Below are 57,671 nucleotides of genomic sequence, written 5' to 3' on the forward strand. Positions count from 1 at the left end.
CGGGTGATTTTTTTTCTTTGCCGGGCAGAAGCTGGCGAAATAAGCTAGTTGCTAGTTACTTGTTACTTGTTACTTGTTACTTGTTACTTGTTACTTGTTGCTTGTTGCTTGTTGCTTGTTGCTTGTTGCTTGCTGGTTATTGGCTACTGGGTGCTGGATGTTGCTTGCTGGTTGTTGGCTGTTGGTTGCTGATAGTTGGCTGCTGATTGTTGGCCGTTGCTTGTTGCTTGCTGGTTATTGGCTGCTGGTTGCTGGCTGGCTGCTGTTTGCTGTTTGCTATTTGCTGGCTGTTGCTTGCTGGTTGTTGGCTGTTGGTTGTTGGTTGCTGGAGCAGGTAAGCGTACCGTCAGCAGATGAAGCGGACTGAAAAGACCCTATTTTCCGGAAAACCCCTTTTCTGAGGTTTAAGCGGACTGAGAATCAGCTATTTTGTTCATTTGGGCATGAATTGGGCGGCGGGCCCATTAATGGAATCTGAGTCCGCTTAGCCAGCAAATCTGCCAGATTTGGGCAAATAGCGGATTTTCAGTCCGTTTGATTAGTTGGTTGTCCGGGCAGATGGGCTTTGATAAGCTCCGCCAAGCACTTGCAGAGAACATGCGGAAGTGCTAACATGCAAATCCGCTTCAGCCATAAAACCTCATACATTAGGGTGCCAACTCGACTTTATTTTTCAGAAAGAGGCTGCCTGCCGAAAGGAGAGGGAGAAATCCCTCTGAATCCGGCTGGGACGGGGAACTGGTGGAATGGGCGGGAACAATTCCCTCGAATCGGGTTGGAGCGGAGGAAATCCCCTCGAATCAGATTGGAGCGGGGAAATTGGTTCCCCTCCCCTTGTACATACGGTAAATCCATGCTCCGCATACGGTGATTTCACTGTATCTTAAGCCGCTTATTGCCCGGCCCCGGGTCCGGGTGACATAATCGAAGAGCAGGCATGTACAGAGGAAGGCGTGAAGAACTTGGACTATTTCCGGAAGCAATCGTTCCGCAGTAAATTAAAAACCGCATTCCTGGCTGTGATTCTCCTCTCTGTGCTGATGACCGGTGGACTGTCCTATTCCATCTCGGCGGCGATCCTGGAGAAGAATGCGCTGAAGCTCACCCAGGATACCGTCGTCAAATCGGCACAGATCATCGACGAGAAGCTGAACAAGCTGACACTGATTATGATGACCTTTATGATCAGCCAGCCTTTTCACGATATGATGAGGGATGTCGTCTCCGGGGACACAGGCAGATATTATACCCATCTGAATGATCTTGATAACGTTTTCTCGCAGGCGCGGATTGCCGAGCCGCTGATTCAGTCCATCTATGTGTCCACGCCGATCGGGGAGTTCTACCCGTCGTCGATGAACCGCAACCGGCTGACGGAATTCAAGGATACGTTTCTATATGAGCGCATTGAACAGGAGAAGAAGAACCTGTGGATCGAGGGCCATGAGGATATGCTGTTCTCCGGCAAGGACCGGGTGATCTCACTGATTCTGGAGCCCATATTCGATACTCCGGTCAGTGGTGTCTATATCGTAGTCAATATCCGCGAAGACGGCTTCCGCAAGCTGGTAAGCGGAGGTACCGGGGGCGGGGCGCGCAGCTTCCTGCTGAACGCTTCAGGTGAGCCTGTGTATTCTGTGAAGGACCCGCTGGTCCGGCAGGCGGTGGAGGGCGGTCATCTGACCGGTAGGATCAGCAGCAGCCGGGATCTCAGCAATACGTTTAAGCTAGGCGGTGAATCCTATCTGCTGAACTATGCTCATCTGGGCATCGCAGATTGGACGATGACCACAATCCAGTCCAAAGCCAGCGTGCTGAAGGATATGATCTATGTCAAGTGGATGCTTGTGGTGGTGGCCCTCGCCGCCTTTACAGTCACAATGATGGTATCCGGCGCATTTACCCGTTATCTGCTGAGGCCGCTGCAGGGGCTGATGAAGGTGATGAAAAAGGTGGAAAGCAACGATCTGACCGCCCGGTTCGAGAGCAGCAGCGGGGATGAGCTGGCTCAGGTCGGTATCCGGTTCAACCGGATGCTTGAGCAGATTGTGGTGCTGATCGGTGAAGTCACCGAGGCAGAGACGAATAAACGCTCGGCGGAGATCAAGGCGCTGTCGGCGCAGATGGACCCCCACTTCCTGTACAACACGCTGAATACGATCTACTGGAAGCTGAATCTGAAGCAGGTGGAGCAGTCGCAGCGAATGGTAGTGTCACTGTCCCGGCTGTTTCAGCTGGGGCTGAATAAGGGGCAGGAAATCACCACGCTGTCCAAGGAGCTGGAGCATGTCCGCCAGTATCTGGAGCTGCAGTGCAGCTGCTATGAAGGGTTGTTCCGTTATGAAATCCACGTAGAGGATGAAGCGCTGAATACACTCCCTATTCCGCGCATTCTGCTGCAGCCGCTGGTGGAGAACAGCATCCTGCATGGTTTCTGCGATCTGGAGAGCGGCGGAGTGATTGATATAGAGATATTGGATGAGGGAGAACGCTGGTGCCTTACTGTCCGCGACAATGGAGCAGGCATGGAGGAGGATCAGGTCCGTGCGCTGTTCTGGCGGGAATCCGATAAGGGGTATGCCGTGTCCAATCTGATCCGCAGGCTGCAGCTGTATTACGGGGACGGTGCGGTGTTCCGGGTGGACAGCGGGCCAGGCAGGGGAACGGCGGTCATCATTTCTTTACCCAAGAGAGAGGAGCATCAGGATGGACGATAATGGTGTGATCAGCTTGTGCATTATAGACGATATCAAAAGCGTAGTCGCAGGACTCACCTGCATGAATTGGGCGCAGCAGGGTATCCGGGTGACGGGTACGGCAGCCAACGGGGAGGATGGGCTGGACATGATCTCGGAGCTGCGCCCGGATCTTGTCATTACGGATATACGGATGCCGAGGATGGATGGACTGTCCATGCTGCGGGCCGTGCTGGAACGCCACCGGGACTGTAAGGTGATTCTGATCAGCGGCTATGCCGATTTTGAATATGCGCAGCAGGCTGTCCAGCTTGGTGCTTTTGACTTCGTCGTCAAGCCGTTTACGGAAGAGGATATTATGACGGCGGTGCTGCGGGCGAAGGCGGAGATTATGGAAGAACGGTCGAAGCTGCTTACCCTGCGGGAGATGGAAAAAAGATTGCGGGAGAGTCTGCCGGTACTGCGGCAGGAATATTTCGCCCTGCTGGTCAGCCACCGTACAGCCTGGGAGCAGGCGGCGGCCCGCTGGGAATTCCTGAATATCGATCTGAACCCGCAGGGGTTTGTGGTAATGCTGCTTGAGATCGATCACTTTCAGGAGCGGGCAGCCGAGCTGTCCATCCGCGAGGTGGAGCTGATCCGCTTCTCGCTGCTCAATATCACGCAGGAGACGATTGCCGAATATGCGCGCTGCGTAGTCTTCCGCGCCAGACATAACCGCTATCTGGCGGTTATGAATGATTGCAGCGCGGTCAGTGCAGTGGAGATTGCGGAACGCTGCTGCCGGAATATTGAACGCTACACCAAGTTCACCGTATCGGTCGGGGTCGGAGGCAGGGTGGAGGAGACGAGTGAGCTGCCTGATTCCTATCTGCAGGCCAATCGGGCGCTGGCCTATCATCTGTTCACAGAAGGCAATGCAGCCATCCGCTATGACGATATTCTCCCGGCCGGCAGCCAGGAGCCGCTGTCCCTGGAATACAAGGACGAGCTGCTGCTGGCGCTGCGCTCCGGCAATGCCGGCAAGGCAGAGGCTATTCTGGAGGATATCTCGACAAGCCTCCAGAGTCTGGTCTCCCGGCAGAATCCGGACTATCTGCTCAGCCTGTACGATGAGCTGGCTGCCTCGGCGATCCGGAGCTTCTATGAGCTGATTCCTTATGCGGATATCCAGCCGCTGATCCAGAGGTTCAGGGCTGTTCAGGGAACAGCCGGACTGCCGCTGGCTTCACTCCAGCGGCAGCTGCTGGAGTTATGCGTGGAAGGGGCCGCACTGGTGCGCAAGAACAGCCTGTCCGAGGGGCAGAAGGTCATCTATGCCTCACTCGATTATATTCAGAGCCATCTCTCTGAGGATATAACGGTAGGGGATTGCGCCGCTCACGTCCATCTCAGCGCGAGCTACTACTCCAGTCTTTTTAAGAAGGTGACCGGTATGACGGTCACCCAGTATGTGACCATGGAGAAGATCCAGAAGGCCAAAGCGCTGCTGGTAGAAGGGATGCCGGTGCAGGAGGTCGCCCTTGCAGCAGGTTACGAGGAGCGGCGGTATTTCAGCGAAATGTTCAAGAAGATCACCGGGCAGACACCTTCGGAATTCAGGGCAGGCTATCATCCTGACCGTCCGGAGGAGAAACCTTACCGATGACGAAGCCAGATCCGCATCGTTCCGGCGTCATTTATGCTAATTATTTCGCACACACGAAGCCCCACTCCGTTAAGTACGAAGAGGGGCTGACCTACTATCTGTTCCGGTTTCAGGCGGAAGGTACCTGCCGGGCGCTGGTGGCGGGCAATTACGAGACCATCATCCCCGGAGACCTGCTCATTTATCCTCCCGGTCAGCCCTACGGACTAAACGTTCAGCCCCGAAACCTAACAGCATCGGGTGAGACTCAGCCTGCTTCGGACTATTTCCTGGCCGGCAAGGGGGAGTGGCTGGACTCGTGGTGGGCTAACACAAGCCTGCCCGTAAAAACGAATATCGGTTTTGACGATACGGTGCTTACGCTATGGAAGCATATCATCAGCGAGAAGAGAAAAATGATGCAAAACCTGGACGAGATCATGGACTATCTTCTGAGAACGTTTTGCCTGACCCTGGAGCATGTGATTGGGGTCAGTCCGCGCACCAAGGGAGCGGATACCGCGTACAAGCTTAAGTTATTCATAGACAACCATGCCCATGAACCGCTTAGCCTGGAGCAGATATCGGCCTCGGCCGGGTTAAGTGTGTCCCGCTGCTCCTATCTGTTCAAGGCTGCTTTTGGCCAATCCATGTTCGCCTACTGTATCAGCGTCAGACTGAAGCTTGCGCAGCAGCAGGTGCTGTACAGTGGTCTGACGCTTGAACAGATTGCCGACAAAACGGGCTTCCAGAGCTATGCCCATTTCTGCCGGATGTTTCGGGGACACTTTGAACATTCTCCGGGAGAATACCGGCGCAAATTCGGGTTCCGGTTCCATCCGGATGGATGCACAGATTAGACGTCTGTATACAAAACCTGATTTTCTTGAAGCAGGATGGAATGCAGCTTCTCCACCTCTACATTCTGAACAATCCCGTCCGCATCAAGCGCCAGCGCGGCAGCCGCAGCAGCCGATTGCCCCAGGATCATGAAGACCGGCTCCATACGGATCGAGCCGTAGGCTGCATGGGTAGCAGATACACATACCGGTACGATCAGATTGGTGCATTCCGTCCGTTTCGGCACAACCGCCCGGTAGCTGATCGGGTAAGGGGCAGCCAGCCTCACATAGAATCCGCCCTCTGTGCTTACATGACCGTCTTCGTTCACATAGTATTGGGTGTGGTGCGAGTCCATGGCGAAGGAGCCCATTCCGATGGAATCCGGCACCGGGTTGTCCAGTCTGACATCATGCTCTGTAACCACATAATCGCCGATCATTCTGCGGGATTCCCTGATATATAATTGGGGCGTCCAGTGGCCGCTGTCCGTGAATTCATCAAGCGGCAGCCCCCACGGCTTGTAGACCGCCCGGATGTCCTCCGGCACCCGCGGATGATTCTGCAGAGTCCAGACATAACCTTGCTGATAGATGCGGTGGGCCTCCCATATTGCTTCTCTTGCCGGATAATCCGCCTCCGCATAGCAATGGTTCATTCCATTGTAATCCGTTGAAATGCCGCTATTGTTATTGGAGTCCGTCTTCTCTGCAGTAACCCGGTTTAATTTGAAGAAACGGGAGCGCTGTCCCTGCTCAATGGCCCGGAACAGAATTTCATAATCGGGCTCGTTATACCCCTCAGGCTTTCCAATCTCCAGGCGGTTGCCGGGATTGTCCGTCAGGCACATGCGGAAGTTATATGCCTGAAGCTTGTTGTCACCGTCACCGATGCCGCCGCCGCGGGTAGCATTGACACGCGGAAGCAAGCCGCTCGCGGGTACTCCTTTAATGATATAGGGATCAATACCGGCTGGAAGCTCGTTTAGCTCGTCGCCGGGCTGAATACCGTTTAGTGTCTCTCCGTAAGCTGAATTCGGCTCCCGGCCGACAGTATAGGATACACCCGATTTGCCCATCAGATCGCCTTCATACGTAGCGTCAATAAACATCCTGCCCCTATAGGTGTTCCCCGATTCCATGCGTATAGAAGTGATTGTCGTGCCTTGTCTGGTCACCCCTTCCTGAAGCTCAAGCCTATCACCGCAGACAACTTCGATATTGTGTTCGGCCACCATGTCCTGCAGTACTTCGAGCGCCACTTTGGGTTCGAACAGCCAGCGTGCCCCGTCCTGATTATATTTCCGGGCTATCCGCCGGTAGAATTCCAGGGCCAGGCCGCCGACCGCCTGCTTCATTCCCACATCCGTATCTCCCAGACCTCCGCTGGTCAAGCCCCCAATACGCTGTCCCTGCTCGATTACCACCACGGTTTTGCCCATGTTTGCGGCTTGGACAGCAGCTGTAATCCCTGCAGCGGTTCCGCCGTAAATGACAATATCATACACTTGTTCCCGGTTCATAGTATGCCTCCTAATGCCTGATTTCACCTGCAGAAATTATCATAACCGCTGGCCGGCCAGGCGGGAATGATGGATCTTCCTTTTTGATTTGACGGATCTTACTGTTTTCATCCGGAAGCTGTTTTTAGAGCAAAAGGCTTTTGAAATCAGGGGTTTCGTATGATAAGGTGATTCCTGAAAAACGGGAAACGCCCTTATCCTATGATGTATAACAGGAGGAACTATGAAACTATGAAACCGAAGAAACCGAAATTCCGCTATTTGGACAAACCGGCGCTTGAGCCTGTACCAGGCTGTGACTGGGCGGATAAAATGGTGTTGAATCCGGCTATTATTCAAGACCCTGATTCTGATGAAATCCATATGCTATTCCGGGCCACCGGACCATGGACGCACAAAAGAAGAGAGGGCTGTCATGATCCGTATCCGATTTTTCTGGGTTATGCGTGCAGCAGGGATGCGGGAGAAACCTGGGAGGCAGACTTCTCTAGACCCGCTCTGGCGCCCGCACTGGGATATGAGGAGCACGAGCTGTACATCACGGATATTTACGGAAATGAAGTGCGGAATTATGCCAATGGCTGTGTGGAGGACCCGCGTATCTTTTATGTCGAAGAGGAGTTATACGTCACGGTGGCCTGCCGGCCGTTTCCCCCTGGCCCCTATTGGCTCAGCAGCCAGCAGCCTCCGGTGCAGACGCGGTTTGAATATGTTCCCGATTGGATTTTTAACGGAGATGAGGCAGACCCGTTCATTCAATCGGCCCGGGCCAATGACACCGTCAGTGTGCTCTACAAGCTTAATCTGGATAAGCTGAAGCAGGGTGAATATGAAAGCGCTTTTCAGTATGTAGGTCCGCTCACTGAGGGACAGGTCAGCGATAACCGCGACGTGTTTTTGTTTCCCCGGAAAATGAAGATTGCCGGTAAAATGCAATATCTTATGCTGCACCGGCCGATGAATGTCCTCCCCTTTGAAGGGGGAGAGAAGGCGGGTAAGCCATCGATTTATATGGCAGCAGCGGAATCCATAGCGGATTTGGCCTCGCCCAAAGCGGTGCACAGACTGCTGGCTTATCCGGTCTTTGATTGGGAGGAGAACCGGGTAGGCGCCAGCTGGCCGCCGATAGCCTTGGGGAATAGAGAGTGGCTGGTACCCTATCACGCGAAGAAAAATGTACAGTTCGGGTACACGCAATCCTTCATGATCCTCAGGGAGCAGGATAATGATTTCCCGGCTGTTATTCACCGGTGCTCCGACCGTCTGATGTATGCCGAGCGGGATTGGGAAATGCCGGAGGATTACCCGACACCTTGCCTGTTTACGACCGGAGGCATTGTCTTGGGCGAAGAATTAATCATGTCTTATGGCGCGGCAGATCAGAAGGCGGGGATATCGTGGGTTAATTTTGCAGAATTGCTGGCGTATATCCGGAAATACGATGAGAACGGGAACCTGACCGGATAAGGAAGCTTCAGCAGCTAAGAACCATGGATTTCTGTCCCTAGAGAGTGAGACTGCCGCACTCCTTTTGCGGGGGAGGGGGCTTATAATGAGAACGAGCTCACAATACAAATGTTAATCAAAGGGGTAGAACGTATGCAGAAAAAATGGTTGGGTCTCAGCTTGAGCCTTATGCTGGCGGCAGGAATCGCAGGCTGCGGCGGCGGGAACAGCAACAAGGGTGCGGCAACTGAAGCACCTGAAGCGGGTACGGCAGTTCCCGCAGCAACGGCTGCTGCTGGCGGCAATACTGCCGCAAGCGAGCCTGTACAGCTTAAATACTGGACGGACGACCGTCATGACCAGGAATATATCAAAGAGCTGATCAACAAGTTCAATGAGACGAACGGCGAGAATATCCAGGTGGAGCTGACGGTGATGTCCGAGAACTACGCGCAGAGCGTCGATATCGCTTTTACCAGCAATCAGGCACCGGATCTGCTCCGTCTGAAGAGCGGCAATACAGCCGAATTTGTCAAAAAAGGATATCTGGCACCGATTGACGGTTATCTTACCGATGACATCAAAACGAAATTCGGCAGCGTAATCATCGACAATGTTAACCGTTTTGACGGCAAGGTGTACTCATTAGCTAATACCGGCCTCACCTTGCGCCTGATCTATAACAAGGACCTTTTTGCTAAAGCGGGTATTGACAATCCTCCGGTATCGCTGCAGGAAATGGTCGATGATGCCAAGAAGATTACCGAGCAGGGCAAAGGAGAAGGTGTGTATGGCTTCGCGCTGAATTTCAAAAGTCCGAAATCGGCTTTTGACCGTTCGATCCGGGAGATTCTGTCCTTGAGCGGCTATCAGGGACTCGGCTTTGACCTGAAGACAGGGCAGTTTGATTTCGCACCTTACTCGCAGACCATCGAGTACTTCAAGCAGATGTATGAAGACGGCAGCATTCTGCCAGGTGCAGAGACACTGGACATCGACCCGCTGCGCGCCCAGTTTGCGGCAGGCAAAATCGGGATGTACCTCTCCTTCTCGACAGAGCCGGGCGTGTATCAGGACCAGTTCCCGACTGAAATCAACTGGGCAGGTGCCCTGGCTCCAACACTGGATGGACAGATTAAAGGAACCTCTGAAATCGTGTCCGCCGGTACCTGGCTCGGCATCAGTGCCAAATCAGCGCATCAGGAGGCGGCCTGGAAATTCATGCAATACATGTACGGTGACGATATTCTGAAGACGTATCATGAGAAGGGCTTCGGGATTGCCGTAGTGCCAACCATTGTGGAACAGGCCAAAAACCCTGAAATTAACGGCATGGAAGGCTTCCTGGTCGGCGAGCATGACTCTCTCTGGCCCGCAGTGCCAAGTGTTACTCCTGAGGGCTCTACCTATGCGGATGCTTTCTTCAAATATATCCTTGCAGGCGGAGACGCCAAGGCCATTACTGAAGATTTGAACACAAGATACAATGCCGCCTTGACCAAAGCGGCAGAGAAGGGCGAGGTTACCGTTACGCCGGACCCTGCCTTTGATCCGCTGAAACCGCAGGGAGAATAACAGGTTAGGAAGGGGCTTGTACGGGATTCCCGGCGCAGCCCCTTTGCTTTCCCCGAAGGAGGACCACATATGATTTACAAATGGAGAAGGCTTGGGGAGAACTCCCTGTTCCTTGCGCCAAGCATTATTCTGACGATTACTCTTGGCATCTATCCGCTGTTCTGGATGCTGCGCTATATGTTCTATGATTATGCCGGATATGGCGAGGCACTGTTCATCGGGCTGGACAATTTCCGCCGGCTGCTGCGGGACGCCCTGTTCTGGGAATCGGTCCGCAATACCTTTGTCTTTGCCGGAGGCAAGCTGCTGCTGACCCTGCCGCTGTCCCTGCTGCTGGCGGTTATTTTGAATGGCAAACTGCGCGGGTCTAATCTGCTCAGGGGCATCTATTTCATGCCGACCGTGATCAGTACGGCAGTGATCTCCGTTGTTTTTTATAACATCTTCAATTCATATAACGGGATGGTTAACACGGTTCTGATGAAGCTGCACCTGGTCTCACAGCCGATTGACTGGCTTGGTCCGAAGCATGCGATGCTGACGGTTATCATCGTGGCGGTCTGGGGTGCGGTCGGCAACTATATGCTGCTCTTTCTCGCCGGGCTACAGAGTATTCCGCAGGATCTGTACGAGAGCGCGGCCATTGACGGGGCGAACGCCGGAAGACGCTTCTGGAATATTACGCTTCCGATGCTGGCTCCGGTTGCCCAGATGGTCATTATGCTGGCGATTATCGCTTCCCTGAAGGGCTATGAGAGCATCATGGTCATTACAGAAGGCGGACCGATCGGCAAAACCGAGGTCATGTATCTCTATCTCTACAAGCTGTTGTTCCCTGTATCCACCGGTTCGCCGGTAGCGCAGCAGCTGGGCTACGGCAGTGCCGTGGGCTTCGCCTCCGCCGTTATTGTCGGAGCGGTTACCGGACTGTATTTCTTCTTCAGCCGCAAAATGAACAAGGTGTATTAGGAGGTTGATTCAAATGAATGAACATGTGATATCCAAGCAGCCGGCCGGGCTGAAGCAGTCCGTCCCCCGGGAGCCCGGCGGCCATGCCGGAAGAATAGCGGTCCGGACGGTGATGTGGCTGTTCCTGCTGGCAACAGCGCTCCTGACCCTGTTTCCGCTGCTGATGACGCTGGCAGGCTCGCTGAAGACAGGGGCAGAAATGATGACCGGCGGCAGCCTGCTTCCGGCGAAGCTGCAATTCGCCAACTATGCGGAAGCCTGGAAACAGGCCAACTTCGCCCGCTATACCTGGAACAGTGCTTTTATGAGTGTAATGGTTACGGTGGGGACGCTGCTGGTAGCCTCAATGGCCGCCTATGTGGTGGACCGGCGTGAGTTCCCCGGCAAACGGATATATGTCACGGTGCAGGCGTCCATGATGTTCATCTCGGTTGGTGCGATTGTGCTGCGCCCGCAGTTCGATCTGATGGTTGCGCTGCATTTGAATACGACGCTGTGGGGAGTCATACTGATTCTGGTCAGTGCCCATTCCAGTACCTTCTTCATGCTGCAGGGCTTCTTCAAAGCGATTCCGAGAGAGCTGGATGAGGCTGCCATGGTCGACGGCTCCGGCTTCATCCGCACCTTCTTCCGCATCATTCTGCCGCTGCTGACTCCCGGCCTTGGTGTAGCCGGATTATTCGCTTTCCGCCATTCCTGGAACGAATACATCCTGCCGCTGGTATTCACGATGACCAATCCGAAGCTGCAGACGCTGACTGTCGGGCTGGCGAATCTCCGCTACGGCTCCTCGGCCGCGATGCAGATCCATCTGATGATGGCCGGGGCCTGCCTGTCCATTCTGCCGATGCTGCTGGCATATATTCTGGCGAACAAGACATTCATTCAGGTTACGGCCGGTTCGGTGAAAGGGTAGCTATAATCTTGTATGTGCAAAGGAGAATCTTCCATAATGAACGATCTGACGATAGGAACACTTACCTCAAGTCCGGTGATGGTCCGGCATCCGCTTAACCCCATTCTGAAGCCTGCGGATGTCCCGTACGGGCCGGCCATGGTATTTAACGCAGGAGTGACGAAATTCAAGGGCAGATATGTAATGGTATTCCGCAATGACTACGGGGATCAGAGCAAGGGGATCGTCGCTCCCCACCATACAACGAATCTGGGACTCGCCTTCAGCGACGACGGAGTAAGCTGGGAGGTGCAGCCGGAGCCGTGCTGGTCCTGGCATGATGAGGAAGTGGTCCGGGTGTATGATCCGCGCCTGACCGTGATTGGCGAACGCTGCTATCTGTGCTTCGCGGTCGATACGCTTCACGGCCTGCGCGGCGGGATCGCCGTGACGGACGATTTCCGCTCCTTCGAGGTGCTGAGCCTGTCGCTGCCGGATAACCGCAATATGGTGCTGTTCCCGGAGAAGATCGGCGGCAAATATGTCAGGCTTGAGCGTCCGCTGCCGGTCTACAGCCGGGGAGGACTGGACCGCTTTGACATGTGGATGAGTGATTCCCCGGACCTGAAGTATTGGGGGAGTCACAAGCTGCTGCTGGCTGTCGAGAATGTGGCGTATGCCAATGACAAGGTGGGTCCCGGCGCCCCTCCCCTTAAGACGGACAAGGGCTGGCTGACGACATTCCATGCCGTGGATCTTGACCGCAGCCGGGGCAAGAACGGCTGGGAAGACAGCTGGAAGAAGCGCTATACCGCCGGGATTATGCTGCTTGATCTTGAAGATCCGGGCCGGATCATCGGCCGGGCGGCAGCGCCGCTGCTGGCACCGGAGGCGCTGTATGAGACCTCGGGCGGGTTCCGCAACGATGTGATTTTTCCCGGCGGGATGATCCTGGAGGATTCCGGGGAGGTCAAAATTTATTACGGTGCTGCGGATACGGTGGAATGCCTGGCGACTGCGCATGTAGATGACCTGCTCCGGCTGTGTCTGGAGAAGGGGACTGAATAACTAAACCGGCCTTACAAGGAGGACGATTATGAATCAGGAACATATGAATTACGGAGATATGAATTACGGACAGATTACCCTGCCATCTGCAGCTGTGCCGGTCTCCCGCGAGGTAGATGTGCTGGTGATCGGCGGCGGGGCGGCGGGCATTGCTGCCGCTATCTCCGCTGCCGAAGGCGGTGCAAGCACCATGATCGTGGAGCAGCGGGGTTATTTTGGCGGCATGGGGACTGTAGCGCTTGTACCTGCCTTCTGTCCCTACACGGACAAGGTCAAGCCGATTATCCGCGGCCTCGGCCTGAAGCTGATGGAGCGGATGAAGCAGGCCTGCGCGCCTGGCTATCAGGAGGAATACCGCGAAATGCTGGACTGGGTGCCGATTGATCCTGAGGTACTTAAGCGCGTCTATGACGATGCCATTCTTGAGAGCGGTGTGACGCCGCTGTTCCATACCTTTGTCTACGATGTTGTGCTGTCCCCGGATGGACAGAGTATCGAGGGCGTGATTATTGTCAATAAATCGGGTCGGTCTTTCATCCGCTGCCGGTATATTATCGACTGCACGGGTGACGGGGATATCGCTGCCCTGTCGGGCGTTCCGTTCCAGAAAGGCGGCGGGGAAGGGGAGCTTCAGCCGGGCAGCATGTGTTATCTGCTGGCGAATGTGGACCGCAAGGAGTTCAGCCGGTTCCTGGAAGAAACGGGGGATACGGGGCAGCTGCACCGGACGGTTGAGCAGGCTATGGCTGAAGGGGCACTGCCGGAAGGCCGCAAGTCCATTTCCGGCCTGGCCTGGGTGAGTGATTATCTGGTCGGGGTCAACTTCGGCCATGTGTTCGGGGTAGACGGAACGAAGGCCGAGGAGCTTACGCGCGGAGCCATCGAAGGCCGCCGGACCGTGCTGCGGCAACTGGAATTCTTCCGCAAGTATGTGCCGGGCTTCGGGGCGGCACATCTGGTGGCGAGCGGTGAGCAGCTTGGCATCCGGGAGACGCGGCGGATTCAGGGCGATTACATGCTGACCGTAGACGACTTCATTGCGGCGCGTTCCTTCCCGGATGATATTGCCCGCAATGCCTATTACATTGATATCCACCTGGCTACCAGCAAGAGTGATATGACCTTCAATCATCTGCCGCCGGGCGTCTCCCACGGCGTGCCTTACAGGGTCATGCTTCCCGTAGGCATCCGCAATCTGTGGGTGGCCGGACGCTCCGTGTCCTCGGACCGGGCGGTTCAAGGCTCCCTGCGGGTGATGCCGAACTGCTTCTCGATGGGCCAGGCCTGCGGAACGGCAGCATCGCTGGCGCTCCGGGATGGCGCGGATTCCCGCAGCATCTCGATCCCTGAGCTTCAGCAGCGTCTGCTGGATCAGGATGTATGGCTCGGGGAGGGATTCGTTCCGGGCACCGGTGCGGCGGACAGCAGGGAAGCGGGGGAAGGGCATTGAAGAACCTTCCTCTGACGGATGAGTGGTTCCACGGCGCAGTTTCACTGGAGCACCGGGAGGAGGGGATCAAGCCCTGGCGTATTCCTTACCGGGATTATGAGTTGTATCCGCCGGACGGGATCGATGGCAAGGCGGAAATCTGCTCCGGTATCCGGCTGCGGCTGGCCACCGGCTCCAAGGCACTGGCCTTGTCGTTCAGTCCGCTTGCGGAGGCTGCCGCACTGGACTGTCTTATTGGCGGCGTGCTGTTCCAGAAGCTCCGGCTTGCTGCGGGCGGCACGGAAGCCTTATTCACCGGGCTTCCGCCCGGTATGAAGGAGCTGGAAGTCTATCTGCCGCAGAATACCGGCATTACACTGAGCGGCTTGCGGATCGAAGATGAGGCGGCTGCTGAACCGCTGCCGGATCACCGGCCAAGGTGGATCACCTATGGAAGCTCCATCACCCAGTGTGTGGCAGCATCCAGCCCTTCGCGCACCTGGCCGGTCATTGCCGCCGGGGAGTGCGGCTATCATCTGACCAATCTCGGCTTCTCCGGCAACTGCCTGATGGAGCCGATGGCGGGCCGGCTGATCCGGGATTTGCCGGCTGAACTGATTACCTTGTGCGTAGGAGTCAATATATATGGTGCAGCAGCCTCCAGCCCGCGGATGTTCAAGCCGCTGCTGATCGGCATGCTCGAGACGATCCGTGAGAAGCACAAGGAGACGCCACTGGCCGTCATCTCTCCGATCTACGGGACGGAGCGGGAGACTGAGGAGAACAAGCTCGGCTTCACCCTGCCGCTCATGCGGCGGCAAATCGTAGAGACAGTGAAGCTGCTGCAGGAGCGGGGAGACCGCCATCTGCATTACCTGGATGGCCTGGAATGGTTCGGCCCGGAAGATGGGGAGCTGCTCACGGATGGCCTGCATCCGGGAGCCGAAGGCTACGAGCTGCTGGGAAGCCGTTTCGGCAGCAGGCTGGCGGCAGCGCTTCAGGTGGGGCGGGTGTAGCCAGGCGATGGAGCGCCTGAGCGGATTCATTGGGCGAGTATAACAGCAGGTGAAAGACAACTATAAAAGGCAGCAGCCTTCCCGGTTAAGGGATGGCTGCTGCCTTTCCTGTTGTATAGGAAATTCTGATATATGTCAGTTGTGGACAAATAAGTCCCTTGGAATTAGGAGCAGATCCGTAATCCCATTGAATCTCCTGGTAAGCGGGCCAAAGGTTGGCTAATGTACGCGAAAAATCGAACACAATGTGCTACTGTGAAGGTAACCGGAGCAAATGTATGCGAAAAACCGAACACAATGTGCTATGCGAAGGTAATCAGGCCTAATGTATGCGAAAAATCGAATACAATGAGCTACTGTGAAGGTAACCGGGTCCAATGTATGCGAAAAACCGAACACAATGTGCTATCGCGAAGGTAATCAGGCCTAATGTATGCGAAAAACCGAACACAATGAGCTATCGCGAAGGTAACCGGACCAAATGTATGCGAAAAACCGAACGCAATGAGCTATCGCGAAGGTAACTGGACCAAATGTATGCGAAAAGTCGAATAGATTTTGTCCTTGTTAAGGCAATTGCATCATTTGTCGCTTGAACAATTGCTGATCACTCACACCTGCCAATGAAGCGGACTGAGAGGACGCTATATCTCCCAAAAGCCACTTTATGAGGCTGAAGCTAAAGTTCTAGACTGAGAAAATAAAGTATTAGACTGGCAATACTTCATTAAGCTATACCAGCTAATAGCTTGTCAACATTACCAGTAAAGTGATTCTAAATCATGTGGTATAGTTAAAATGAGGCATGCCAAAAAACCCTCCAATTTTCTTTGTGTCTTGGAAGGTTATGCCAATAATATTTTTTAAATTGGACGAAATTCCTTTTTATTTTTTAAGATCGCATAGAGCCAATGGACGAGTTTATTTGCACATGCGATTAGAGCTACTTTATGTGGTTTTCCTTCAGCTCTCTTACGTTCATAGAACGCTTTGATTCGCATATTTCGGGAGCGTATAAGTCCACACTGAACAGCCATCACCAGTGCGTAACGCAGCTGCCTGGAACCACGTTTCGTGAATCGGTTTCGAGTCGCTGTAAACTTACCGGAAGCAAAGACACTCGGGTCAATGCCTGCGAAGGCGACTAACTTCTTAGGATGATCAAATCGTTCGACTTCTCCTATTTCGGATAAAATTGTTGCAGCAATTTTATGCCCAATCCCGGGAATCGACTGAATTAATTCATACTCTTCAATTTCTTCAGCCAGAGCATCTATGTTCTGTTCCAGTTCAGCAAGATGCTCTTGGTATTGAAGAATAAGGGTAATAAGAACTCTCATATTGATTAAATGACTTGCATACATGGTTTGCTGAAATGGATTTTGTTTTGCCGCATCTACTAATCGTTGAACCCGTTGGTTAATCCAGTCCTCTGAACGCCCCCGTTTCGAAGAAAGCAGTTCTTTCATCTTAGCTCTAAGTGTATCTTCATCCGTCTGTAAAACTAAATATGAGGTTGGGAATTCACTTAAAAACCGCAGTGAAACACCGGAATACATAGCTCCAAACACGCCTTTATAACCCGGGAAAACCTGATCTAAAACAGCTTGGAATTGCAGTTTAGTCGATACACACATCTTTGAAAGAGTCTCATATTGCCTTGTAAGATAGCGCAGATTGAGAAGTTGCACACCTCTTTTCTTAAAAGGTTCAAACTCTTCCCTGTAGTACAACTCACCCAATAGGTAAGCGTCAGCAGCATCCGTCTTTACTTTACGAAGCTGAGACTTTCTAAGCCGATTGGAGATTAGCGGGTTAATGACAATGTAAATATAGTGATGTTCCTCTAAGAACTGAACAACAGGGCTTTGGTAATGTCCTGTTGCTTCTAGAATAAGCAAAGGACGTTGTTTGGATACCGATTCAACGTCCTTTAAAACTTGATGTAGATTTGCTAGGCCATCACGAGTGTGCTCGAAGTGGAATGTCCCTCTGAAGAGCTTTCCGCGCGCTAAAAAGGCTTGTCCATGACTTTCTTCTTTTGAAATATCTAGACCGACAACTGGATTCATTTCATCTCATCTCTCCCTGTAAGTTTAAATTCACCGGCATCCCTACGGTTCTTCTTGTCGCTCCATAGCATCGCTTGTTATACGGGATCTTACGTCCCAACCAGCCTCAATCATGGTCATGACAAGTAGGGTGAACATTATAGCGCTCGGGATCAAGTCCCACGGGCAGGTACGTTCGACCAGGCTACTTTAATCCTCTATGCAAATGAAAAAAGGATCAACCAGAAAGAACTGGTTGATCTCATAATACGAAACGGGCAGGATAGTTGAATGATTACGCGAATAACTTAAGTCATGACGAATTTACGAAGTTAGCAAAAAGATGTTAGCCGAAAGAAGTTCTTAGTTTAGGAGGAGTCTATATGATATTAGAAAAAGTTATAAATAGAATTGTAATACAAAGTGAATATAAGGATTTTGTTGATAAGTATATAGATAATATACTTACCGAATTTAAAGATAAGATTCATAGCATTTATATGTGTGGTTCGATTCCAAAAGGAACTGCTAAACCTTTTAAGTCAGATGCAGACTTTACTATTGTATGTGTAAATCCCAAAGATATTGATTACGAAAAATTGTCAAATATTAAAGACAGGCTTTTGGAAGAATATCCAGTAGTAACTAAGATTGATACGATAATTTGCCCGATTGACGATGTATTAAGTAAACCAAATGAGTGGGGTTTTTGGGTAAAGATAATTTGTGTTTGCATATATGGTCATGACGTTGGTGAAAAAGTGCCACCGATAATTATTTCTCCAGAGTTCATTTTAGACTTAAATACAGAGACCAAGGAGGAAGTAGCTCGTATACATAGTTCACTTTCTAATGCTAGTGATAACACAATGAAAGCTAGATATATTAAAGGTTACTCTAAGAGATTAATTCGTGCATTATACTCTTTGGTTATAGAAGATACAGGTGTATGGCAAGATGACATTTTTAAGATGAAGAATGCCATATTAAACTATTGTGAGATTGACTCCGCTTTAGTTGATTATCTGTATGCTTGTTACTTGGATAGTAATGTACTTGTTGAAGAGTTTCTGGGAGTTGCAGATGAAGTATATAGCTATTTTGAGAACGCCTTAAATGCAATGGCTGCTTCCAGAACTTCCTTCGGCTAAAACCATATTGACGCTCCGGGTCACTCTGAGAAGCGAGTGACCACATCCAGCCCCCTAAGCCCGTCGGGACGTCACTGCGTTAGGTGTTCGGCAAGCCTCACAGCTATAAGCAGCGACTCTAATTAAAACATAAGACGATTAAGCTAACCGGAAACGTTAGTCGAACGACAACAGCGGCAGTCTAAGACTTTATTTATCAAGTCTTAGACTGCCGCTGCTTTTATTAATGGATCAGTCTAAGACTTTATTTTCACCGAACAACCGGTACGTTGACTATCGATGCGTAAGAGTGATTACTGGGGCATTAGAGTGATACCGGCACTGTTCCCTAGTTCGTCAACTGGTGCAGCACCATAGCGCAAGCGCCTGCTGCGACCGAGCGTTCACCCAGTCTGCTGCGGGTGAAGCGGACGTTATACTGCTCGCGGTAATAGGTCCGCTCAAGGGCGATCCGGGTCGCCTCCTGATAGAAATCACCGGCCGCGAGGAATAGCGGGCCGCCGAGGATGACTTCCTCGGGATGGAGGATATTGATCAGATTGGCCAGCCCGATGCCGCAGTAGACAGCCATCTCGTGGAACAACCGGACAACCTCGGGATCACGGGCATGGAGCGCTTCTATTAGATGGGCGAATTCCAGCTGTTCTGCACTCTCGGCCAGGCTGCGGAGCAGCCCGCTGCTGCCCAGCCGCCAGACTTCACGCGCCTGTCTCTCCAGGGTGTGGATGGACACATAGCTCTCCCACGCACCGGCGTTGCCGCCGGGAATATGCGGCGGCAGCCCGGAGCCTTCGATGATCATCTGTCCGACAGCCCCCTCGGTATCAATCATGCCATAGAGCAGCCGTCCATCATTCATGATGGCGGAGCGCAGGCCGATTCCGGCATGGAGGTAGAGCAGATGATGCTGCATCCGGTTACTGCTGGCCCAGTATTCGCCCAGCAGAGCCGTATTGGCTCCATTGTCCAGATATACCGGCACAGCCAGCCGCTGTTCCAGCAGCTCCTTAATATGTACCTGAGACCAGCCCGGCGCAGTGAATCGTGCCGGATTCAGGATAACTCCGGCCTGGCGGTTCAGCGGGCCGACTGCGCCGATGCCAAGTCCCGCGACCCGGCCAAGATCAATGGAGGCTGCAGCTAGCATCTGCAGTGCCTGACTATGTAAGGATTCCATCAGATGCTCCGGGGTAAGGGCGGTATCCATGTTCCAGGTATATTCGCCCAGCAGCTGCAGATGAAAGTCCATCAATACGAGCTTGGCATGGGTACGGGAGATCTCCAGTCCCAGCAGATAGGCATAGGCCGGATTAGTCTCATACAGGGTGGGGCGGCGGCCTCCGGTAGATTCGCCGAAGCCGACTTCAACCAGCAGCTCCAGGGACAGCAATTCATCCAGTATGCGTGTTAACGTGCTTATGGTCAGTCCGCTTTCGTCCAGCAGACTTTGTTTGGAGACGGTGCCGTGTTTTCTTACAGTGAAATAGATTTCCCTGGCTTTGGGATTGGCGATAAGTTCATGAATAAGCAGCAAAGACGGTTCTCTCCTTATGAATATACTAAACCTGATGAATAGACAAGACCTGCTTTTACAATGACACAAAAAGCAAGGTGCCGCAACTACCCCAAGGAGAGAATAGACTTGCAGGGTTCCATCCGGTTATAGCGGTAAATCCCGTCGTCTGAACAGCTGTATGCCGATCGTGAAACAGGCCAGCCCAATCATCAGCAGCCAGATGGAGACCTCTGCCCAGGCTGCTGTTCCCTGGACAATCTCGCCGGGACGGTAGAAGCTGAATAGGGTGAAGAAGCGCAGCACATCCAGCTTATCACTGATTTTGCCGAGAATATCGAGGGTGAAGAACCCGAAAGTGACCGCCCCGGAGATTCCGAGCGCCTTCTTCTCGTCATTGCAGGCACAGGAGACCAGGAAGCAGAATCCGCCGATGGCGAAGAACAGCAGAAATGCCACCAGGTTAAGCTGGCTGAACCGGGCAATTCCGAACTCGTAGCCGCTGCCGAGGAACCAGGCTTTGCCTGCGAAGCCGGATAGTGTGGTCACAGCCATTATGATGAACAGGGAGGTAACCAGCACCATCGCCTGGGTGATGGCCACCTTGCTCCGTGTTGTCGGTGTAGCCAGCAGGTAGGCCATCGAGCCGCGGTCCACAAGTTTGGCCACCAGCTGTGTGGACATCTGTACGCAGACTATAGCCAGAATCAGGACGAGAATCAGCCCGTAATATTCGCCCGAGATGAAGCCCTCCGCGCTTGAGAAGCCGTTATTCAGCCCGAAGGCCTTGCCTACGCCTTCCGGCATCGCCTGCACCAGATCGTTCAGCGCCTTCGTGTTATCTGCCAGGCCGGGGTAGAGCCAGATCATGAACAGAATATAAAAAGCCGAGCCCCCGGCGTAATTCATAATCCCCCGCAGGTTGACACGCATCATTTCCTTATATAGGGCCAGATTCATTGCACCTTCGCCTCCCGGTCATAATAGTCCATGAAGATGTCCTCCAGGTTCTGGGTAAAGATATCCATACTGCGGACCGGATATTTCGCAAGCTCAGCGGTGAACGGATTATAATTGCCTTGCACGGCAATCCTCACCCGGTTGCCTGCGATAGAATCTATTATCAGGCCGGAGGCGGCGAACCGCTGTGCGTCTTCCGGGGTCTCGAATAGGATTTCAAACAGCTTGCGCTGCATGGATTGCAGCTCATGAATATTCTTCACAGCGACGATGCTGCCGTCTTTGATAATCGCTGCGCGGTCGCAGGTCCGTTCAATCTCCTGAAAGCTGTGTGAGGACATCAGGAAGGTGGTTCCGGCTGCTTTTTCCTCCAGCACCAGCTGGGTGAAGATCTTCTGCATTAGAGGGTCCAGGCCGGAGGTAGGCTCATCGAGAATGATTACTTCGGGGCTGTGCATGAAGGCGGCGACAATGCCGACCTTCTGCTTCATGCCCTTGGACATTTTGCGGATCGGGGTGGCCGCATCAAACTGCAGGCGCCGGATTAGCATCTCCCGTTTGGCTGTGTCCTTCACGCCCTGCATGGAGGCCATAAACTGCAGGAAGCTTGCTCCGGTCATGCCGTCGATGAAACTGATCTCACCCGGCAGATAACCGGTATGGCGCTGCACCTGGCCCTGACCCTTCCAGGCATCGAGTCCATTGATCGTTACCGAGCCGCGGTCTGGACGCATGAAGCCCATAATATGCCGGATCGTTGTGGATTTGCCGGCGCCGTTGGGGCCGAGGAACCCGAATACCTCACCTTTATTCACGGTAAATGAGACATCGCGAATCCCCTTGCCGTTTGAAAATTGTTTCGTTAAACCTTCCACTTGCAGCATGCTGCCACCCCCGACAGAAAATAATGAAATAGTATTGAATGGATATTTCAGATGTTATAATAGTCCCAGGCTACGCCTAAGTCAATATAATTATGAAATGAAAACATTCATATATTTCATTATTTTTTCGGGTAGGGAAACAGCCCGGCTACAACGTCAAGTTAGGGTGAAGGAAATGAACGGTTTTGAGAAGCGCACGGCTCTAATCAAGGACAAAATCATGAAGACAACGATCTCCATGCTAAACAGCTGGGAGCCGAAGCGGCTGAGAATTGCGGACATTGCCCGGGAAGCCGGCGTGTCACAGGTAACGATTTATAATTATTTCGGGAGTAAAGAGGCGCTGATTAGCGAATCTTTCAAGGATTTTATCCAGCAGGCCATTGATGAGTTCAGGGAGGAAATGAGGCGGCAGCAATCGCTCAAGGAACTGATTGCCTATAGCCTTTTTAAAGAGAAGGAGACCTATTCCAGCCTGCCGCCGGCGTCAATCAAGGAGATTATGGTTGATGATCAGGAGATGTACGTATATATTCAGCGGCAATATGAGGAGCAAATTGTACCGCTGATGGTACAGATGGTGGAAGAAGGCAAAGCCCGGGGAGAAATTTCGGATAAAGTGTCAGTGAAGGCGGTTCTGCTGACCATACAGTTATATATTAAGAGCTCGGGAGAGATGCTGGGCAGCCTGGCAGGGCATGAGGATAAGGATGCGTTTCTGGAGGAGCTTATTCACATCTTCTTCTATGGGCTGTGCGGCCGGGAGCCGCAATAGACGCGGCGCCGGCAACAGTCCGGTAAGGCAGCTTGCATAGCAGAATGCAGAATACAGCAGAACACAGCAGCTGGCTAGAGCAGAGCCTTGAAGGAATGGCGGATCACATCGCCGCGGCTGATGATGCCGACCAGCACACGGTTACGCTCAACGGGGACCTTTTTGATCTGCTTTTTACCGAGAATGGTGGCGATCTGTTCAATGTCCTCTTCGTAGTGCACAGTGACCACCTTCTTCTTGGCGATGGCCATGACGTTCAGATTGAGCAGCTTGCGCGTCCGTTCTTCGAACTCATCATTATCCCCGACGAATACATTGATCTGGAAAAAAGAATCCACAATCAGATCCTCATGCCTGCCGATATAGCGCATAATATCTCCGTCGCTCAGATAAGCGACAATCTCGTTCCGGTCATTGACTACAGGCATGCCGCTGATCCGGTGGGTGATGCATTTCTCAATAAAAGTCCGTACAGTGTCTTCCTGCTTGACCTTGTAGACCTGGCGGATCATGAACTCATGGGCTTTCATATAGGTTCCCCCTGAAAAGTATCTCATGCACAAATAAGTTGCATAATGAAAGTATATACTTGTATTATACAAGTGGAAAGAACGATGTCAATGAAGAAAGAGAAGAGGATGGGACTGCATGGAGAAACGTTCAATAGAGACGATAGAGCTGGAAATGGCGGTTCTTGTCCGCCGTCTGACCTCACTTACCACGTACAAAAAAATCGGCAATCTCGACCGGGCGGCCTATCTGCTGCTGCATCAGATTGCTTTCAATAACGGAACTGCCGGAGTGAAGATGCTCTCCGATGAATTCCAGCTGGATATCTCCACCGTCAGCAGGCAGGCAGCTGCACTGGAGAACAAGGGATATATCATCCGTGTACCGGACCCTGTGGATGGACGGGCCTATACATTGCAGATTACGGAGCTGGGCGGAGAAATTCTGGATGAGAACCGGCAGATGCGGCAGGAAATTATGGGCAAGCTGCTGGCGAACTGGTCGGATGAAGAGGGAGATTCCTTCGGGGAGCTGCTGCGGAAATTCAATGCGACCTTTCTGGAAGAGGATTAACCAGGGCAACGCCGTTTCCTGAGTGGAGGGTTTGGGCTATTTTGGGCTATACTTAAGTTAATAAAGCTTATGGGGTGTACCGATGAACGAAGATAAATATGAACATATTGATGATTTAATAGAGGCTTTTCAGCAGTTTGCCCGGATGAATTGGCGCAAGACGACGCTCTGGGGACTGAAGCCGAGTGAAATCCGTGTGCTGGTCTCGATCAAGAAGGGCATGGAGCAGGAAGGCAACAAGGGGCGGACGGTTTCCGATATCAGCAAGCTCCTCAAGGTGACTTCTCCGACGGTCACGCAGATGGTGAACAGTCTGATTGCCCAAGGGTACGCTGTCCGCACGCCAGATAGCCAAGACCGCAGAATCAGCGACATTACATTAACGGACAAGGGAGCACATCTTGCCGATATGGCGGTGGCGAAATCCCGGGAGACCTTCCAGGGGATGATTGATCATCTCGGCAAAGAACGAAGTGAGACCTTAAGCGAGCTGCTGAACGGGGTATACGAATATTTCGAGCAGCTGAACAGCCAGCAGAATGATTTCTGAACAGTAATATTGAGCATTGTATACAAAAAGAGATGTCCCGCAGCTGTAGCTGTTCCGGGACATCTCTTTGTTGTTTATAGGATTAACTTGCGGATCTGTTAATGCCCTGCAGGCGCAGTTTCCTTCCGCAGCTTGCTCCCCGCACCGGCTTCCTCTGCGGCAGCCTCTGTCTTGGATTCGCTGGAACGCAGCGGAATCTCCTTCAGGAACAGAACAAGGACGGCTGCAATAACGAGCAGCGCAGTACCGCTCAGGAACACTACCGTCAGGGAGTCGCTCAGCGCCCCGCGCAGCATCTCAATCAATTGATTGAAGAGCGGCCGGATCTGCTCCGGCAGCGTTGTATGCAGCTCTTTCAGCTTAGGCTGGTCTAGCAGCAGCTGCGGATTCATGAAGGCTGTAAGCTGCCCCGCGGCTTCCGGATCAAGCTTGGACAGGTCGGGACCTTTGCCGGAGGCCACCGCAGATTCCAGCTTATGCGTAAGGGTTGTATTCATTACGGTACCCATAACGGCAATCCCGATAGTACCGCCAAGGTTACGGAAAAGAGTTGTGGTAGCTGTAGCTACGCCTAGCATCTGCGGAGCCACGGCGTTCTGCACGGTCAGCGTGAATACCGGCATCGCCAGCCCGAGTCCGATCCCGAACACGATCATGCTGGCCACAGCCATAATTATGCTGTTCATGAAGGCCATCATGATCATGGCGGCGACCATAAACGGCATGCCGATCATGGCGTAGCGCTTGTATTTACCGGACTTGGAGATCCAGCGTCCGGCCAGTGTGCTGAGCACAATCATCATCAGCGACATCGGCATGTTGATGAAGCCGGAATTGGTCGGGGACACGCCTTCTACCCCCTGCACGAAGAACGGCAGATAGATCATGGCGCCCATCATGCCCGCATTCATCAGGAAGCCGATAATCATCGAGATGGTGACAATCGAATTCTTGAACAGGGAGAGCGGCAGCACCGGACTCTTGGCTTTGCGCTCAATCAGAATCAGAATGACTGCACCGGCAATGGCTGCCGCGAACAGTCCGAGAATCTCCGGTGAACTCCAGGCATATTTGGTGCCTGCCCAGGAGAAGCCGAGCAGCAGGGCGACGATGCTGAGGGACAGGAAGATGGAGCCCGGATAGTCAATCGTTTCGGAAGCGGCGCGCGTTCCTTTCGGGAACATTCTCCAGATCATGATGAACGCTACAATCCCGAGCGGCAGGAAGATCCAGAAGATCCAGCGCCAATCCATATGATCGACCATGAATCCGCCGAGGGTAGGGCCGATTACGCTGGAGAAGCCGAACATGGCCATCATAATTCCCGTCCACTTCGCCCTTTCCCGCGGAGCGAACAGGTCACCTACGGCAGTGACGGTGGCCGACATCAGAATTCCGCCGCCGACGCCCTGTATCCCGCGGTAGGTGATCATCTGATAGATATTGTCAGACAATCCCGACAGGAAGGCCCCAATGATGAAAATAACGATCCCGGCGAGCAGGAAGGGCTTGCGGCCGTAAATGTCGGATAACTTACCGACCAGCACCGTGGCAATGGTGGAGGTCAGCATATAGATGGTGATGACCCAGGTGTAATGCTCAATTCCGCCCAGGATGGCAATAATCCGGGGCATTGCGGTGCCGACAATTGTCTGGTTGATCGCCGCGAAGAACATAGCCGCCATTAAGGCGATCATAATGGTTACTTTCTTTTTTTGCGTGAGATGCTCCATGGCAGGGTACTCTCCTTTGATCCTGTACGTATTATAGTTTGGCCTTTTATGATATTCTAATTAGGTAGCCAAACTACCTTTTATGTATAATACACAACTATTTTAAACATCACAATAATTTTATTTTTTATCGGAAGATAATAGCGGTTTGTATTGATTTTCACATGTTAGGTAGGTAATCTAATGATATAGAACGGAGGTGTCTCATGAGTATCCAGGACAGTCAGGAAAGGCAGCTGCTTATCACACTGGAAAATATAAAACGCCTAACCCCCCGTCAGCAGAGCATGGACTCTATCCCGCATGGAGAATTTGTAACGATGTTTGTCATACATGCAGCTATGAAGCAACAGGAGGCGGATCAACAGGAACGGGGAGGCCCGTGCCGCGGCCTGATGGTCTCCAGATTAAGTGAGCTGATGCAGGTCAGCCGGCCGACGGCTTCACAAATGGTCAGTACGCTGGAAGAGAAGGGCTACATTGAACGTGTAATGTCCGAAACCGACCGCAGGGTTATCTATATCTGCCTTACGGCCAAAGGCCAGGCGGTATTCGGCAGCAGAATGGACCGTTATTCGGATGTGCTGGCCGAGATTATCGATAAGGTGGGCCGGGAGGAGATTGATCAGCTGATCTCAACCTGCGGTCGGCTGATGGAAGCCGTGAACGAGGTACGGCCGCGGGTAATGGGGAATGCGTCCGAATGAGCCGTAATCCGGGTAAACTATAAACCTGTAAACTGTAAACATGGAAGCTGTAAACCTGTAAACCTGTAAACCTGTAAACCTGTAAGTGATGAAGACTTTAAACCATAAATTCCACTTTTGCTAACCGTCTGATTTCAGGCGGTTTTTCTGTTGCTTGATGTCCCGCAGATTGTGCCAATGTCCTCTCCACAGCAGGCAATCTTTGTTTTGGCCAACGCAAAGAGAAGAAGAGAAGAAGAGAAGAAGAGAAAGCCTGCTAAGTGGAAAAACGACATCTAATATTGCAGAAACCTCTGTATACAGTAAATTAGTTGGAGAAATAGCACTTGCTGCTACACGGATCGGAGAAGAACGAGGGAGGAGGGAAAATTAGGTGGAAAAAATCCAACTAAAATCGGTAACGCTACCCGTGAGGCCTTAGGAAGTGGAGAAAATCCAACTAATCCCTGGGGCGCCATTCACCATCACAAGGAGCAATAACTGCAGGAAATCTGGATGCCCGCCTGAGTTTTGTCCCCTGCAAACAGGGACAGCTGTACGCCGAACACCGCAGATGTACCTATCCAAGGAGGGCGGCAACCGCCTATGATCAACCCGTATGGAAAGCGCTGCCATTATTCGCCGTTCCACCATGGGTAAGCAACGAGCATGCAATGAGCATGCAGTGAGCAAGTTGCGGCAGAAATAGAAAGCGCTTTATAAATTGCCGAGGGGAGCTGGGATATTTGAAGTCTTTGGGTAAGAAAATCGGCTTGTGCCTGCTGATGCTGATCATGACAGCAGCGCAAACCGGACTTGCGGGAACCAGGCAGAATGTGGCGGAGGCAGCTGACAAGGAGCTGGCACAGAAGCCTTATATGGGCTGGAGCAGCTTCAGTATGCAGGTGTATGAGCCTTCAGGGAACTGGATATCGGCGGACAGCATCAAGAAGCAGTCGGATGCCATGCATGAGAAGCTGCAGTCGCACGGCTATGAGTATATTAATATTGACGCTGGCTGGAACGGAAGTATGGATGAATACGGCAGGCCTATTCCAAGTACTGAGCGTTACCCGAACGGGTTCCAGGAGGTCATCGACTATGTCCACAACAACGAGCAGAAAATCGGAATCTACCTGATCCCCGGCTTGTCTATCGATGCCTATAATCAGAATCTGGAAATCTACGGAACTGCCGGTGAATGCCGGATGCAGGACATTGCCGTGCAGCCGCTCAAGATTGTGGATGCCTGGAATGCCTACAGCTACAAGATCGATTTCAGCAACCCCTGCGCGCAAAAGTATATTGATTCCATCGCCGATATGCTTGGCGAATGGGGGATCGACTTCGTCAAATTTGACAGCGTGACTCCGGGGTCGGGAATCAACAATCTGAGTCTTGATGCACGCGGTGATGTGGAAGCCTGGTCCAAGGCTTTGGCCCGGCATGACATATGGTTTGAGCTCTCCTGGGCGCTCGATCATAATTATGTGGACTTCTGGAAGAAATACGCCAACGGCTGGCGGATCCAGTGGGATGTTGAAGCCTACGACAGCAATGTGGGATTAACCCAGTGGGCCAATATCGCCCGGCTGTTCCCGGATGCTGCCCTATGGTGGCGGGATGCCGGTCCCGGCGGATGGAATGACTTCGATTCGCTCAATGTCGGAAACGGGGCAATGGACGGTCTGACCAAGGATGAACGGCAGACAGCCATGACCTTCTGGGCCGTATCTGCGGCGCAGCTCTATATCGGCAACGACATGACCCGGCTTGACGACTATGGCCTGCAGCTGCTGACGAATGACGAGGTCATTGCCGTCAACCAGTCCGGGCGTCCTGCCCATCCGGTGTCGATGGATACGAAGCAGCAGGTCTGGTACGCGAATAACGGCGACGGTACCTATAATGTGGCCCTTTTTAATCTCGGCAGCCGCAGTGCAGCAGTGGATGTGAAGTGGAGCGATATCGGACTCGAAGGCCCCGCTTCTGTCCGCGATCTCTGGAGCCACACTGAGCTTGGAACCTTCGAGGACGGTTACAGTGCAGGTGCGCTTGAACCGCATGCTTCGCGGATGTTCAAGGTGACAGCCAAGGAGGGCACCTCGATTGTTAATGATGATGATACCGGGCTGCGCTACACTGGCTCCTGGCAGCGTAATGGCGGGAAAGAGCAGGTTCCCGGCAGCCAGGATATGAATATCAGCATCACTGATACATCTCCGGCTCCGGGTGAGGGAGATCCGGGGGACGGCGGGCAACAGGGGGGCGGTGCTGGAGCAGATCCGATTGATCCGGGAACAGGCAGCGGAGCATCGGTTACCCGCTCGGTCTATGTCAATGACAGCAATCCGGCGATTGCCTACAGCGGCTCCTGGTCTTCCTCGACCGGCAGATCTGCCGGGGACCACAGGGCAGATGTGCACTATACGGAGCAGAACGGTGACTATTTCCAGTATACCTTCAGCGGTACGGGAATTGAGCTGCTGACGGAGAAGGACCCCGCACAAGGCGATATACTGGTGTATCTGGACGATGCCACAAGTCCGGACCGGGTGAGCACGTATACGTCCGGGGATAAGGAAGCCCAGCAGATCGTATATAGCGCTTCGGGGCTGGCGGAAGGTGAGCATACTCTGAAGGTGGTCAAGGACTCCGGCCAATATATGCTGCTTGATGCGCTGCGGATTACGGCAGGCCAGCTGATTAATCCGCAGGCAGGCAGCTTCGACAAGGCCCCTGGCAGCCAGGCGGATCTGGAGCTTGCACTGGCAGCCGGCAGCGACTCGCTGCTGGCAATCACGAATAATGGCGTTGCCCTGCTGCCGGGCGCCGATTACACTGCTGACGGCAGCACAGTCATCCTGAAAAAGGAGTATCTGTTCAACCAGCCATCCGGCCTTACGGAGCTGGCGCTTAGCTTCGACGGTGGAAGCAGCGAGCTGTTCACTGTCCAGATAACAGGCTCCTCTACAGTGCGCTACGAACAGATCAACAATGATGATCCGGGAATCACCTATAATGGCTCCTGGTCGCGCAGCACAGGAAGAAACATGGGAGACTACAAGGATGATGTGCAGTACACCGAGCTTAATGGTGATTCCTTTGAGTACGCCTTCAACGGGACAGGGATCAGTCTGTATACCGAAGTAGACAGCTCGCAGGGGGATATGGATATCTATGTCGATGGAGAATTCAAAGAAACCGTAAGCGCGTACCGGAACGGGCGGCTGGCCCAGCAGAATCTGTACAGTATTTCCGGTCTTCCGGAAGGCATTCATACATTGCGGGCAGTGAAGAAGTCAGGCCGGTTCATGCTATTGGATATGCTGAAGGTGGAAATTCCCGACCTCGTTAATCCTGTGGAAGCTGTCTTCGACAAGGCAGCTGCGGCTCAGGCGGATATAGACGTGACGCTGCTCCGGCAGCCGGGACTGTTCGGCGGCATCCGCCAAGGGTCTTACACGTTGGTAGAGGATACGGATTATACGCTCTCCGGCAGTACAGTCACGCTTGCGAAGTCCTATCTGGCCGCTCAGCCGGCTGGAACACTTACGCTGATCTTTGAATTCAGCGGTGATTATCAGAATGATGTGCACTACACGGAGAAGGATGGAGACTATTTCGAATATGCCTTCACGGGTAGCGGGATTTCGCTTGTAGGGCCAACAGGCCCGGAACTGGGAGACATTGAGCTGTACGTAGACGGTGAACTGCGGCAGACAGCCAGCGCCTATAGCGCGAACCGGCAGATCCTACAGAGTATTGCCGTCATTACGGGACTGGAGGCGGGCCCGCATGTGCTGAAGGCAGTGAAGAAATCAGGCGGTCTTATGCTGGCCGATCAGGTAAGAATCACCTTGCCGGCTGCTGACGAGGGTCCGGGGGAAGAGCCGACGGCAACACCGGCTCCAAGTGCAACACCGGAACCTGCTGCAACGCCGGAAGCTACAGCCACACCACAGCCCGGAGCCACTGCGCAAACCGGAGGTAATCCGGCTCCGGCTGCAACCGCTTCGCCTGCAGTAACTGTAGCACCATCGCCGACATCTGCGCCGGTTCCATCTTCTACGCCGGGCATTGCAGAGGAACATCATTCCGCATATGCCAAAGGATATCCGGACGGCTTATTTAAGCCGAACCAGAAAATTACCCGCGCCGAGATGGCATCGCTGCTCTTCGCAGCCATCACACCGGAGGCCGGTGGAACAGCGGCATCGTTCAGTGATGTAAGCGCAGATTACTGGGCAGCGGCGGCGATATCCGCTGTGGCCGAAGCCGGGGTGATGACCGGCTATAGTGACGGCAGCTTCAGGCCCGGGCAGTTGATTACCCGTGCCGAGATGGCGAGTCTTGCAGCCGTACTGATACCGGCAGACACGGCATACACGGCCGCAGGCCGCGGATTCCCGGATATTGCCGGGCACTGGGCAGAGGCAGCCATCCTGAAGGCGCAGGGTGCCGGAATACTGAGCGGCTACAGCGACGGCAGCTTCAAGCCCGGCAATCCGTTAACGCGGGCAGAGGCGGTTACGGTGATTAACAGACTTACCGGCAGAGGACCATTACGCGGGATGGCAGTTACCTCGTGGCGGGATGTTCCGCTTACCCACTGGGCTTATGCCGATATCATGGAGGCTTCGGTGAATCATGCCTGGAAGCCTGCAGACGGAGGCGGTGAGCAGTTCAGCGGCTCCTGATTCCTGGATTTCTAACATCTGACTAATGTTAATCATCCGCTTGCACTGCCGCTCGCGCGAATCTCGCGCCGGGCGGCAGTTGTCTGCAGCGAGATCGGAATTACTAATAAAAAGCAGTGATGCCCGCCTGCATCGCTGCTTTTTATTAAATTCCCGATGGCCGCCGCGCGGAGGCGCAGGACAAAAGCTTGACTGGACGGCAAATTGTTTTAAGCTAATATTATGATAGCGCTACCAATAGAGGGGAGAATCTTACCATGCCCAAGTACTCCAAGGTGTTCCGCAGATTTCTGATCTCCTATCTGGTCATCTTAATTATTCCCAGCATTGGGGGCTATATGTCGTACCACACCTCAATCTCTGTAACCCAGTCCATTTCGATTGAGAACAGTGTGACCCAGCTGGAGAAAAGCCAGGAGATTCTGGAGCGCCGCATGGCTGAGGTTGAAGGGCTTACCCGGCAGCTGGCCATTAATCAGGAACTGAATGTTTTGATGAATGAACAAGGCCGTGAAACGAATGTGTTCGGGATCTGGAGAGCGATGCGCAATGTCCTGACCTTCGGACAGACGAATGATTTTTTGCAGGACTATTATATTTATCTGGCCAATTATGATCTGGTGCTGACTGCCGGCTCCTCCTACCGCCCGGATCATTATTACGAGATCTATCACTACAAGGATCTCCCGCTGGAGGAGTGGAAAAAGGAGATTCTGGACCGTACGCACCGGAGTGAGATTAAGCCGCTGAGCGCTTTTGTGAGTAAGGGTACACCTACCTCGGTAATCACCTATATGCAGTCCCTGCCGCTGGATAGCTTCAATAATTCTTCGCCGGCTGTCGTGGTGGTTAATATTGACGAGAAGATTATCGCCAGTCTGCTGTCCGGGCTGACCGAGCGTGACGGCGGCTGGGTGCATATCAGCGATGCGGACGGCAATACCATAGTGCTGCAGGGGCAAAATAATGCTTACGTGGATAAGCTGGCTGCTGATCCCTTTTTTGACGCGGATAAGGTAAGCCAGTTCTACAGGGATGATCTCGTCATAACGACCCGCTCCGGCACGAATGGCTGGGTGTACCAGGCGGGGATTCCCCGCAGTGTGCTGATGGAGAACGCCAATAAAATTAAGCATATGACCTGGCTGATTACGGCTGGCGCCCTATTCCTCGGTCTGCTGGCCGGGCTTGTGCTTGCCTACAGAAACAGTATGCCGATTAACCGTCTGCTGGCCGTGATGAAGGAGCAGTTCGGCAAGGAGGACAGTCCGGAGCGCAATGAATTCGACTTCCTGAGCGGGAATATCGCCGACATGATAACGAAGAACAAGCTGCTGGAGACCGAGCTGAACCGCCAGCTGCCGCTGGTCCGGGATGCTTTTCTCAAACGGCTGATCGCCGGGGAATTCGAATCCAGGGAAGAGATTGTCTCGGCAGCAGAGCAGGCGGATATCGGACTGGGTGAAGGAACCGGGTATGCGGGAATTCTGCAGATTAAAGGGTATACCGGTATGGACAGCGTTGAAATTCTCAATGAGCTGAATGCGGCCCGGCTCCTGCTGAAGCAGACATTTGCCGAGCTGGCGGGTCCGCTCCCGATGACGGATATGGGCTCGGACAAAATAGTCATCCTGTTCTTCTCCAGCACAGCTGACGGTGGCCCGGCGGGCAATGAAGATGGGATGGAACGCCTGATGGATCAGGGGGTTCAGCGGGTGTTTGAGGAATACCGCATTTCGGTGCAGGGCGGCTTCGGGGAGTATTTCTCGTCGGTTACTGAGGTTAGCCAGTCCTTCGAGCAGGCCAGACAGGCGCTGGAATATGCAGTATATACGAACCGTAAAGGAGTCTTGCGCCATCAGGAGGTGCAGATTGAGAATACGACCTATTATTATCCTCTGGAGACGGAGCAGCGTCTGATCAGTACGATCCGCGCCGGCGAGCTGGCCGAGGCGGAGCGGATTATGGAGGCTACTTTTGCACAGAATCTGGGGCCCCGCGAGCTGTCTATGGAAATGAAGCATCAGCTGATCGGGGAGATGAAGGGCACCTTCCTCAAGCTGCTGGATCAAAAAATATTCATGGAGTCCCCGCTGGGGGAGAGCGTCAAACGGCAGATTATCGACATTGACACCTCGGCGCCGCTGGAGAGAATCCAGACGGAATTCCTTGAGCTGACCGGAGAGCTGTGCGGATTCATCACCAACAAAAAGAAGGATGCACACACCCAGATCATCAAGCAGATGTACCAGTATACTGCAGAAATGTACGCCGATACCGAGCTCACCCTGTACCGCGTCGCCGAGCATGTGGAGCGGCCCGAGAAATATATCTCGCAGCTGTTCAAAGAAGTGACGGGGGTGAATTATTCGGATCACCTGATTAAGGTGCGGATGGATGAGGCGGCAATCCTGCTGAGAGAGAGCCGGTACACGGTGGATGAGATCGCGGCCAGAGTCGGCTACAACAGCTCACATTCTTTCCGGCGGGCGTTCAAGCGGCTGACGGGCATTTCGCCGAGCACCTACCGACAATCGCATGGCGAATAGTATTGATTTCACATGCTTAAGCGGCTGCAGCTGTCCATGGTCCGGACGCGCGGCCGTTTTTTATTGTCTGGTAAAGTACATCGTTTAGAAAAGAACACCATTAGGAAAAGAACACCATTCAGATAAATGTTGATAAAACAAATTTTCTCATTTTAAATTAGTACCAAGTTGAGTTAGCCGGAAATAGCAGCTGCCTTTAAATGCGCCGGAAAGTGGGCGGGACGGGAGGGTAAGAGGGATAATCCCTTTGAATGCGCCGGAAGTAGGCGGGACGGGAGAATGAGAGGGATAAATCCCCTTAAATGCGCCGGAAAGTGGGCGAGACGGGAGAATGAGAGGGATAAATCCCCTTAAATGTGCCGGAAAGTGGGCGAGACGGGAGAATGAGAGGGAAAAATCCCTTTAAATCCGCCAAAAGTACCGGGATGAGGAAACGAGGGGCAGAAGTGCCCCTGAATCCGCCAAAAGTAGGCGGGATGAGGAAACGAGGGGCAGAAGTGCCCCTGAATCCGCCAAAAGTAGGCGGGATGAGGAAACGAGGGGCAGAAGTGACCCTGATTCCGCCAGAAGTGGGCGGGACGAGGAAATGAGGGGCAGAAGTGCCCCTGATTTGGACAAGGTATAAGCGGAATGCGGGATGTAAGCGCATGCAATGGACCCCGGAATCCGGGTGAACTGTACGCAAAATACGGAAATGTACCTGTTCAAGACCCGCCGCAGCACCTTATGATCGAGTCGTGGAGAAAGCGCTATCACACAATTTAGCCAGTCAAACCTAAACACCTGCTTCCGCAGCAAGTTCTGCTTGAAGCAATCCAAGTGAAGCAACTTAGCACTACCAAGTACCTGCTTCCACAACAAGTTTTACGCAAAATGAACCAACGGAGCAACACGAAAACCAATCACACGCTTCCGCAGCGATTTTTGCACGAAGTACAATCATGGGCACAAACCAACGCAGTACACGCTGGCACAACTTTAGGGGGGATTAATCTGGAGAAAAATCTGATATTAAACAACAAGCCGGCGCCCCGGAGGAAAGGCCAGAGCTGGCTCTCTAACGCCGGAAAAAGCATGCTGAAGCACTGGCAGCTCCATCTGCTGGTCATTCCACCTCTGCTGTTTTTTCTGATCTTCAAGTATTATCCGATGGCGAATGCGGTTCTGGCGTTCAAGGATTATAACGTCATCAAAGGCATATGGGGCAGTCCATGGGTAGGATTCAGGAACTTTGAACTCTTTTTCGAGAATCCGATGTTCTGGACGCTGGTGAAGAATACCATTCTGCTGAGCGGCTTCCTGCTGCTGGCGGGGTTCCCGATTCCCATCCTGCTGGCACTGATGATCAACGAAATCCGCGGCGGACGGTTCAAACGGTTTGTCCAGCTGGTCTCCTTCGCACCTTATTTTATCTCGACGGTGGTCATGGTATCGATTATTATGCTGTTTCTCGCTCCGCGCCTCGGCTTCGCCAATATTGCCCTGAATTTCTTCGGGCTGGAGTCGGTGAATTTCCTCGGGGAGCCCGGCATGTTCCGCTCGATTTATGTCTGGTCCGATATTTGGCAGACCGCAGGCTATAGCGCCGTCATCTATCTGGCCGCCCTGGCCGGCATCGACCCTACGCTGTACGAGGCAGCCAAGGTGGACGGAGCTTCACGGTTCCAGAAAATCCGCCACATCGACCTTCCGGGCATCGTGCCGACAATTGTGATTATCCTTATTCTAAATGTAGGCAATGTGATGGCGATCGGTTTCGAAAAGGTATATCTGCTGCAGAATCCGCTGAATATCGTCAATTCCGAGATCATCGCTACGTATGTGTACCGGATCGGTCTGCTGAATGCCAATTACAGCTTCGCCACCGCCGTCGGCTTATTCAATTCCTTAATTAATCTGGTCCTGCTGCTTACGGTTAACGGCTTGGCCAAACGAATCACGAACAACAGCATCTGGTAGGAAAGGAGTGCTCGTATGGCCGCTTCGGCAGCAGTTTCCCAAAAAATCAAAGAATCCACCGGTGACCGGATCTTCCTCACTGTGGTCTATGCGGTGCTCATCCTTGTGGTGATAGCCGTCCTGTACCCGCTTATCTTCATTATCAGCAGCTCCATCAGCAGCCCGGCGGCTGTAACCTCCGGCCGTGTGTGGCTCTGGCCCGTCGATATTTCCTTCAAGGCGTTCAAGGTGCTGTTCAGCACGCATGAGATTGTTTCCGGTTATGCCAATTCAATTTTTTATACGGCGGCTGGCACACTGATCAGCGTAACGCTGACGGTAATGATTGCTTACCCTTTGTCGCGCAAAGCGTTTTTTGGACGGAATGCGTTAATGATGGTAATTACGTTCACGATGATCTTCAGCGGCGGGCTGATCCCCACCTATATGGTGGTCCGGCAGATGCACCTGATCGATACCCGCTGGGCGCTCCTGATTCCAAATGCCATCTGGGTGTGGCAGGTGATCATCGCCCGTTCTTTCTTCCAGGCCTCAATTCCAGAGGAGCTCCTTGAAGCCAGCGAGATTGACGGCTGCAGTGACATGCGGTTCATCCGCAGTGTAGTGCTTCCGTTATCCAAGCCGATCCTTGCGGTGCTGGTGCTGATGTATGCCGTAGGCCAGTGGAACTCCTATTTCGACGCACTAATCTATCTGAAGACGGCGGATCTGTTCCCGCTTCAGCTGGTGCTGCGCAGTATTATTATCCAGAACAACAGCTCCGGAGCGATGGATGCAATGGCGATGGTGGAACGGCAGCAGATGGCGGAGCTTCTGAAATATGCGCTGATTGTTGTGGCTACGCTGCCTGTGCTGGTGATTTATCCTTTTGTGCAGCGTTATTTCGTTCAAGGGATGCTGGTCGGGTCCGTTAAGGGCTGAGGCCTGGCATGTACACCTGCAAAGGGGGTGAGTTCATCAGCCGGCAGCAAGAAATATCCACCCTGTTCAACTCAAAAAAAGGGAGTGATTGATTTTGAAGAAAAGCCTTATTAGTTTGTTAATGCTGGTAACGGTACTTACAGTTGTGATCAGCGGATGCTCGGGCAAAAATACAGACAGCCCTTCGGGCGCCCAGGCCACCAGCGGGAATGCAAGCGGAAATACACCGGCTGCGGCAGCACCTGTTGAAGTCAGCGTCTTTGCTGTCCAGGAATCGGGCATTGATATTCCAACCAATAAATTCACCACCTTCCTTCAGGACAAATTCAATATTAAGTTCGACTGGCAGATCAACCCGTCCGACGGGGCCAAAGAGAAACGACAGATCTCGCTGGCCAGTGGCGACTATCCTGATGCTTATCTGCTCACCGCTTATATTGATGAATTCTCGCAGGGCGATGTGCTGAAATACGGCCAGCAGGGCGTTCTTGTGCCGCTGAATGATCTGATTGACAAGTATGCACCGAACATTAAGGCAGCAATGGAAAAAACACCTGCACTGAAGACGCTGAACACAGCGCCGGACGGCAATATTTACGGGCTGGGTGCTTACACGGAATGCTTCCACTGCTCTTATCCGAATAAAATGTGGATCAACACCGAATGGCTTAAAAAGCTGAATCTGGAAGAACCGAAAACTACCGAAGAGTTCAAGCAGATGCTGGAAGCCTTCAAGACACAGGACCCGAACGGCAACGGCAAGGCCGATGAAGTGCCACTGAGCGGTTCCACTGAAGATTTCGGTGTACGGATTATTCCTTATCTGATGAACAGCTTCGTCTATGACGATGACCGCAATTACCTCAACCTGACACCGGACGGCAAGGTCGAATCGGCAGCCATCAAGCCGGAATGGAAAGAGGGCCTGACCTATATCAAATCCCTGTTCGATGCCGGGTTGATTGATCCGGGGGCTTTTACCCAGAATGCTGAAGCGTTCAAAAAAATCGGCGAGAACGCCGATGCGGAAATTCTTGGCGCCGGTGCGGGCATGCACCCTGCCATCTTCATCAATATTGACCCGGGCAACACGCGTTCAGCGCATTACAACCCGCTTGCTCCGCTTACCGGTCCTTCCGGCGTATCGTTCGCCACCCATGATGCAGGCGGTGTATCGCCGGGAGCCAAGTTTGTCATTACCAACAAAGCGAGTGAAGAAGCACAGATTGCTTTGATCAAAATGGTCGATTATATGTTCACCCCGGAAGGCCAGACCAACTCGGCCAGCGGAATGAAAGGCATTGACTGGACCGATCCGGGTGAAGGCGATGTGGCACTCGGCAAGGATTCGAAGCCGGTGATCAAGCAGATTCCGATGGCAGAAGGCGAAGCGCCGCGCAATGCGGGCTGGAGCGGAATGGGTCACTTCTATATGCCGAAGGAGTACCGCGATACTTTTGTCCAGGGAACAGATATCTATGCTTCCAACGGATATGAACGCAGACTCTATGATGCTACGCTGCTGTATGAGGGCCATGAACCGAAGGACCTGTTCCCGCTCTGGTCGATCTGGATTGACCCGAGTGACATCGACGAAGCCAGCATGCTGCAGACGAACCTCAGAAACTACATTGAGCAGAACGAGCTGCAGTTCATTACGGGCAACAAGGATCTGAACAAGGACTGGGATGCTTATGTAAAAGGTCTTAAAGACCTGAAGCTGGACCGCTATCTGGAGATTCTGCAGAAGGCTTATGATGTGTCAGCGAAATAAAGCCGGATAGCGCGGAAACGCGGGCGGCCTAACCGCTGCAAAACGGATGCCGGCCTCCTTGGCCGGCATTGCTGTTTGTAGGGACGTTCAAACACGTTCAAGTATTCACCGCAAGTAAGGCTAAGGCCTATTCATTTGGTAAAGAGGTGGAATTATGCAATACCAGAACAGCGGAGGCATTCCGGGTATTGAACCGCGCCGGGGACTGCCCGGGATGAGAAGCAAGCTTGCGGGGGCTGCCCCGCTTACAGCCGCTTTTCTGGGCGGCTCGATTACGGAGGGGGCCGGCGCTTCGGATGCGGATACCACAAGCTGGCGTGCACTGACCGGAGCGTACCTGCAAAGGTTATACGCAGGCCATCCCGTGCGCTGCATCAATGCCGGGGTCGGCGGGACCACCTCCACCTTCGGTGCACACCGGTTGCAGGAGCATGTGCTGCGCCACGGGGAAATAGACCTGCTGTTTGTTGAATTCAGCGTGAATGACGGGGAAGACCGCGGGGAGTCCATCCGCGGTATGGAGGGAATTGTCCGCCAGTGCCGGCGTCTGTCACCGGAGACGGAGCTGATCTTCGTGTACACGGCAGCCGACAAGAATCTGACCGGCTACAAGCCTTTTAATATCGCCGTGCATGAGGAGGTGGCTGATCATTATGGCATCCCGTCGATTGACTGTGCGGCGAAGGTGTATACCATGATCCACACAGGTGAGCTGAATTGGAAGAGGTTCGCTCCGGACGGATACCATCCGCTTGATGCGGGGCATGCGCTGTATGCAGGGCTGGTGCAGGAGTACTTGCAGCAGGCGATTGTGCCATGCGGCGTTCAGCCGGGATGGCTGGAGGAAGCAGGGCCGGAAGCGGGGGTGCCTGGAGAGGAAGCAGAAGCACAAGTGACGGCGGTGCTGAAAAAGGAAACGGGGCGGGAAGCAGCAGTATCTGGAGAGGAAGCAGAAGCGCAAGAGACGGTACAGCTGATACAGGAAGCAGGAGAGGAAGCGCTGCTGCCCATTCCGCTGGATAGCCGGAATTATGAGTACGGCGGATTGCTGGATTACAGTGCCGCCGCCTATTCCGCAGGCTTCCGCACCCAGGAGCTGGAGCCCGGGGAGCCACTGATGAATTGGCGGTTCTCTACAGAGCATGCCTATACTGATGATCCGCAGGCAGAATTCAGCTTCACGGTGACGGGACAAGGTGCCGGACTGGTGCTGCTGTACGGGCCGGACTCGGGTATTGTGGAATATTCGCTGAACGGCGGGCCTTACGCTGAAGTCAATCTGTTCGATGACTGGTGCCTGAATGCTTACCGTCCAATCCTGGCGTTGTTCCCGATTCAAGAGAAACGCGGCGTATTGCAGGTTACAATTCGCAATACAGTGCACAAGGACAGCCGGAGTACCGGGACCGGTCTGCGGGTACTTAAGCTACTGCACAACTGATGCAGCACCGCAGCTGAGCAGTCCGGCAACTCATGAGCCGTCTGCTTCATAACCATTCATCCGGGAGGTGTTTGATATTCATCACGAAGTTCATCCCGTAGACGATGATCAGCCGGTTCACCGGACGGTGCTGTGCCTCACCGATTTCGGCGCCGTCCCGGATTCGGACGGGGATACCCAGCCTGCGATGCGGCGGGCGATAGAAGCCGCAGGCAGGCTGGAGGGTCCGGTGCTGCTGGACTGCCCGCAGGGCTGCTATCATTTCTACCCGGACGCAGCGCTCCGGGTTCCTTATTACATTACCAACACGGCCAGCGAGGAAGAGCTTCCCGATGTGACCAAAACCGCCGGGCTACTGCTGAAGGGGCAGCGTCAGCTGACACTGGACGGGAACGGCTCGCTGTTCCTCTTCCACGGGAAGCAGACGATGCTGATTCTGGACGGCTGCACGGACATGGAGATCCGCAACCTGCATCTGGATTATGTCCAGCCTACAGTAGCCGAGATGACCGTGGAGCAATGCGGTGCGGACTTCTGCGAAGTCACCGTGCACTCGGATTCACGGTATGAGCTGATTGGCGGCAGGCTGGATTGGATAGGCGAGGGCTGGCGGTTCCGTGGAGGTCCGATGCAGGTCTATGATCCCGTGCAGAACATAACCTGGCGGACGGATAACTGGCTGGCGGAGGCGCGGCTGGTCGAGGTGATCGGCCCGCACAGTCTGCGTTTCAGTTTCGGTTTCAGGCCGGATGTTGCCCCGGGGACAGTCCTGCAGGTGCGGGACGGCATTCGCGATCAGGCCGGAATCTTCATCACGGAGTGCTCCGGCGTGACGTTTCAGAACGCAGGTGTGCATTTCATGCACGGGCTGGGGATCGTGGGCCAGTTCAGCCGGGATCTTGTCTTCCGGCAGCTGGAACTGTCGCCGCGCCCTGAAACCGGGCGGACTGTGGCCGGATTCGCCGATTTCATTCATCTGTCCGGCTGCAGGGGACAGCTTCTGATCGAAGACAGCCGCTTTAGCGGGGCACATGATGATGCAATCAATGTGCACGGCACCTATCTGCGGATTGCCGGGCAGCCTGCCGGAAACACGTTGAAGGTCCGCTTTATGCATCCGCAGTCGTATGGGTTCATGGCCTTTCACACGGGCGATGAGATTGAGTTCGTCCGTGCGGAATCCCTGACGGCGTATGCAGTCAGCCGGGTTGCCGGTGTCCGGCAGTTGAATCCGCGTGAACTGGAGTTAACGCTGGAAGGGCCGGTTCCGCCGGGCATCGGCGGAAATGATGTCATTGAGAATGTCACCTGGACTCCTGAGGTGGAGATCAGGGGGAATGTTTTCTCGCGGATTCCGACCAGAGGGATTCTGGCGGCTACGCGGCGCAGAACAGTAATCCGGGATAACGTATTCGAGCGGATGCAGATGAGCGCCATTCTGGTTGCTGCCGATGCGGAGTCCTGGTATGAGTCTGGTGCTGTCAGAGATATGACCATTACCGGGAACACCTTCATTGCCTGCGGCAGCAGTGAAGCTCCAGTCATCCACATAGCCCCGGAGAAGAAGGAAGCGGACAGCGGGGCGCCTGTGCACCGGAATATCCGCATAGAGCACAATCTCTTTGAGACTGGGGATACCCCCGTTCTCAGTGCCAGAAGCACGGAGGGATTAACGTTCAGGCATAACCGTGTGGTTGTTGCGGCGGCAGATGCGGGAGATCGAAACAGGAAAATGGGCAAAGACAAGGACAAAGACACAGACAAGGACAAGGACAAGGACAAGAGCATGGACGAGGAAAGGTTCTCAAGCCTTGAGAATGCTGTCCGGCTTACAGCCTGTAGCGGGGTAGACGTGACAGCGAATTCTTTTTGCATAGAGGAACAGTGAATGTAAGCGTGCCTTGAACCTGCTGGAGGCGGGCAGATTATGACAGACAGGAGAATGCGGTATGAATGATTTCAAATTATGGTATTCTGAGCCGGCAGTGAGCTGGGCCCAGGGATTGCCTCTGGGGAACGGCAGATTAGGGGCAGTCGTGATGGCTGCTCCACACCGCGAAGTATGGAGTATGAGCGAGGTCACCTACTGGTCGGGGCAGAGCGACCCGGTACCTTCCTCCGGAGGGGGTAAGGCTGCGCTGGAAGAAATGCGCCAGCATTTCTTCAGCGGGGATTACGAAGGGGGCGACCGTCTGGCTAAGCGGCATCTGCAGCCTAAGAAGCAGAATTTCGGCACGAACCTCGGACTATGCGAGGTGGTGATTGATTTTGCGGAGCAGATGCAGAACCGGGAGCAGGAATCAGGAGATGGCGGACAATTCCGGCGGGAGCTTGATCTGACGAATGCGGTGGCCGGAGCGGTGCATCAGGGTAAGAGTTCAACGCTGCACCGTGAGGTTTTTGCCTCGCATGCGGGTGATCTGGTAGCGTCAAGGATCTGGGGCGGACTGCCGGGTACAGTGTCCTTTTCGCTCAGTCTGGTGAACGGGACGGGGCAGTTTAGAGCGACAGCCGTGGAAGGCGATATGCTGGAATTCAAGAGCCAGGCAACAGAAAATATACACAGCAACGGCACTTGCGGAGTCTATGCCAAAGGATGGGTCAAGGTGGTGATATCCGGCGGTTCGATTCATAGCGGTGACGGCCTATTGACTGTCAGCGGAGCGGATGAAGCCTGGATTTACTTCGCCGTCAGCACGAATTACCGCCGTACAGATGCGGACTGGGAATCAGAAAGCCGCAGCACCATTGATCAGGCGGCAGGCAAGGGCTATGAACTGCTGCGAGAAGAGCATATTGCCGATTACCGCAGCCAGTATGACAAGGTGAATATTCACCTGGGGCGCTCAGATAAGGCGGATCTCCCCACCGGTCAGCGTATTCAATCCCTGGCCCGGGGCGGCGGGGATGATCCCCAGCTGTTCGCACTGTTCCTGCAGTACGGGCGTTACCTGACGATCGCCGGTTCACGGGCCGATTCGCCGCTGCCTATGCATCTGCAGGGGATCTGGAATGACGGGGAAGCCTGCCGGATGGGCTGGAGCTGTGATTATCACCTGGACGTCAACACCCAGATGAACTATTACCCTACGGAGATTACGAATCTGGGGGACAGCCATCTTCCGCTGATGCGCTATGTTGAAGAGCTGGCACAGGCGGGAAAATCAACGGCAGGCAATCTGTACGGCAGCAAGGGCTGGGTTGCGCATGTATTTTCGAACGTCTGGGGATTTACGCTTCCCGGCTGGGAGACTTCATGGGGACTTAATGTTACAGGCGGACTATGGCTTGCCACACATCTGATACAGCATTATGAATATAGTCTGGACCGTGAGTTCCTGGCGCGCCAGGCCTATCCGGTGCTCAAAGAGGCGGCCGTATTCTTCCTCGATTACATGTGTATCCACCCCAAGCATGGCTGGCTGGTTACCGGACCGGCGAATTCACCGGAGAACAGCTTCTATCCCGGTGATCCTGGCGATGGCGCGCAGCAGCTGTCTATGGGTCCGGCGATGGACCAGATTCTGGTCCGGGAGCTGTTTGAATTCTGCCTGATGGCGGCAGCGCTTCTGGACCGGGATGAAGCGTTCCGGCAGATGCTTCAGGCGGCTGCAGCTAAGCTGCCGCCGCTTCAGATCGGCAGGAAGGGGCAGCTGCAGGAGTGGCTGGAGGATTATGAGGAAGCCCAGCCGGAGCACCGCCATCTGTCCCATCTGTTCGCACTGTATCCCGGCAATCGGATTACTCCCGGCCGGACACCGGAACTCAGCAGGGCAGCCAGAGTTACGCTGGAGAACCGGATGCAACAGAACGAGCTGGAGGATGTGGAGTTCACGGCGGCATTGTTCGGACTCGGGTTTGCCCGGCTGCATGACGGGGAGGATGCCTATAAGCATATTTCTCACCTGATCGGCGGCCTGTGCTTCGATAATCTGTTCACCTACTCCAAATCGGGTATTGCCGGAGCGGAGAGCAATATTTTCGTCATCGACGGGAATTTCGGCGGTACAGCGCTGATTGCTGAGATGCTGCTGCAGAGCCACGCGGGAGAGATTCATCTGCTGCCTGCCCTTCCTGCGGCATGGAGCACTGGAGCGGTATCCGGCCTGCGGGCCAAGGGGAATGCGGAAGTGGATGTTGCCTGGGATAACGGCCAGCTGACTGCAGCCGAGGTCCGTACCTTTTCTCCGGGAATGGTGACGGTACGATGGGGTGAGGTACGAACAGTCTTCCAGGCGGAAGCGGGCGGAAGCTACAAATTGGGCAGCCGGCTGGAGCTGTTGGCGTAAGAGAAGCGGGGGCGAATTTCGCCCCCGCTTATTTGCTGCTTTTGCACGATAACCGTGTGTTCTTGGCGGGAATGAAGCCTTAGGGGACTATGGCGCTATGGAACTGTCGACTGAATCGTACTACATCAGAGCTAGAGTAGTGAGTTCATTCAAACATTTCATACATGCAGCAATTGAGTATTCAGTTCCAACGAATTCCGTGATAGTTGTATAATGTACAACTAAAAAAGGCGAAAAGGGCTGCTCGCCTCTTATAACTGTAGTCTGTACAACTAAATTTGTCCGAATCGGTAAATACCACCTAAGTACGGCAGTTTAATTGTACGGAATACAACTAAACGGATAATCCGTTCTAAATCAGTTAATATAGTTGTACAAAGTGCAACTAAGATTAAGCCTGCCGCATATACCGTAATCCAGTCATTGCAAATCCTCAGCAAGCAAGTTGCCAAAGTGGCTTTTCCTAGTTTGTTCTCTGGCGATTGATTTGTTTAGGAGCTATCCCCCCGCTTTAACGATGCGGATAATTTCCCCGGCAGAAGTCTGCATATCCGCGGCCATACCTGTGAAGGTCTGCATCTCCCCGGAGGAACGGGTACATTCGGCCCCTTGCTCCCAAGGAATATAGAAGGATAACGGAGCTCCTGCTTCACTGAACACCTCGATTTGCTGCACTTCACCTGCCCGGATGGACGCACTGACGAGGAAGCCGCCTACCGCGCGCAGGCTGCGGAATTCTGCGCTGTCATGCTCCGGCCAGTTGGGGAAAAAGCGCAGCACGCCGTTATAACTCTGGAGCAGGCATTCGTTGATAACGGCGGGCAGTGCGAAATTCTCAAACCAGATGCCCATGCGCGCCATGAAGCTGAAGTCGTCCGTATCGGAGTAGCGTCCGCCGCTCATCAGCACTTTATTTGTGCAGGTGCCGTTAGGCAATAGGCAGTACCGGATCTGCCGCTTGAACCGCTCCAGATCAAGGATACCGAGCCGTGCCCCGGCCAGGGGCTGGAACACCAGCTCATTGCCGCCTTCATTGAGATGATTGCGGTAAGTATTCACCGCCGTCTGATACTCTGCCGGAGGAGAATGCAGACCGTGTTCTTCGCCGGGGAAGACAGTGGTCAGCGGAACCGGAACATTGTAGATGGTGTCCGGATTTTCGCCAGCTACGGATACAAATACACGGCCCGAAGCGGATTCGGCTTCCGGATACTCCGGAAAGTGATTCAGGATATCCTGTACTTCAGTCAGCAGGGCTCCTTCTGCTTCAATCTCACCCAGAACGGTACAGGCACTGATGAATGCCCGGAAGATAAATTTGGTCAGCGTCAGATCGATCAGGCAATCGCTGTTGCGGGCGAATCCCGGCGTGATCTCATACAACTCAGGCACCACCGTCGGGAAAATATGATAACACCCGTCCTTCCAGGGCTGACCATAAGCTTCGGGACGTTTCATATAAGCCGTCATGAACAGGACGGCTTCCTTCATAGGCATGAAGGCGCGGCTGCGCAGGAATTCCTCATCCATTGAATATAGATAATGCCACCATAAACTCTGTACAGTCCATGGAGTCTCGCATATTTCCCAGCCCCAATGCGGAACAGGGTAAGGCATCATGCTCATTTCTACAGGGTAGGCAGAATGCGGAAAATAGGCGCCGGGCAGTCTGTAATATTCGCGTGCCCATTTGCGGCTGACCGGCAGTACATGATCCACCATGTCTGCGTAGGGCAGATGCTTCTCCAGATGGTTGCTGGAGAACGTCACCCAGAATGGCTGCTGGGTGTTGTAGTTCATATGATAATCTCCGTGCCAATCCGCTCCGATGGAGCCGTAGCTCCAGTTGGCGAACAGGCCGGGGCAGGTTATTCCCGCTTTGACGGAGCAGTTCAGGAAGTAGAGATTGCGGTACCAGATCTGCTCCAGGAATTCATCCTCCAAGGTGATGAAGGAATGCCCCCAGTATTCCCGCCATGCTTCCCGGGTCTGCGCCAGCGCGTGGTCGTAACCGGCGCGTGTCGGCGCGTTCATCCTGGCAGATGCGCTAGGTCCAGGTTGAGCACCGATTACAGTTCCTGTGTCAGCTAAAGTCGCTATCTCCGCTGCCGGTCCCTCCCGCAATTCTGCGCAGGCCAGAAATCCGCCGGATTTCCCTGAGCTATCCAGACGGGCAATGCTGCCGCTGCCAATGAATTCTGCTCCAGGCAGCCGGACCGCCAGCCGGAACGCCTTGTCCCGCTCATGCGGAAGGTAAGGCGAAGCGGGGAACTCCATGTGCGGCAGAATTTGTGTAAAAGACATCAGGCCAGCACCAGCATCGTTTTCCCAAGACGCCGGAGGGAACTCCTGCGGTGTCTTGGGATCGGGGATGAGCCTGGCCTCATGGAACAGCGGAACCTGCGAACCGGTCGCCGTATCTGTTACCGACATCCACACCCGGTCCTGCTCCGCCTCCACAAACAGCTCGAACACCGCCGGTTTGCCGTTGATCAGGAAATCAACCGTGCAGCGTCCGTCGCCAATATGCACCGTGTGGCCGAGTACCTCCGCGCGGCGCCGGTCATACCGGAGCAGCAGCGAGCCGCAGGGCATCGGGCGCGGGTAGGGCTTGCTGTAGTTGTCTCCGGCCATTTCGCAGTATTCGCGGTACCATGGGTTGTCCGTAAGCTGGCCGAGATCAGCGGGAAGCGAAGCGAAGCGGTCGTACACTTCCTTGAAGGTCAGAATCTCCTCCCCGTGATGCTCGGCAATCCGGATATCCCAGACATTGTTGTGTCCGAAGTGCAGCATGACCGCATCCGGCCGGGTGGTCACCACCACACCAAGCCCGCCGTTGCCCAGCAGCGCCCCTTCGAAGAAATCCACCGCCGGACCGCTGAAGGTAATATTATGCCGCCCGGCCTGCTCTTGGGCATGAAGCAGACTACCTGCCGCTGCATAACCTGCTGCTGGTCCCGGTTCCGTCGCCGCTACCGCCTCTGCCATCTCAGTCACCGCTCCAATCACCTCCACAGTTTCCTCCACCACCATAGGGTCTGCCTCCATCACCGACGATACCGCCTCCACCATCTCCGTCACCGCCGCTACCGCCCCAGCCATCTCGAGCTCCACCATCACTTCCGCCTCAATCGTCTCCACCTCTGCCTTCGCCTCCTCCGCACCCTCCGTCACCGATGATACCTTAGTTTTTTTCATCTTAGTTATGCCTCCTCCAAGCTGTATTGACCTGTTTTTATAAATGCACTAAACCGTCTATAGGGTTTACCTGTAATAAATCGTAGGCGAATCCCGCAGGAAAGTATTTAGCGGAGGGTCCGGTTGTTGCACGATCGGCGGGTGAATTAACGCTGGACTGTCACGCCCGGTCTGAACGGGGGAAAGGTACCCTGCTGCCGCAAGTGTACCTTTACGCTGAAATATCCTCCAGCTTATATTCAGCATAGAAAGCGCTATCAATAAGCGGTGTTAATTTTATCTAGGGGGATAAACAGCAATGGCTAAATCGAAGGTAAAACAAACAAAGAAAAGTTCCGGTTTCGCAGTTCCGGTCATCGTAATCTGTGTGATGGTGCTGGCTGTATCCGTAGCGTTCCTTAACCGGACCAGGGCGGCGGGCGGGCTGGACGGACTGCCCAATTATACGGAAATCCGCGGAGACTTCGATGCGAATGGCCTGAAATATGAGAAGCAGCCGCATCTCGGCAGCACCACAGCCAAAGCCAAGGTGATTGAATTCGCCGATTTCAAGTGTCCTGCCTGCAAGAAGTGGAAGGAGACCTATTTTGAACAGTTCAAACAGGAATTCATAGATACCGGCAAGGTAGAGCTGTTCTTCATTAACTTCGCCTTCATCGACCGGGATTCGATTATGGCAGCTAGCGCGGGTGAAGCGGTATTTGCCCAGGACAACGATAAATTCTGGGAATTCATGAGCAAGCTGTACGACCATCAGGGGGATGAGACGAAGATTTGGGCTACCCCGCAGTTTATGCTTAATTTCGTGAAGGACAACATCAGCGGTATTGATTATGAACGCTTCGCGAAGGATTTGCAGGCGCGTACTTACATGCTTCCGGTCAAGGAGGATTTCAAAACCGCAGGAAATTACGGGGTGAACGGGACACCGAAGTTTATGGTGAACGGCCAATTGCTGCCGGGTTCATCTTACGAAGAGCTGGCAGCTGCCATTGAAGCCGCGCAGGCTTCGAACGTTACAGAGTAACCGCATCAACGAAAGGAAGGGAGGGGAACCGGTATGAACTTTTCCGCGATACATCCTTACGTCTATCTGGCTACCCGCTATCCCTTTGCCAAAGGGCAATCCAGCTCACCGAGAATTTGCTACATGAGCTCGGTTTACCTGATCAGCGAAGGCTACGGGACGCTGTTAGCCGGCGGACAGTCCCACCGGGTCAGTCCGGGAATGCTGATCCATCTCCCGCCCGGGAAGCTTCATGAATGGCGTGCTGATGCTGCCGAACCCATGGTTCATCTGTGCTGCTATTTCGATTGGCATCTTGTGGACCGGGAGGGTGTCTTCGACTGGGCCTGCCCGATCTGCTATAAGCCGGAGCAACTGAAGGAGGAGCTGCTGGGACCTCTTTTCCCGTATCCGCTTCCGCTGTCCATGGATGTGGGGCTGCTGCGCGGGTGGACAGAGCGGTTTCAGAAGTTCTATAAGGCAGGAGAGTTCGATAATGAGCAGACCTTCATCCGCAATCTGACGATTCAGCGTCATTTCCAGGAGTTTATTGATGATCTGCTGCATCTGCTGCTGAGCGGCCAGCCCATTCCGGACCGGAGGATCAGCTCACTGCTCGAGCAGATGGAGCAGGATCTGCTGCATGATGTACCGAAGCCGCTGGAGGCATATTACAGCAGTCTTCAGCTGAGCCGGGGGCATTTCTTCGAGCTGTTCCGCAAATCTACCGGGGCCTCACCTGTGGAGTATATGAACCGCTTCCGGGTCAACCGGGCCAAGGAAGACCTGCTGCATAGCCCGCTGAGTATTACTGAGATTGCCGAGAAATACCACTTCAGCTCACTCCATTACTTCTCCCGCCTCTTCCACCGCCAGACCGGCCAGACTCCACGGGAGTTCCGCACGCGCTGAGCTAAGCTTCCGGACTGAAGCGGAATAGCGAGTCCAGAGGATATCCTGCCCCTGTAATGGGGCGGGATATTTCGCTTTGAAACGATCCCGCTGAAACGATCCCGCTCTTTATAAGGTCGGCAAAGCCGTTTCCACTTGTTCTGCGGGGATAAGCGCCGCTTATACCCGTATAAGCAACGTCTATTTAACAAGCGCACTGGCTGCCGTCTATAATGACCACAGAGATTAATTCCTAGTTATCTCATAGGAATATCTAAAAATCCCTGGACGGAGTGAGGTTATGGCAAACGGCAAAGACGGTGCTCACGGCAGCAGCAACAACAGCAACAACAATAACAGCAAAGCGAAGAAGGTAATGCTGCTGGGTCTTGACGGCGCAGATCCGGCAGTCATCCGCAAATATGTGGCAGAAGGCAAGCTTCCGGGCTTCAAAAGAGCGCTCGATGCCGGTGTAACCACCAGCGATCTGGGTATGCAGAGCGTGCTTCCGGCGATAACGCCGCCGAACTGGGCATCCATTGCTACGGGCGCGTATCCGGCGACCCACGGCATTACCTGCTTCTGGAACCATACGCTCGGCAATGAGCTGGATGTGCTGGATTATGGCTTTGACTCGGGGCTGCTGAAGGCGGAGACGATCTGGCAGGCTTATGCACGGGCGGGCAAAAAGAGTATTATTTTCAACTATCCAACGTCCTGGCCGCCGCAGGTGGAGGATGCAATCTATGTGGACGGAACGAGCATCTACACCAATCTGCGCGGTTACATTGACTATGAGAAAGTATATGAAGGCCGCGCGGAATATGCCGAGCTAATTGAAATCCCCCATGTCGTGGATAATACCGGGGCCAACTGCCGGTTTGAAGGAGAAGAAACGTCGCAGAAGGCCGAGATCAGCAAGGATACTTACGAAGGCTATGGCTATACCCAGCCGGGGCTGGTCACAACGACCCAGGATGGAGAGTTGTCTGCAGATGTGCCGACTGCGGATCAGATTTATACGCCGCTGAGACCGGCTGAAGGCTGGACTTCTGCTCCGGCAGGAGCGCGTGAGTTCGCGGTTCCGGTAAATAACGGGCAGGCCAGACGGTACGGTCTGCTGGTTGCCGATGATCAAGGGGATTACAGCCGGGTTCAGATTTATGCCTCCAAAACGGCAGCGGTGCCTCTCGGTGAAGCCGGACCCGGAGAATGGAGCGGCTGGATCTATGACACCTACAGCATTGAGGGCGCGGACATTCCAGTCGCCTACAAAATCCGTGTGCTGGAGCTGGACCCCGCCGGTAACAGCTTTAAGTTCTACGCCTCATATGTGCTCGATTTGAAGACGGGCAAATACTTTTATCCGCAAAATATCGGGGAGGAGCTATACAGCAAAGTCGGCCCGATGCTACAGCCCTCCAATTACAGCCGTCTGAATCCGCAGGCGGATCAGGTGCTGCTGGAATCGATTGAGGAAATGTACAGCTGGCATGTGGATGCGATCAATCATCTGCTGGATAACAATGAGTGGGATTTGTTCTACACTCACATGCACGGTATTGATATGTTCAATCATTTCTACCTGGACCATACGCTGCCCGCTGCGTCTGCGGAGTATGAACGTTATCAGGAGATTATCTATAAAATCTATGAGATCAGCGACCGCTTCATCAGCGCTCTCTTGGACCGGCTGGACGGCGGGACGGCGGCCTTTATTGTCTCCGACCATGCGGGAGTCGCGAAGAACCCCGAGACTGATCACCCGCTGATCGGCGACATGTGGGGCATCAACGTCGGCATTCTCGGTGACCTCGGGTACACGCAGCTTAAGGAAAACGGAGGCAGCTATGAGATTGACTGGAGCCGGACGACAGCTGTTGCTCAGCGCGCTACCTTCATTTATCTCAATGTAAAAGGCCGTGATCCACAGGGAATTGTTGATCCGGCAGACTATGACAGCACGGTAGCGAAGATCATCGATGATCTGTACAGTTACCGTGATCCCAAGACAGGCAGAAGAGTCATCAGCTTCGCGCTGAACCGCAATGACATGGAAGTAGTGGGTCTTGGCGGAGAGAACTCCGGCGATATTTTCTACATCCTTGAGGCTGACTTCACCCGCTGCCACGGCAACGGCCTCAGCAACCACACTCTGCTGGGGTACTCCATGAGAGCTTTGTTTATTGCCCTGGGAGCCGGGGTGAAGAGCGGGGAAGTCATCGGCCGCAAAGTCAAAGTCGTTGATATCGTGCCGACCATCTGCCATCTTACCGGGTCCCCGGTACCGGAGAATGCTGAGGGCGGGATCATCTATCAGATTCTGGCCGGTTCTGCGGAGGAAGAGATCCCGGCGGCAGGAAAACCCGCAGAGGCGGGAGAGCCAGTGACAGCAGGTGCGGGGGGCGGAGTGTAAGCATGCGCCCGGAAATTCCGCGCAGGCCGGTCTCCCATATTACGGACAGTGAATTCGAAGCGCTCGCTTTCGGCAGTGAAGGTCCTGTACTTGTCTTCTTCGGCTCCCGGCGCTGCAAAATCTGCAGGCAGCTGTTCCCGGTAGCCGAGGCCATAGCCCATGATTTCCAGGGCCGGATGAATGTGTATGGCGTAGATGCCGGCAAATACCGGCTGTTGTTTCAGAGTCTGCGCCTGCGGGGCATCCCGCAGCTGGTGCTGTTCCTGGACGGCGAGGTCAAGCTGCGTCTCGGCGGGTATCACCCGCTTCCGGTACTGGTGGAGCAGCTGGAGCAATGGGTGCCTTGAACATCGGCGCAGCAGGACGCATCAGGAGATGAAGTAGACTTTTTTCCTAGTAGTCACATTGGTTTTATAGTTATATAATGAGGCTATTAAGAATCAAGAGGGAGAAGCCATGCGTCTGGAACAGCTCTATCATATTGTGGCGATAGCCCAAACGGGCTCCATATCGACGGCTGCCGAGCGCTCCTACATTTCCCAGCCTGCGCTGAGCTCATCGGTGTCCAAGCTTGAGGTTGAACTCGGCATTCTGCTGTTTAAGCGGACTAACCAGGGGGTTCAGCCGACCGATGTCGGTCGGGCTGTAATCCAGAAGGCGATGGAAGCTATCGACCTGCTGGAAGACATCAAGGCACTGGCTGAGGAGAATACGCAGGCCATGACCGGGAGTATCCATCTTGCGGTGGAGCCGTTCATCAGCAACACGATCATGGTCAATGCGCTAACTACGTTCAAATATAGGCATCCGGGTGTCAATGTGCTGATGAAGGTCGGGGAATCGAACAATAATCTGCGCGACATTGCGGCCGGCAAGGCGGACTTCGGTGTCGTCATGAAGACCTGCGGACAACCGGAGGAGAAGGATCTCTGCATCAAAGAGCTGTTCCGCGACCGGCTGGTGCTGCTTGTCAGCAAGGATTCAGAATTGGCAGGCCGGGGGGCAGTTCCCTTGCAGGAAGCGCTGGCCCAGCCGCTGGTTCTGTATAATACGGAGTTCGCTACCGACTGCTGGGTGTCCGAGCTGCTGCAGAAGCACGGAGACTACAACGTAGCCTACCGGCTGGACAGCTTTCCGATGCTGGAGAATGTGATCGGCCAGAACCTGTGCGCCGCTTTTGCCCCGAAATTCATGAGTGATTATTTCCTGAACAAGGGCAGCATTGTGCCACTCGATATTGCCGATACGGAGCTGGATGTGTCGATTGTCCTGGCCTGGACGAAGCGGCACCATCTCTCCTTAATGGAGAAAGAAATGATGGAAACGATCAAATCCTTCAGCTCCATGCTCCAGTTCATCGGCTAGACGGATAAGGAGAAGCACAGATATGAATGTACTGAAACAGACTTCTGCATTGCAGGACCGCAGCATGTCGGCCTGGTTCTATGTTGTTGCCGGAGGACTGGTGGATATCTTCTGGGCCACCGGGCTGAAATACAGTCAAGGCTTCCGCTTGTTCTGGCCGAGCCTGCTTGTCCTGTGCTGCATTGGAATAAGCTATACCTTATATGTAAAAGCCATGATGCGGCTGCCTGTTGGAACCGCATATACCGTATTTACCGGCATCGGGGCGGCAGGCACTGCCGCTGCCGGAATGCTGCTGCTGAACGAGCCCGCCGGGTTCTGGCGGATCTTCTTCATTCTGCTGCTGCTCTGTGGCATGATCGGCCTGAGGCTGACGGCTGGGGATGAGAGTGAGGCGCAGGAAGGCGGCGGTGAAGCAGATGCAGCGCTTCGGGGCGGTGAGCCTGGCCGGGCACTGAAGAAAGGGCACTTCCTGCCATTGTCAACGACGTCCCCGGCAGACCGTGAACAAGGAGGCCTGCGCTAGTGGGCTGGCTGCTCCTGATCATTGCCGGATTGTCGGAGGTCGCCAGTGTTCCTCTATTAAAATATTCCCGGGGATTCCGGCATCTCTGGCCCTCTGTTGCCGCAGTTGCCGCCCTTGCACTTAGCTTCTATTGCCTGTCGCGCTCGGTAATGACGATACCTGTCGGGACGGTCTATGCCGTGTGGACGGGCATCGGCTCCTGCGGAGCGGTCGTGCTGGGGGCCATGGTGTATAGAGAATCGCTTAGACCGTCCAAACTGATATGCCTGGCCATCATTATTATCGGCATGATCGGCTTAAGGCTGACATCGTAACGGGTTCAGAATAATAAATTCATAAATTCAGGTACAAGCCTACCGGACAGCCGGAGGCCTGATTAGCCGGAGCAAGGGCGGAAACTGCCCTGCTTGCCGGAGTCAGGCCTTTTTGTATGCCGGCAAGAGAGAGGAGACCCGCAACATGCAGAGCAATACACCGAAGGCAGCGCGTCCTGAGGAAGGGCAGAGTATCAGCGTTAGCGAACCAAAGGGCAACGGCCGGAATCCGGCTGAATCAACGGCATCCGCGTTACCGCCTGCAGCAGCAGGCTGGTCCAAAGAATGGCTGTACCGGGGAATCTCGGTGGCTTCCCTGCTGGCCGCACTGCTGCTGTGGTGGCTGGTCAGTGCCAGAGAGTGGGTGAATCCGCTGTTCCTGCCGGAGCCGCAGACCGTATGGGCAGCCTTCACCGATGTTCTGCATGAAGGGTACAAAGGCCAAACGCTGCTGAACCATATCGGCACCAGCATGCGCAGGCTGTTTCTGGCGCTCGCCGCAGCCTTTGTTACGGCTGTGCCGCTGGGAATTCTATGCGGCCGTTACCGGGTGCTGCGTGCGGTTATTGATCCTTTTATCGAATTCTACCGGCCGCTGCCGCCGCTTGCCTACTACACTTTGCTCATTCTCTGGTTTGGCATTACAGATGTGTCGAAGGTGCTGCTGCTGTTTCTCGGGGCTTTCGCTCCGCTCTTCATTACGGCTGTGTTCAGTGTGCAGCGGCTGAGTCCGGACCGGATCAACGGGGCCAGATCGCTGGGCGCACGGGGCTGGAAGCTGTATGCCTTCGTGATCTTTCCCTCGGTGCTGCCGGAGCTGTTAACCGGACTGCGGACCGCAGTCGGGGTAAGCTATTCCACGCTGGTAGCTGCGGAGATGGTGGCTGCAGTATCGGGAGTCGGCTGGCTGGTGCTGGATGCGAGCAAGTTCCTGCGCAGCGATATTATGTATCTGGGCATTATCCTCATGGCACTGATCGCCATCGTGATTGATCTGATTATCCGCAGTTTAATCCGGCGTGTATCGCCTTGGACGGAGCAATGAATAACTATGGTTTTCATAAAAGGAGAGTAGAAAATATATGAAACAGCTTCATTCAAAGTTTCGCTTAGGGACCCTTCTGGCAATATTCGCTTTGCTGGTGGTGATATCCGGCTGCGGCAATTCTGCCAGCAATAGCGGGAACAGCGGCAATACAGCGAAAGCGGCGGCTGCCACAGAGAACGCCAACGCTACGGAGGCAGCTGCGGCGGTGGCTGAGGAAGCTACGCCCGCACCTGCCGCGGCGGAAGAGTTGCCGACGGAAATCCGCATAGGCTATCAGGTCTCACCGAACGGAGAGCTGCTGGCCAAGTCCCTCGACCTGCTGGAGAAGAAATATCCCGATATCAAAATATCCTGGCTCAAGTTCGATTCCGGCCGCGACGTGAACGTGGCGATTGCCAGCGGCGGAATCGACTTCGGCCTGCTGGGTACCCCTCCGGGAGCTTCCGGTGTGGCCCAAGGTCTGCCGGATCAAATCTATTATATTCATGATGTCATCGGCGAGAGTGAGGCGCTGGTAGTCAAGAGTGCTGCCGGAATCAGCTCCCTCGCCGAGCTCAAAGGCCACAAGATCGCTACCACCTTCGGCTCCACCTCGCATTTCAGCCTGCTGTCGGCACTGAAGCAGGAGAACATTGATCCTGCATCCATTACCATACTTGATATGCAGGCTCCCGACATCGTTGCCGCCTGGCAGAGAGGCGATATCGACGGCGCTTATACCTGGCAGCCGAGCCAGTCGAAGCTGGTGGAGGATGGCGGCAAGGTCATCATCACCTCAGCCGATGTGGCGGCCAAAGGCGGCATTACCGGAGAGTTCGGCGTGGTGCACAAGGATTTCATCGGGAAGTATCCGAATGCCGTTAAGGGCTATATCGCTGTGCTGGATGAAGCGGTGAAATATTACCGGGATCACCCGCAGGAGTCGGCGGAAGCGATGTCTGCTGAGCTTGGACTTAGCGCCGAAGCCACCCTTAAGGCGATGAATGAAATTATCGTGCTGGATGCCTCGCAGCAATCAGCCCCTGAATATATGGGCACGCCGGATCAGCCGGGCGCATTCGGACAGCTGCTGAAGGACACGGGTGATTTCCTTGTAGAGCAGAAGTCGATCACCGATTCACCGGACCTCTCGGTCTACCAGCAGGCTTTGCGGAGCGATTTGTATACCGGTAATTAGACCAGCAATGACAAGGAGGCGATGGCGCGATGATCTTGGAAGAAAAACTGGACGGTCCCGGTGGTACAGGTGTACTGAGTGCCGGGAATTACGGGGAGAGCGGACGCAGGGGGGCGGCTTCCGGTATGGCCGGAGCTGCTGCAGTACCGGTAACCTCCAACGGCAGCGGACAGGGTATCCTGCTGGAGAGCATCGGCCTCACCTATGGCAGAGGGGCCACAGCAAGGCAGGTGCTGCAGGAGGTTAATCTGCAGCTGACACCGGGCGAATTCGTTGTAGTCCTTGGACCTTCGGGCTGCGGCAAAACCTCCTTGCTGAACATTATCGCCGGGTACCTGAAGCCTTCGCATGGCAGCATCGCCATTAACGGCAAACGCCATACCCGGCCGGATTCCGAGGTCGGCGTGGTGTTCCAGCAGGCGAACCTTTTTCCCTGGCTGACGCTAGCCCGTAACATTGAGTTCGGGCTGCGGATGAAGAACCAGCCCAAGGCTGAGCGGAGGGAGCGTGTCGCTTATTTCCTGGAGCTGATGGGCCTTACGGCTTCAGCCAGGCTGTATCCCCACCAGCTCTCCGGAGGCATGAAGCAGCGGGCGGCCATCGCCCGCACTCTGGCTGCCGAGCCGGAGATCGTCCTGCTCGACGAGCCGTTCAGCGCGCTGGACGCCCTGACCCGCGAGAATATGCAGATTCACCTGCGGGAGATCTGGCGCAAGACCGGGAAATGCATGTTCTTCATTACCCATGATGTGGATGAGGCACTGCTGCTGTCCAGCCGCCTGATTGTCATGCATCCCGGACCGGGCAGAATTGTCGAGGACTTCGCCAATCCGCTCACTGAAGGCAGCGTCAGCCGCTCCTTCGCTGACATCCGCAGCGGCGGGGAGTACAGCAGCCTGCGCGAGTATCTGGTGTCGCGGATGGATGCGCCGTAGGAAACAGCAGGCGCCATGGACACAACAAAGTCCATGGCGCCTGCTGTTATTTTATAGAACATGATCAGGTTCTTAGAATTCCTATGGCCTTTTCTTTCAGATCATGACAAACACAACTTCATTTCCATCAGGATAGGTGTACATCATTCTTGCTCCTGTATAAATGGAGAGTAGATTATAGTGATTGACCTCAAGTCCGGTTTCTTCTTTAACTTCTCTAATCATGGTCTCTTCAATCGTTTCTCCGGCCTCCATTCCCCCGCCGGGCAATCCCCAATCCCCGTAATCAGACCGTTGTTGTAATAATATCCGGCCGTATTTATCTTTAATAATGGCTCCGCCTGTAACAATAATACTTCTGGTCATGATCTCAGTCCTTTTATTCGTAGTAGGCTGCTTCTTGCAAGAATCTCACATACAGTATCGTTTAGCGGCCTTCTTGTTCACAGGGGAAAAGTCACAGTTGATTATGGCAGGAATCATTTATGATAGGGGCAAGCGATTAATCATCACGCTATTTTCAGCATCATCAGAGCCTTAAGCCAATCCCAATAAAATGGAAATGGAGATGAAACGGGACTATGCTGACAATAGCCAAAGCCGGGACAGAGCATCTGGAAGAAATGTGCCTGCTGCTGCAGGAGCTGTTTGAAATGGAGCAGGACTTCGCCGGTGCGGCTAACCTGGACAAGC

The 57,671-nt window shown here is 54.0% G+C and carries 44 protein-coding genes (1 of these 44 only partly in view); 35 read left to right on the forward strand and 9 right to left on the reverse strand.

Annotation, left to right across the window (positions count from 1 at the left end; translation table 11 throughout):
• Positions 1-157: 157 nt before the first annotated feature.
• From P40081_RS38945 to P40081_RS08905, 4 genes are all read left to right on the forward strand, one after another.
• Positions 158-367: a hypothetical protein gene (locus tag P40081_RS38945; RefSeq protein WP_197074342.1), complete on the forward strand. Its 210-nt coding sequence runs from the start codon at positions 158-160 to the stop codon at positions 365-367.
• Between the two features lie 595 nt (positions 368-962).
• A complete protein-coding gene (locus tag P40081_RS08895; RefSeq protein ID WP_042134863.1) occupies positions 963-2,717 on the forward strand; it encodes a cache domain-containing sensor histidine kinase in 1,755 nt (584 codons plus the stop codon).
• Positions 2,707-4,344: a response regulator gene (locus P40081_RS08900; RefSeq protein ID WP_042134864.1), complete on the forward strand. Its 1,638-nt coding sequence runs from the start codon at positions 2,707-2,709 to the stop codon at positions 4,342-4,344. Before P40081_RS08895 ends, P40081_RS08900 begins: the two co-directional genes overlap by 11 nt.
• Positions 4,341-5,183, forward strand: coding sequence for an AraC family transcriptional regulator (locus tag P40081_RS08905; RefSeq protein ID WP_042134866.1), 843 nt, complete (start codon positions 4,341-4,343; stop codon positions 5,181-5,183). Before P40081_RS08900 ends, P40081_RS08905 begins: the two co-directional genes overlap by 4 nt.
• Here P40081_RS08905 and P40081_RS08910 read toward each other — a convergent pair.
• Positions 5,180-6,685 carry an FAD-dependent oxidoreductase gene (locus P40081_RS08910; protein ID WP_042134868.1) on the reverse strand — a complete coding sequence of 502 codons (1,506 nt, stop codon included), beginning with the start codon at positions 6,683-6,685 and terminating at the stop codon, positions 5,180-5,182. The genes P40081_RS08905 and P40081_RS08910 overlap by 4 nt on opposite strands.
• A 231-nt stretch (positions 6,686-6,916) precedes the next feature.
• Between P40081_RS08910 and P40081_RS08915 the strand changes: the two genes are divergently transcribed.
• The 7 genes from P40081_RS08915 to P40081_RS08945 all read left to right on the forward strand — a co-directional run bounded on the left by P40081_RS08915 (position 6,917) and on the right by P40081_RS08945 (position 15,083).
• Complete coding sequence (locus P40081_RS08915) at positions 6,917-8,152, forward strand: glycoside hydrolase family 130 protein (protein ID WP_042134869.1); 1,236 nt, start codon at positions 6,917-6,919, stop codon at positions 8,150-8,152.
• A gap of 132 nt (positions 8,153-8,284) precedes the next feature.
• Positions 8,285-9,706, forward strand: a complete 1,422-nt coding sequence (locus P40081_RS08920) for an ABC transporter substrate-binding protein (protein WP_042140877.1) — start codon at positions 8,285-8,287, stop codon at positions 9,704-9,706.
• Between the two features lie 69 nt (positions 9,707-9,775).
• Positions 9,776-10,675, forward strand: a complete 900-nt coding sequence (locus P40081_RS08925) for a carbohydrate ABC transporter permease (RefSeq protein ID WP_042134871.1) — start codon at positions 9,776-9,778, stop codon at positions 10,673-10,675.
• A 13-nt stretch (positions 10,676-10,688) separates the two neighbouring features.
• Positions 10,689-11,591, forward strand: a complete 903-nt coding sequence (locus tag P40081_RS08930; protein ID WP_042134873.1) for a carbohydrate ABC transporter permease — start codon at positions 10,689-10,691, stop codon at positions 11,589-11,591.
• Between the two features lie 36 nt (positions 11,592-11,627).
• Positions 11,628-12,638: a glycoside hydrolase family 130 protein gene (locus P40081_RS08935; protein WP_081969888.1), complete on the forward strand. Its 1,011-nt coding sequence runs from the start codon at positions 11,628-11,630 to the stop codon at positions 12,636-12,638.
• A gap of 28 nt (positions 12,639-12,666) precedes the next feature.
• On the forward strand, positions 12,667-14,088 hold the full coding sequence (locus tag P40081_RS08940) for an FAD-dependent oxidoreductase (RefSeq protein ID WP_371916257.1): 1,422 nt from the start codon (positions 12,667-12,669) through the stop codon (positions 14,086-14,088).
• Positions 14,085-15,083, forward strand: a complete 999-nt coding sequence (locus P40081_RS08945) for an SGNH/GDSL hydrolase family protein (RefSeq protein ID WP_042134877.1) — start codon at positions 14,085-14,087, stop codon at positions 15,081-15,083. The genes P40081_RS08940 and P40081_RS08945 overlap by 4 nt, the downstream gene beginning before the upstream one ends.
• Positions 15,084-15,946: 863 nt before the next feature.
• Here P40081_RS08945 and P40081_RS08950 read toward each other — a convergent pair.
• The gene (locus tag P40081_RS08950; protein WP_042134879.1) at positions 15,947-17,155 is read right to left on the reverse strand and encodes an IS110 family RNA-guided transposase; all 1,209 of its coding nucleotides are present in this window, start codon (positions 17,153-17,155) and stop codon (positions 15,947-15,949) included.
• A gap of 362 nt (positions 17,156-17,517) precedes the next feature.
• Between P40081_RS08950 and P40081_RS08955 the strand changes: the two genes are divergently transcribed.
• Positions 17,518-18,285, forward strand: coding sequence for a nucleotidyltransferase domain-containing protein (locus tag P40081_RS08955; protein ID WP_042134882.1), 768 nt, complete (start codon positions 17,518-17,520; stop codon positions 18,283-18,285).
• A 328-nt stretch (positions 18,286-18,613) separates the two neighbouring features.
• On the opposite strand, the gene P40081_RS08960 is transcribed toward P40081_RS08955, so the two are convergent.
• The 3 genes from P40081_RS08960 to P40081_RS08970 all read right to left on the reverse strand — a co-directional run bounded on the left by P40081_RS08960 (position 18,614) and on the right by P40081_RS08970 (position 21,642).
• Positions 18,614-19,819 (reverse strand): ROK family protein, encoded by a 1,206-nt coding sequence (locus tag P40081_RS08960; protein ID WP_042134883.1) that lies wholly within the window; start codon positions 19,817-19,819, stop codon positions 18,614-18,616.
• 126 nt (positions 19,820-19,945) lie between these two features.
• A complete protein-coding gene (locus P40081_RS08965; RefSeq protein WP_042134885.1) occupies positions 19,946-20,758 on the reverse strand; it encodes an ABC transporter permease subunit in 813 nt (270 codons plus the stop codon).
• On the reverse strand, positions 20,755-21,642 hold the full coding sequence (locus tag P40081_RS08970) for an ABC transporter ATP-binding protein (protein ID WP_042134887.1): 888 nt from the start codon (positions 21,640-21,642) through the stop codon (positions 20,755-20,757). The genes P40081_RS08965 and P40081_RS08970 overlap by 4 nt, the downstream gene beginning before the upstream one ends.
• Positions 21,643-21,817: 175 nt before the next feature.
• On the opposite strand from P40081_RS08970, the gene P40081_RS08975 reads away from it, so the two are divergent.
• Positions 21,818-22,417, forward strand: coding sequence for a TetR/AcrR family transcriptional regulator (locus tag P40081_RS08975; protein WP_042134889.1), 600 nt, complete (start codon positions 21,818-21,820; stop codon positions 22,415-22,417).
• 74 nt (positions 22,418-22,491) lie between these two features.
• On the opposite strand, the gene P40081_RS08980 is transcribed toward P40081_RS08975, so the two are convergent.
• Positions 22,492-22,947: a CBS domain-containing protein gene (locus P40081_RS08980; protein WP_039309990.1), complete on the reverse strand. Its 456-nt coding sequence runs from the start codon at positions 22,945-22,947 to the stop codon at positions 22,492-22,494.
• Between the two features lie 118 nt (positions 22,948-23,065).
• Between P40081_RS08980 and P40081_RS08985 the strand changes: the two genes are divergently transcribed.
• Both P40081_RS08985 and P40081_RS08990 read left to right on the forward strand, forming a co-directional pair.
• Positions 23,066-23,500: a MarR family winged helix-turn-helix transcriptional regulator gene (locus tag P40081_RS08985; protein WP_042134892.1), complete on the forward strand. Its 435-nt coding sequence runs from the start codon at positions 23,066-23,068 to the stop codon at positions 23,498-23,500.
• Between the two features lie 82 nt (positions 23,501-23,582).
• Positions 23,583-24,050: a MarR family winged helix-turn-helix transcriptional regulator gene (locus tag P40081_RS08990; RefSeq protein ID WP_042134894.1), complete on the forward strand. Its 468-nt coding sequence runs from the start codon at positions 23,583-23,585 to the stop codon at positions 24,048-24,050.
• A gap of 98 nt (positions 24,051-24,148) precedes the next feature.
• On the opposite strand, the gene P40081_RS08995 is transcribed toward P40081_RS08990, so the two are convergent.
• Positions 24,149-25,783, reverse strand: coding sequence for an MDR family MFS transporter (locus P40081_RS08995; protein ID WP_042134895.1), 1,635 nt, complete (start codon positions 25,781-25,783; stop codon positions 24,149-24,151).
• Positions 25,784-25,989: 206 nt separating this feature from the next.
• Between P40081_RS08995 and P40081_RS09000 the strand changes: the two genes are divergently transcribed.
• The 9 genes from P40081_RS09000 to P40081_RS09040 all read left to right on the forward strand — a co-directional run bounded on the left by P40081_RS09000 (position 25,990) and on the right by P40081_RS09040 (position 44,102).
• Complete coding sequence (locus P40081_RS09000; RefSeq protein ID WP_042134897.1) at positions 25,990-26,490, forward strand: MarR family winged helix-turn-helix transcriptional regulator; 501 nt, start codon at positions 25,990-25,992, stop codon at positions 26,488-26,490.
• A gap of 725 nt (positions 26,491-27,215) precedes the next feature.
• Positions 27,216-31,169, forward strand: coding sequence for a X2-like carbohydrate binding domain-containing protein (locus tag P40081_RS37365; protein WP_052421728.1), 3,954 nt, complete (start codon positions 27,216-27,218; stop codon positions 31,167-31,169).
• A gap of 257 nt (positions 31,170-31,426) precedes the next feature.
• A complete protein-coding gene (locus tag P40081_RS09010) occupies positions 31,427-33,718 on the forward strand; it encodes a helix-turn-helix domain-containing protein (protein WP_042134899.1) in 2,292 nt (763 codons plus the stop codon).
• Positions 33,719-34,792: 1,074 nt separating this feature from the next.
• Entirely contained in the window at positions 34,793-35,677 is an 885-nt protein-coding gene (locus P40081_RS09015) for an ABC transporter permease (RefSeq protein ID WP_039307795.1), read from the forward strand.
• Between the two features lie 15 nt (positions 35,678-35,692).
• The gene (locus tag P40081_RS09020) at positions 35,693-36,598 is read left to right on the forward strand and encodes a carbohydrate ABC transporter permease (protein ID WP_042134901.1); all 906 of its coding nucleotides are present in this window, start codon (positions 35,693-35,695) and stop codon (positions 36,596-36,598) included.
• A gap of 94 nt (positions 36,599-36,692) precedes the next feature.
• The gene (locus P40081_RS09025) at positions 36,693-38,372 is read left to right on the forward strand and encodes a type 2 periplasmic-binding domain-containing protein (RefSeq protein ID WP_042134903.1); all 1,680 of its coding nucleotides are present in this window, start codon (positions 36,693-36,695) and stop codon (positions 38,370-38,372) included.
• A gap of 154 nt (positions 38,373-38,526) precedes the next feature.
• On the forward strand, positions 38,527-39,813 hold the full coding sequence (locus P40081_RS36260; RefSeq protein ID WP_052421729.1) for an SGNH/GDSL hydrolase family protein: 1,287 nt from the start codon (positions 38,527-38,529) through the stop codon (positions 39,811-39,813).
• Positions 39,814-39,880: 67 nt separating this feature from the next.
• Positions 39,881-41,701, forward strand: a complete 1,821-nt coding sequence (locus tag P40081_RS09035) for an alpha-1,3-galactosidase-related protein (RefSeq protein ID WP_052421730.1) — start codon at positions 39,881-39,883, stop codon at positions 41,699-41,701.
• 61 nt (positions 41,702-41,762) lie between these two features.
• On the forward strand, positions 41,763-44,102 hold the full coding sequence (locus P40081_RS09040; RefSeq protein WP_042134905.1) for a glycoside hydrolase family 95 protein: 2,340 nt from the start codon (positions 41,763-41,765) through the stop codon (positions 44,100-44,102).
• A gap of 498 nt (positions 44,103-44,600) precedes the next feature.
• Here the strand turns inward: P40081_RS09040 and P40081_RS09045 are convergent, their stop codons facing one another.
• Positions 44,601-47,300 carry a glycosyl hydrolase family 95 catalytic domain-containing protein gene (locus P40081_RS09045; protein ID WP_052421731.1) on the reverse strand — a complete coding sequence of 900 codons (2,700 nt, stop codon included), beginning with the start codon at positions 47,298-47,300 and terminating at the stop codon, positions 44,601-44,603.
• Between the two features lie 298 nt (positions 47,301-47,598).
• Between P40081_RS09045 and P40081_RS09050 the strand changes: the two genes are divergently transcribed.
• The 10 genes from P40081_RS09050 (at position 47,599) to P40081_RS09095 (ending at position 56,978) form a co-directional block, all read left to right on the forward strand.
• Positions 47,599-48,327 (forward strand): DsbA family protein, encoded by a 729-nt coding sequence (locus P40081_RS09050; RefSeq protein WP_042134906.1) that lies wholly within the window; start codon positions 47,599-47,601, stop codon positions 48,325-48,327.
• Between the two features lie 33 nt (positions 48,328-48,360).
• Positions 48,361-49,218, forward strand: a complete 858-nt coding sequence (locus P40081_RS09055; protein ID WP_042134908.1) for an AraC family transcriptional regulator — start codon at positions 48,361-48,363, stop codon at positions 49,216-49,218.
• Positions 49,219-49,498: 280 nt separating this feature from the next.
• Positions 49,499-51,613, forward strand: coding sequence for an alkaline phosphatase family protein (locus P40081_RS09060; RefSeq protein ID WP_063779786.1), 2,115 nt, complete (start codon positions 49,499-49,501; stop codon positions 51,611-51,613).
• A 2-nt stretch (positions 51,614-51,615) separates the two neighbouring features.
• A complete protein-coding gene (locus P40081_RS09065) occupies positions 51,616-51,960 on the forward strand; it encodes a thioredoxin family protein (protein WP_052421732.1) in 345 nt (114 codons plus the stop codon).
• Between the two features lie 109 nt (positions 51,961-52,069).
• Complete coding sequence (locus tag P40081_RS09070) at positions 52,070-52,978, forward strand: LysR family transcriptional regulator (protein ID WP_042134910.1); 909 nt, start codon at positions 52,070-52,072, stop codon at positions 52,976-52,978.
• Between the two features lie 22 nt (positions 52,979-53,000).
• Positions 53,001-53,504, forward strand: a complete 504-nt coding sequence (locus P40081_RS09075; RefSeq protein ID WP_063779787.1) for a DMT family transporter — start codon at positions 53,001-53,003, stop codon at positions 53,502-53,504.
• Complete coding sequence (locus tag P40081_RS09080) at positions 53,504-53,818, forward strand: DMT family transporter (RefSeq protein WP_042134912.1); 315 nt, start codon at positions 53,504-53,506, stop codon at positions 53,816-53,818. Before P40081_RS09075 ends, P40081_RS09080 begins: the two co-directional genes overlap by 1 nt.
• A gap of 145 nt (positions 53,819-53,963) precedes the next feature.
• Complete coding sequence (locus tag P40081_RS09085) at positions 53,964-54,863, forward strand: ABC transporter permease (protein ID WP_081969889.1); 900 nt, start codon at positions 53,964-53,966, stop codon at positions 54,861-54,863.
• A gap of 37 nt (positions 54,864-54,900) precedes the next feature.
• The gene (locus P40081_RS09090; protein ID WP_042134913.1) at positions 54,901-56,043 is read left to right on the forward strand and encodes a taurine ABC transporter substrate-binding protein; all 1,143 of its coding nucleotides are present in this window, start codon (positions 54,901-54,903) and stop codon (positions 56,041-56,043) included.
• A 29-nt stretch (positions 56,044-56,072) separates the two neighbouring features.
• Positions 56,073-56,978, forward strand: coding sequence for an ABC transporter ATP-binding protein (locus P40081_RS09095; protein ID WP_231575310.1), 906 nt, complete (start codon positions 56,073-56,075; stop codon positions 56,976-56,978).
• A gap of 96 nt (positions 56,979-57,074) precedes the next feature.
• Here P40081_RS09095 and P40081_RS09100 read toward each other — a convergent pair whose 3' ends face one another.
• The gene (locus P40081_RS09100) at positions 57,075-57,344 is read right to left on the reverse strand and encodes an NUDIX domain-containing protein (protein WP_081969890.1); all 270 of its coding nucleotides are present in this window, start codon (positions 57,342-57,344) and stop codon (positions 57,075-57,077) included.
• Between the two features lie 215 nt (positions 57,345-57,559).
• Here P40081_RS09100 and P40081_RS09105 point away from each other — a divergent pair, with 215 nt between their 5' ends.
• Positions 57,560-57,671, forward strand: the 5' portion of a protein-coding gene (locus P40081_RS09105) for a GNAT family N-acetyltransferase (RefSeq protein ID WP_042134916.1). It continues 344 nt past the right edge of the window; only the first 112 of its 456 coding nucleotides appear in the window; the start codon lies at positions 57,560-57,562; its stop codon lies beyond the right edge, outside the window.

Source organism: Paenibacillus sp. FSL P4-0081, from assembly GCF_000758565.1.
Classification (GTDB): domain Bacteria; phylum Bacillota; class Bacilli; order Paenibacillales; family Paenibacillaceae; genus Paenibacillus_AQ; species Paenibacillus_AQ phytohabitans.

Bases quoted from the DNA above. Each gene is read 5' to 3' on its own strand.
- P40081_RS08980 (WP_039309990.1), bottom strand. From the start codon at position 22,947: ATGAAAGCCCATGAGTTCATGATCCGCCAGGTCTACAAGGTCAAGCAG.
- P40081_RS08900 (WP_042134864.1), top strand. From the start codon at position 2,707: ATGGACGATAATGGTGTGATCAGCTTGTGCATTATAGACGATATCAAA.
- P40081_RS09070 (WP_042134910.1), top strand. From the start codon at position 52,070: ATGCGTCTGGAACAGCTCTATCATATTGTGGCGATAGCCCAAACGGGC.
- P40081_RS08935 (WP_081969888.1), top strand. From the start codon at position 11,628: ATGAACGATCTGACGATAGGAACACTTACCTCAAGTCCGGTGATGGTC.
- P40081_RS09040 (WP_042134905.1), top strand. From the start codon at position 41,763: ATGAATGATTTCAAATTATGGTATTCTGAGCCGGCAGTGAGCTGGGCC.
- P40081_RS09100 (WP_081969890.1), bottom strand. From the start codon at position 57,344: ATGACCAGAAGTATTATTGTTACAGGCGGAGCCATTATTAAAGATAAA.
- P40081_RS08990 (WP_042134894.1), top strand. From the start codon at position 23,583: ATGAACGAAGATAAATATGAACATATTGATGATTTAATAGAGGCTTTT.
- P40081_RS08920 (WP_042140877.1), top strand. From the start codon at position 8,285: ATGCAGAAAAAATGGTTGGGTCTCAGCTTGAGCCTTATGCTGGCGGCA.
- P40081_RS08940 (WP_371916257.1), top strand. From the start codon at position 12,667: ATGAATCAGGAACATATGAATTACGGAGATATGAATTACGGACAGATT.
- P40081_RS09010 (WP_042134899.1), top strand. From the start codon at position 31,427: ATGCCCAAGTACTCCAAGGTGTTCCGCAGATTTCTGATCTCCTATCTG.
- P40081_RS09090 (WP_042134913.1), top strand. From the start codon at position 54,901: ATGAAACAGCTTCATTCAAAGTTTCGCTTAGGGACCCTTCTGGCAATA.
- P40081_RS09050 (WP_042134906.1), top strand. From the start codon at position 47,599: ATGGCTAAATCGAAGGTAAAACAAACAAAGAAAAGTTCCGGTTTCGCA.
- P40081_RS08915 (WP_042134869.1), top strand. From the start codon at position 6,917: ATGAAACCGAAGAAACCGAAATTCCGCTATTTGGACAAACCGGCGCTT.
- P40081_RS08930 (WP_042134873.1), top strand. From the start codon at position 10,689: ATGAATGAACATGTGATATCCAAGCAGCCGGCCGGGCTGAAGCAGTCC.
- P40081_RS08970 (WP_042134887.1), bottom strand. From the start codon at position 21,642: ATGCTGCAAGTGGAAGGTTTAACGAAACAATTTTCAAACGGCAAGGGG.
- P40081_RS38945 (WP_197074342.1), top strand. From the start codon at position 158: ATGTTGCTTGCTGGTTGTTGGCTGTTGGTTGCTGATAGTTGGCTGCTG.
- P40081_RS08965 (WP_042134885.1), bottom strand. From the start codon at position 20,758: ATGAATCTGGCCCTATATAAGGAAATGATGCGTGTCAACCTGCGGGGG.
- P40081_RS08925 (WP_042134871.1), top strand. From the start codon at position 9,776: ATGATTTACAAATGGAGAAGGCTTGGGGAGAACTCCCTGTTCCTTGCG.
- P40081_RS09020 (WP_042134901.1), top strand. From the start codon at position 35,693: ATGGCCGCTTCGGCAGCAGTTTCCCAAAAAATCAAAGAATCCACCGGT.
- P40081_RS09095 (WP_231575310.1), top strand. From the start codon at position 56,073: ATGATCTTGGAAGAAAAACTGGACGGTCCCGGTGGTACAGGTGTACTG.
- P40081_RS36260 (WP_052421729.1), top strand. From the start codon at position 38,527: ATGCAATACCAGAACAGCGGAGGCATTCCGGGTATTGAACCGCGCCGG.
- P40081_RS08955 (WP_042134882.1), top strand. From the start codon at position 17,518: ATGATATTAGAAAAAGTTATAAATAGAATTGTAATACAAAGTGAATAT.
- P40081_RS09015 (WP_039307795.1), top strand. From the start codon at position 34,793: ATGCTGAAGCACTGGCAGCTCCATCTGCTGGTCATTCCACCTCTGCTG.
- P40081_RS08905 (WP_042134866.1), top strand. From the start codon at position 4,341: ATGACGAAGCCAGATCCGCATCGTTCCGGCGTCATTTATGCTAATTAT.
- P40081_RS09060 (WP_063779786.1), top strand. From the start codon at position 49,499: ATGGCAAACGGCAAAGACGGTGCTCACGGCAGCAGCAACAACAGCAAC.
- P40081_RS09055 (WP_042134908.1), top strand. From the start codon at position 48,361: ATGAACTTTTCCGCGATACATCCTTACGTCTATCTGGCTACCCGCTAT.
- P40081_RS09000 (WP_042134897.1), top strand. From the start codon at position 25,990: ATGAGTATCCAGGACAGTCAGGAAAGGCAGCTGCTTATCACACTGGAA.
- P40081_RS08985 (WP_042134892.1), top strand. From the start codon at position 23,066: ATGGAGAAACGTTCAATAGAGACGATAGAGCTGGAAATGGCGGTTCTT.
- P40081_RS09065 (WP_052421732.1), top strand. From the start codon at position 51,616: ATGCGCCCGGAAATTCCGCGCAGGCCGGTCTCCCATATTACGGACAGT.
- P40081_RS09085 (WP_081969889.1), top strand. From the start codon at position 53,964: ATGCAGAGCAATACACCGAAGGCAGCGCGTCCTGAGGAAGGGCAGAGT.
- P40081_RS08950 (WP_042134879.1), bottom strand. From the start codon at position 17,155: ATGAATCCAGTTGTCGGTCTAGATATTTCAAAAGAAGAAAGTCATGGA.
- P40081_RS08995 (WP_042134895.1), bottom strand. From the start codon at position 25,783: ATGGAGCATCTCACGCAAAAAAAGAAAGTAACCATTATGATCGCCTTA.
- P40081_RS08910 (WP_042134868.1), bottom strand. From the start codon at position 6,685: ATGAACCGGGAACAAGTGTATGATATTGTCATTTACGGCGGAACCGCT.
- P40081_RS09075 (WP_063779787.1), top strand. From the start codon at position 53,001: ATGAATGTACTGAAACAGACTTCTGCATTGCAGGACCGCAGCATGTCG.
- P40081_RS09045 (WP_052421731.1), bottom strand. From the start codon at position 47,300: ATGAAAAAAACTAAGGTATCATCGGTGACGGAGGGTGCGGAGGAGGCG.
- P40081_RS08975 (WP_042134889.1), top strand. From the start codon at position 21,818: ATGAACGGTTTTGAGAAGCGCACGGCTCTAATCAAGGACAAAATCATG.